The sequence below is a fragment of the Paenibacillus mesophilus genome, assembly GCF_005938385.1.
GTDB lineage: Bacteria > Bacillota > Bacilli > Paenibacillales > NBRC-103111 > Paenibacillus_AB > Paenibacillus_AB mesophilus.
On record NZ_VCRA01000043.1, the window covers coordinates 1 to 50578 of the forward strand.

Below are 50578 nucleotides of genomic sequence, written 5' to 3' on the forward strand. Positions count from 1 at the left end.
GGCATACAAACCTCATCTGCCGCACCCGGAATTTTTCCGTCTTGTTGGATATGGAAATGTAGAAGTTAGTTCGAACCCCCTGATTCCCGACGATGGGGAGAAAGTTGTCGCGGTAGAAATAATGTCCGTAGGGGAAGCAGCGGAGAAATTTAAACAAAAGGAAAGACCCGATTTAGCCGAACTGTATATGCTAGCTGAGGAACTTCGTAATCAGAACTAGTAAATTAACAACATGTGAACTTTATTACAAGGTACGATAGTGGAGGGGCTCCTAGGCTGCAGCTCTTTTTTCGTTTGTTGAAGTAACGGGTATAAAACGTCTAGCCCCCATTTTCATATCTCTGTGGTGCCCCGTCAGGGGCATGGTTGGCTAACGGGTACGATAGCACAATTAACCACCAATCGGAGGTTTTCCATTGAAATCGAAATACTCCTTCTATGGTGTAATTGCTTCAATTGGATGCATAATTCTGTGTGCCATATATTTGTATTGGAATCCATATTCAAATACATCTGCGAGTAATGAAACTGTTCTGATTACTTTTTTTATGTTGATTTTGCCTGCATTTTTAGGAACCATTATTTCGTTTCTGGGAAATCGAATCCTAATGTATATCGTATTTGCTTGGTCGATGCCATACGGGTATGCAACTGCAATTCCTGCGAGACGAAGTGAAGGGAGAAGAGAACATGAGTAAAGAGATACCTGTAGCTTGCTGCCACAGCGTGTTCACGAAAGAACAGCGGGTGGAGTACAAAAGCATTTGGGGAGAGCTCCAAGCAAGAAAGCTCGGCATTACGGAGCTTGAAAACGGATACCAATATGGGTTTCCAGGAGATGCGGAAACGCTGCGGCTCATTAATGAATGGGTAGGCATGGAGCGAAAATGCTGTCCGTTCCTTACGTTTTCGGTCATTGCCAGCAACACAGACGAACCGATTCTGCTGCAGCTGACAGGAAACGAAGAAGCAAAAGTATTCTTGCGAGCGGACATTCAAGCCAATATCGACATCATAACGAAACAAGCATAAGGGAAACAATGAAAACAACATACTGGGGAAGCACCATATTAGCTGCAGGGCTTTTATTTCTTGGCGGCATCCTTTTCATCACCCACGGAGAGCATCAGGTAGAGGAAATGAAGCATCTCGGTTATCCAGTCTACATTTTAACGTTTCTCGGGATTGGAAGAATCCTCGGCACAATCGCAATTGTCATACCTCGCTTCCCGCGCCTGAAAGAATGGGCGTACGCGGGGTTTGTTATCGACCTCGTTGCCGCTTCAGCATCTCATGCCTACGCAGGAGACAGCTTCGTACAAATTGCTTCGCCATTAGTCTTTCTTGTACTGATTGTAGTATCTTGGGCAACACGCTCACCGAATCGCAAACTCGAGGTTCACTGACTTTCACAGATCAGAAGCATTTCATGCTTGAACTAAAGGGTACGTTAGTTCAGTCATATCATTTATTTCAGTACTTTTGAAAGTCTCAGTTGTAGGTATAATAATTACAGAAAGTCTCAAATGAACTCGCACAAAGTCTCAATCGTAGCCATTAGATCGGCCGATTTGGCTCGATTTTAGTCTCAATTGCAACCATTACGCACATGTGGTGAGTGTGAGTAATGGTTACAATAAGACGAAGTTTGGCAATGAATGAGAACTTTTTATAGGTATAAAGCAGACCCTATTTTGGGCCAGTTAGATCAATCCCTTGATCTGACTGGTTTTTTGTTTTTGAGGGGGGGATTTGAGCAAATTTGCCTTCCAATAGCAAGGAGTCCCCTGAATCAATCGGATAAAATGCAAAAAGGTCCGCGCTTTCGCGGACGCTTGACGGAATGTAACATATTAGTTTTACTTTGAAGCCAATGCTTCCCGGTCTACCGCTTGTGGCGGTTCTTCCATCCATTCATGCGTGAACATGAGCGTGGCACCCTCCTCGGCGTATTCTCCCACATCCAGTATAAATCGGCCATATTTGGCACTCAAGTCCTTTCTCGCGCACAAAGATAATGAGTTGCCGTAGGTTCTGATCCGCATTGAAAACATATCGAGTTTGTGGAAAGTCATCAGTTTGTCGGAAAAGGTCGGAATCGTAGATTTCGTAACGAGATGGTCGAAAACAGGAGGAGAGGGAAGGTTTTCTTCCTCGAGAATTTTGCTGCATACATCATAATGCTTGGTCGTAATGTCAATGCCTTTTTCAAAAAAGTTCTTAACATCCTCAAGTTGGGCAGTCTGGATGAAACCGATTAAAACGCCTTTACTGGTTGCGTTATTTTCCGCGCTATCATAAAGATGCGTAATCTCCAAAGCTTGCAAAGGTCTTGTGTTGTTGAAGAAGTTACCCATGTAACTCTGTTTTTTGATAAAGCGGACCTGTTCCGGTATCGGAAGAGAAGGCGGTTTTGCAATCAGTCCTTTGCTTATCAACACATCGTTGGTCATATTCACCAATTCGATTGATGTGTTAAGACAATCCGTAAAAAGTCTTCGAACGTCCGACCTTACTAAGATCGGGACGGCCGTACCATAAAGACCGATACCCGCCTTGGCAATATACCTCAAATAATGAAGGTAGAACTCGTCCTGAAACAGGCGCGGAGCCTTTGGATTGACATCCTGATCCGTTAATCCGATCGGTACCGGATATTTTTCTTCCTCGAATATAGCCTTGATGGCTTTTGTGAAGCGGTCGGTCGATTCATAGGCGTACTGTACAACCTCTAAAATCCTCGGTTCTTCTGTATGCTTGAGAAAGTGAGTTAAAACGCACTTCGCCATGCTATTCCCCATATATGTTGCCCACAGCTTGCCGATTTCGATGGCGGACAGCTTCTCGGTTATATTGTCGATCTTGATCGCTTTCATTTCAGGTTCCTCGCTTTTACAGTGTAGTATAAATGGATTACTTCCTAACTAATATTCACAAATCCGGTATGTAATATGCAAAGACATCCGAGTGAGACACACGATGTTCGATGCATTTTAAGCGATCGGCTGGTACAGCAATTTTATTGGAATCCTGACCCACAATCTGCAAAGAGCGGCAAAAATGCTCCAAAATTAAAGCGAAAATAGAGATCGGGGGAAGCTGAGCTTCGCGATCAGACACGATGCGACCGCCTGTACTCCGAAGGGGTGATGTCCATTTCCTTGGAAAACACCCGGCTCAAATAAAAAGCGTTCTGATATCCACACAGCTCGGCGATCGTCTCGAGCGGCTCATCCGTTTCCGCCAGTAGCTGCTTCACTTTGCGCAGCCGGACGCTTGTCCAATATTTGACGGGAGAGATGCCGAGCTCCTTCTGGAATTTACGGGTGAACTGGGACTGGCTCAATCCGACGCGGGAGGCGACAAGCTGCATGGAAATGTCCTCGTACGCATGCTCGTTTACGTAGCGCACGGCCTCCTGAATTGCGCTGTCCCTCGGCTTTCTCTCCCTGCGGATCGTCGCGCGCTCCCCGATATACTGATACAACATGTCGGCTACGAGATGCTCCACATAATGCTGCGATACATGCTCCCGCGCTTCGCGCAGCGCCGCCAAAGTGGACAACAGCCGGCTCGTATCGCGAAAAACGATTTTGCCGAGGTACGGAAACTCGATCGGCCCGTCGGGCGATAACGCGCGCAAATGAAACTGCACATAATGGAAGTCCAACAGCCCGAGCGTTCGGCGGTGGAACGGGACGCCGGGCGGGCACAGTACGGCTTCGCCGGCTTTCGCTTCCCCGGCTTCGTCGCCGACGGCGTACTCGAACGCGCCTTTCTCACTTGCAATGATCGCCCAGCCTACGTACGTTTCCTCCGGCAGCCTAAAGCTTGCCCGGTTATAGGAATACGAATAGGAGATCAGTTTCGTCTCCACCAGAATCGTTCTTGCACTATGCAACGGCGATCCCTCCTTGTCCTGCAAAAAAGTATAAGAAAAACAGCAATTGGGTGCATGTTCTTTATAATTATAAAGATATACGATACGGATAAGAAAGAAAATAACAAACAAAAAAGTGAAGGAGTCTTCCGAAATGAGCAGCATTTTATCGTACGCGCAGTTGGACGAATTCAAGCAAAAGGGGTATCTCGTTCTCCGCAGTCAGTTCACCCGCGAGGAGACGCAGCTGTGGCGAGCCGAAGGCAACAGACTGCTCAGCCTGGACGAGAAAATGATAAACCCGCTTAATGTCCGGGTCGGCTTCCGGAAAATCGGCGATACGAATACGGTCGAGAAATTCGACCCGCTGATCGATATTTCCCCGGTGTTTCACGAGCTGGCGAAGGATGAGCGCATCTTGACCCCTCTGCGCGACATCTACCTTGACGAGCCGTTACTGTTCAAAGACAAGCTTATATTCAAGCTTCCCGGCATGAGCGGCTATACGATGCACCAGGACGCCGCCTACTGGCAAGGCTTCCCGTACGAAGGACTCATATCGGTCATGGTCGCAGTCGACGGAGCATCCCGCGAGAACGGCGGGCTTGAGCTGTTCCCGGGCTACCACGACCGGTTCCGCTCCACTCCCGGGGAGCTGCGCAATATGAACGATGCGGAAATCGCCGAGATCGACCTTGGCAAAGGAGAGTTGGTCGAGACAGCTCCCGGCGACATCATCCTATTCCATTCCCTCGCCCCGCACCGCAGCGGCCCGAATACGGCCGATTACAGCCGTACGCAGCTTTATTTGACGTATACCCCGTCCAAAAACGGGCAGCTGTACAAGGCGCATTACCAGCATTTCGTCCGCTACGGCTCGAGACACAAAACGGGCGACGTCATCAAGCAAAATTATTTTTTGTAACGGCCAATATGGCCGCTCAGCGAAAACCGGCGAAACGTGCCGGTTTTTTCTTTTTTTTACGTGTTACAAAAAAGTATATGCACTTTGCGGATTTTATGAATGTTCGCTGTCCCGCGGCAATTGTATGATGAGAAGGAAACAACAGATCAATCGAATCAAAATGAAGGAGGGGTTGCTCAGTGAAAGCTCTCGATCGGGGCAAGATGAGGACGACAAAGAAGTACATGCTGTGGCTTGCAGGCGGCATCATGTCTTTGCTTCTCGCGGCATGCGGAAGCTCAGGCGGCGGCAAAGACGCCGCAAATACAGGAGGAGGAGACAAGAGCGCCGAACAGAACGCAAACAAAGGGCCGGTCAAGCTTGTGTTTTACTCTACCGCAGGCTGGACGCAGGAGGCGTTCAACGAGCGATTCGGCGGCGCCATGCGCAAAAAATTTCCGAACTATACGATCGAATACATCCAATCGGGCCAAGGGGCCGGTCTCGCGGATTTGATGGCCGCCGGACAGCAGATCGACGTATTTTGGCAAGCGGTCGACGTCACGATCCAGCAGATGCAGGAGTACAAGCTGGAGTACGATATGAGCGATTTGATCAAAAAGCACGGACTGGATTTAAGCACACTGGAGCCTTCGTCGATCGATGCGGTACGGTCTTTGTCGGGAGGTAAAATGTATGCGCTTCCACTCGTTATCAATACGGCCGCTCTTTATTATAACAAAGACTTGTTCGACAAGTTCGGCGTCCCTTATCCGAAGGATCACATGACCTGGGACCAGGTGATCGAACTGGCGAAACGGATGTACCGGACCGACGGCGGCCAGCCTTATTTCGGACTCGGAACCTCGATCACGCACAATTTCAGCCTGAATCCGCAGTCGGTTCCTTATGTCGATCGCAAGACGGAGAAGGCGACCATTCTGACCGATCCGAGATGGAAATCGATATTCGAGATTATCGTCGAAGCGTACAAAACGACCGGCGGAACGGCGCTCGGGCCGACGCAGTTCGTACAAAACAAAAACATCGCCATGACCGAGGGGCTCGCCAATCTGTTTCTCAATCTGGACATGACCGCAATGAACTGGGACATGGTCACGTATCCGACATACAAGGAAGCGCCCGGCAAGGCGCCGCAGCCTTACCCGACGCTGTTCGGCATTACGTCGACGAGCAAGTTCAAGGACGAAGCGTTCCAGGTGCTCCAGCATATGCTGAGCGAGCAGGAGCAGCTTAGCTTGTCGGAGCGGGCCGTCATCCCCGTGCTGCAAAAAGAGAGCGTACAGAAAGCGTTCGGCACGAAGAGCAAGTACCAGGGCAAAAATTTTCAGTCGATACTGAGCCGGAAATTTTCGCCGATGCCGGATAAGACAAAATACGATTCCAAGGCGCAACCGATCTACAACAAATACGTCCCGAATATCGCCAAAGGCGAAATGGATTTGAACACCGCCTTCCGCACCATCGACGAAAATATGACCAAAATGATTGCCGAAGAGAAATCGAAATAGTCGTTCGGAGTATGGGGGTAAGCGCTCGCTCCATGAACGGGGTGAACACAGCGGAGAAATTCGACCCGTTGGTCGACATTTCTCCGGTATTCGCCGAGTTGGCCCGGGACGAGCGCATATTGACCGCTTGTTGAAAAAACATGGATTGAGGCCGCGTATGACCTGCTTCGTTACCGCTTGGCCAAAACCGGAAACATTCTCCCCTTCAGCAAATCGCCCTCGCGAAAAGCCGTGTCGACCGTCACAATATGCTGGCGGCCCGAGAACGTCGTCCCGTCCGGCATGTAGATGACGGCAAGCACCCGTCTCGGCTTGTCGGTGCCGTTCGCGTGCGCGTAATGGAACGTCAACCCGTGATGGAAGGTCGCGCTGCCCGCCTTCATGCGCACGATAACCGGCTTCGTCTGATCGATGCCCGTTCCTTTCGCGTAATCGAACAAATTTTGCGGCTCCACCAGGTTGATGCCGGCCAGCTTGCCGACTTTGTGCGAGCCCGGCACGAACATCATGCAGCCGTTATTCTCGTCGACATCGTCAAGCGTCAGCCAAATCGACAGTGCTCCGGGCTCGTTCATCGGCCAGTACGGCATATCCTGATGCCACGGGGTCGGCTTAGAATCCCCCGGCATTTTCCATAACGCGTGGTCGTGGAACAGCCGGATGCCGTCCGCACCGCTCAACCGGCGGGCGATTTCCGCAAACCGCGGATGAAGCGTAAATTTCGCTACCGCAGCCGAATCCCGCCATGCGTTGACCTTTTGGTTCAGCACTTTATAATAGGCGCCGTTCGGCGATTGGCCTGTCGACCGCTCGCTGTCCGCCGCCATCACGTCGCCTACCGCTTCTCTCAGCTCCTCCAGCTTCCCGGGCGTCACGACGTCGTCGAATTGCACGAAGCCGTTCTCGCGGTAAAAGTCGATCTTGTCCTGGGATACCTCAAACATGTTTACTTCAGCTCCTTTTTCTGTTATGACATTGATTATAAAAGACGGGGCGCGGCGAATCGTGGCTTATTTTGCCAACGCATTGAACGATCTTGCAAAGCGCGGCGGAAGGCGGGGCGAAGCGGAATGACGGAGCATGAAGTGAAAATAAGCCGGGGAGCGGGCTATTTCCGCGAAGAGTTTCCGTTTTTTACGAACAAGTACAATATTGTCGCCGGGCAGATGATCGAGCGGCATGCGCACGATTTCGTCGAGCTCGTATACGTGCTGGAGGGCGGAGCGCTTCACGAAATGGGCGGCCACCTGTATACGCTGCGGCAGGGCGATTTGTTCGTCATCGAGCCCGGCGCGCCTCACAGCTACAAGGGGGCGCCCGACCGCAGAACGGTCGTGTACAACGTGCTGTTCGACCGGAATTTGCTGTACCGCGAGCTGGCCACGATGGAAGACGTCGTGCCGATGCTGGAGTTTTTATATTTATCGCCTTTTTTGCGCAAATCGTCCGTATTCCGGCCCCACCTGCACGTCGAGGGCAAGCAGCGCCTGCAATTGGAAAATCATTTGGAGACGCTGCTGCAGGAGACGAAGCGGAAGGAGCCGGGCTACCAGCTTGTCGTAAAGGCGAGGATGATCGAATGCATGGTCGTCTTAAGCCGGCAATGCGCGCCGGACACCGTCACTGTCGCGGAGCCGACCGACCGGCAGTGGATGGAAGCGGTTGTTCTGCTCATCAAGGAAAACTTCGACAAGCCGCTCGCGCTCGAGCAGATCAGCCGGCTGTGCGGCATGAGCGTCACCTCGTTCTCGCACAAGTTCAAAGCGCACACGGGCAAGACGTTTCTCGAGTTCAAGCACGAAGCACAAATCGAAGCGGCCTGCGGCTTGCTGGCGCAAACCGATCATAAAACGATCGTCATCGCCCAAGAGGTCGGCTTCGAGGACGTCAGCTTCTTTTATCGGGTGTTTCGCAAAAAGATGGGCACAACCCCGAGTGGCTATCGCGCCTCGCTGCGCGCAGGCTCCGGGCCGGGGCATTGACGGAAATAAAGAATGGAGCTGCCATCAAAGCAGCTCCTTATTCATAACGTACTTTTAACTTGGCCCGATGTTCTCTCGGAGCTATGCCCCTAAACTGCTTGAATTGCTTATTGAAATAGCTTAAGGAGTGGAAGCCGCATTCATAAGCGATTTCGGTAATCGATTTGTCGGTATGATCCAAATAATAAAGGGCCGATTGCAGCCGAAGCCGACTAATAAACTCATTAGGAGAGAGACTCGTAAGCTCTTTAAATTGTTTGAAAAACATCGTTTTCCGCATATTCGACATGACGATCAATTGATCCATTTCGATCTCTTCCGTAAAATGAGACAGAACGAATTCGATGACTCGAATCATCGCCTCATTCGGCTTTCTCTCCAAAGAGGAAACATCCCGAAAACCTTCTAAATAATAACGGAAAATCGAAACGAGAATATCGACAAAGTACAAATATTGCTTGGCCTGCCATCCGGGAAGCTTCTGTTCCTCCTCAGCGACCGCTTGCTTTGCAGCTGCATGAATCAAGCCGGCAAATGGCGATTGTGCCGGTATTAACGGGGAGAAGCGGCCGGCGGCCGTATAAAACGGCTGGAGCAATTTACTTCCTTCCGGAATGAACTTAACGATTGACGGGGAAAACAGCAGCATAATCCATTTCACCGGTTTTTCCGTGCTTTGCGCAAGATTATAGTGCGGTTCAAAGGGACGGAACACAAAAACGTCTCCAGGCTTCCCGTAATAGTCGCGGTCAACAAGACGGTATTTTGCGTCGTTCTCCAGTAATATGCTCACTTCCAAAGCGTCGTGCAGGTGCATGTCATGCTCGGTTAAAGCTCCTATCTTTTGCACGAAGTTCAATTCACGTTCCAGTCGGACATCATCATAATACATAGAATCCTCCGTGAAATCCCCTCATCGTTAGGTTACTAATTGTATCCTAGCTCCTTATGAACAAAAATACAATTTATTGGTTGCTTTCGAGCAGTTTTTCCGTCGGGCATGCAGTACATTGAAGTCATAACGCATAAGGAGGAGAACCTGTTGTCACAAGCCATTTCTAATTTTGTACTAACGGAGCAGATGATCGAAGAGTTTTATCGCGAGGGCTATTTCTATGCGCCGGGATTGATTACTCCTGAAACGGTACAAAAAATCAACCTGGAGCAGGCGGATTTCGTGAGCAAATCCGAAAGCGGGGAATGGAAATCCAATGGCTTCATTCATTTTGACAAAAGCGCCGCGCAGTTCCCGGAAACGGCAAGCATGCTTTCATCCGCAGCCTTGATCGATATTTATGAGAAAATACTTGGCGACGAAGTAAGGCTATGGATGGGGATGTATGCCGTAGTGCATCCGCATGGGGAAGGATTGGCTTGGCACCAAGACAACATGTATACGCACATTTTAGGTCATATGCTCAACGGGTTTATAGCGCTCGATACGATTACGCAAGAAAATGCAGGCTTGTGGCTTGCGCCGCGTTCCCATCGCTTAGGCCGTCAAGCGAATATGAACGAGGCCGGCGCTAAACATCGACGAGCTGCAGACCCTGAGAATGGAATGCCATGCAAGCCGATGGCGCCCGGAGATGCCGTTATTTTTCATAGAGAGACGCTGCATCACAGCAAAACGAATCATACCGACAAGCCGAGAAGAGCCTATGCTTTCCAGGTTGCATCGTCTGCTTGCCGATATGCGGAAACGGGCAAACTGCTGACGGACCGCGAGCTGCTGTCTGCGCTGAAACGTTAAACAAGACAGTTGGTGTACGTACTGCACGTATACCAACTGTCTTTAGTCTTTCCGTAAAGCGCTTTCAAAACGTCTTGGAGAGGTTTATTTGTTACCGATGACTTTCGTTTATTGAGTTGCGATGTAGGTATTGATGCTTTCTTCGGCTTCGCGCAAAGCGGTGTTCATATCTTTTTGACCTTTCACCATCGCATTCATGGCTTCGATCATGATCGTTCTGGCTTTGGCGTCATGCTTCGTTACAACGAAAGGTTTGGCAGGCTGGGCCAAGAAAGCGTTTTTCAGGTTTTTCCCTTTCGCGTAATCCAGATTTTTCCCGAACTCTTCCTCAATGTCTTTGCCGGTCATGACCGGGACGCGGCCGATGCGGGCAAGATCTTTTTGTACTTCTTCGGACAGCATGGTGGCCAACACTTGGAACGCCTGATCTTTATATTTGCTCTGCTTCGTAATGTGAATCACGTACTCGTCTACCTGCATGCCCGTATTCGGCAGCTCTTTGAACTGAGGATATTGTACGATATCCCAGTTCACTTGTTTTGCATCCTTCAAGTTGGACAGCAAGTTCAGCGAGGGATACATCGCCAAAATTCCGTCATTGGCGAATTGGCCGGCCGCGTTAAGCTTCACTTCTCCGTTTCCGGGGATTTCGTATATTTTCTTAAGCAAATCGAACACTTTTTTCCAGCCGTCCGTATTCACTACAGCCTTATTCGTTTTCGGATCGACGTAAGGAAGCGACAATATCGATCCGATCCGGACCGGTCCGTCCGGCTCAAGTCCGCGGTATTGAATGCCGCCATCGTTGCGGGTAAGCTTCTTGCCAAGCTCGTATGTTTCATCCCATGTCATGCCGTTGCGGGGGTATTCTACGCCGAACTTATCGAAGATCGTTTTGTTATAGTAGTTAGCATAAAAGTGCATCGTCCACGGGAGTCCGATCAAATAATCCGTCTGACTGACGATTTTCACCCCATCCACCGCGACCTTATTCAATTTGGTAAGATCGAAACGGAATTTTTTGATCAACGGCTCGATGTTTTCGTCCAATCCTCTGCCCGTGAACCGTTCCATGAGGGGAGAAGCCGTCATCACCATATCAGGAATCGTGCCGGCAGCTAAGAGCTCATCCAGCGATTGGCCTTTAGCAGCCAGATTGTATACTTCAAACGAAATATTCGGATAACGTTTTTTGACCGGCTCCTCGATATATTGCTTGAACTCGGATTCCAGTACCCAATTGAAAGGGTATGCGAACCGCAGCGTTACCGGAGCGTTGTTAGTCGCAAGAGCCTCCTTCTCTTTCTCCTTCTGTTCGGCCCCTCCGGCTTTCATACCGCTGCAGCCGCTTGCAAGCAAGGACATGAATACAGCGCTAATCATAATGGTTTGAGTCTTGTTTATTTTAGCCAAATATAACCCTCCTTGACAGTCAAAAGTTCTACTGCATGAAGAAACGAGCGAATCGGCGACAAAATCAGCATTCCTTGCTTGGACTGGATGATTTACGTTATGGAGCATTGCGGATTGCGAGCAAACAGGCGAAAAATCGAGGTGCGCAACTAAGCCATCACCGTGGCCTCGGAAACGACAGTCTTGGAGGGTGTTCTCATGTAGCGAAATTTGCCGAACGTGAAAGGATCCAATCAAGTTTGCCAAGCGGCGTTCGTTCCGTATCGCCGCTTGGCATACTCATATTTTCGTACGCTCTGCCGAAATTACGCGCTGCTGACGGCCAAGGAAGCACGGATGCTGCGAAACACCTCATAAGTACGCTTGGCGCATTCCGAGATGGAGATCGGGTGGAAACCGATCATATCCGCGTATAGTGTATCGTTCAACGGTTGCGTCCAGTTTGCAGGCAGCTTGCTTGCGCCAAGCGTAGCGCCCATAATGGAGCCTACGGTTGCTCCGTTGCAGTCGGTATCCCAGCCGCCGAGCACGGAAGTGGCGATGGCGGTCTCGAAGTCACCCTTGGAGAAAATGATGGAGGCGGCTACAAGAGCGGCGTTGTTGTTCGTATGCACCGGGTGATAGTGCTTGAATGCTTCCCAAATGCGGTCGACAAGCTGTACTTGGTCCTTCGCTTCCTTCGCTATCGATATCGCTTGCTCGATATCGTGCGCAAGTCTGCAATTGCGCGGAATTTCGCTTAACCCGATGCGCACGATACGCTCCGGATCGCTTTCGACAAAAGCGGCTGCGATCATGGCCGCACAGAACATTTCACCGTATATGCCGTTCTTGACGTGCGAGAAGGAAGCGTCGCGCCAAGCAAGCTCGGCAGCGAGCTCAGGGTTGCCGGCTGCGCCGTAAGCGAAGCCGTCGGCGCGAATTTGCGCTCCGATCCATTCGCGGTACGGATTCAAATACGTGCGTACCCAATCTTTGCGGGTGTCCCAGTCGTCCGGTCTTTGTCCCTTTTGATGAGAAGTCGCATGTGTGAAATTCATATAAGCTTGCGTCTCGGCCGTGCAAACTTGTCTGTAGGCGAGCCGTCTGTGCCATAATTTCCCGATGTCGAACGAATCGAAGTTAAGCCCTTTCTCTTCCAGCATAATCAGTCCGAGTACGGTATAGCGTATATCGTCGTCCGTTTCCATAAAGCGGATCTTTTCCCTAGTGCTTCTCATACTCGCAGAGGCGAGCGACAAGCCATGCTCCTTCTCCGCGCGGGATTCGATCGGAGTATAGCCGCGAATCGGCCAGGCATCGGCCCCTTCGAACCAAAGCTGTACGTTGCGCCATCCCGGATTGTTTTCTGTCCCGCCCATGTAGGGCCAAGCCTCCAGAGGTTTGCCCAGGGCGCAGCCGGCGCTGCGGCCGAGCCATGCGCCATAAAATTTGTCCTGCCACCCCGCTTCATCCAGCGAATCGCTCAGCTTGCGCGGACCGTCAGGCCGCAGTGCGCGAATATCGGCAAGCTCCGAAGGCTCCTCATAAGGAAAATCGCTTCGAATCGGAAGCGCTATCATTTCGTTGTAGAGCGACATCAGCCGAGCTTCATCCGTTCCTGCCGCCGCGACCTTCTCCGCATAGCCGTCTACTTCGCAGCCTTCCTGACTTCTTTGCACGACTTCCTTTTTTACCAGTTCATCTAGCGATGTCCACCCCGCCATAGGAATGACCTCCCTCGAATGAATTCCGTTTCAGGTTCATTATAGCTGGGGCACAGGCGAGTCATCTACTCAGCTATTGTTTTGTATTCTCAATAATTGCGTGCAATGAAAATTTGTTACGATAATCGAGTGGAGAAAGCCCTACGATGGATTTGAAAAGACGGTAGAAGGAAGGGATGCTCTGAAAGCCGCTCCCGAAACAAACGTCTGCAGCGCTAAGGCTCGTACTGATCAGAAGCCGTTTCGCTTCGTTGATTCGCAGATGCAGCAAATAATCTTTAAAACTGCGCCCCAGCTCCTGCTGGAATAGATGGCTGGCCCGGGAAGGACTAAGGAGGAGAGCTTCCGCTATGTCCGTCAGCTCGAGCGGCTCCCGGAAGCGATCTTCAACGATCGTCAAAGCCGGACGCATCCGTCGAAACGTATCGGTCATCCGTTTCCACTCGATCTTCGACATACCGGTCGAATAATGACGCAGAAGCAGCACGCATAGCTCAAGTAGGGCGCTTTTGGCCATACTGATGTAGCCTTCCTGTTTGGCGTCGAGCTCGTACCATATTTCCTCAATTAATGCACCGAGCGGTTCGGCCAGGGGCGAAGCCGAAGTAATGCGATTGTCGAAATGATCCGAATTATAAGCGAATGGCAGCAGCAACGATTCTTCCTCTTCGAGTAACAAACGCGGATCGAAATTGATGAATATATAGGTGCTGGGATTGCATTCATCCGATTTGGCAATATGGAGTTCCTTGTTATTGACTATGAAAATATCGCCGGTTGCGACCCGGTACTGCTTCTCACCGAAATAAAAAACGCCGCTACCGGAAATGCAGAGGCCGATTTCCAGACTTGAATGATAATGAAGCGGTTCCAACTTTTTGTTGGGCGTCCAGCGGAAAGCGTTAATCGGAATGTTGTTCTCATAAGTAATAGTAAGTCTCATGGGAAACCTCGAATAACGTATTTTTTTCTAGAATCGAGAGGTCCGGCGCTTAGGGTTGATGCGGCCTTTGACCCTTCGCATTCCACGGTCCTTGCTGCTGGTACTGTCGGGGAGAACAGCCGTATTTGTTCCTGAACACCCGCTCGAAGTGGGTCAAGGTGCGAAAACCGGAAGCGTAGCAAATATCGGTTACCGGCCGCTCGGAGGCAAGCAGGAGCGCGGCCCCGAATTCAATCCGCAAGTTTTGCAGGTAGTGCTGGAACGTAATGCCCGTCGTCTGCCGGAAGCATGTGCTAAAGTAGCCGGGAGCGAGATTCGCCTCGCGAGCGGCGTCCTGCAAGCTCAGCGGCTCTCGGAAATGATGATGAATGAAAAGAAGGGCGCTTGCAACTGCGTCATGGCTCGATGTCGCAGCCGCATCCCCCAGTAAGCCCCTATCGACCGAACCGATCTCCCGCTGCCGCAGCAGCTCGATCAGAATGCGTTCGAGCGCTCCTTTCACCATAAGCCGCTGGGCGGTCTTCGGTTCCCGCATTTCCCGGTCGATAACCAAATACTCCTGCTCCACTCGCAGAAGCGCCTCTTGATCCAGACGGATCATTCGACTTGCATTCCCGTAAAGCAGCAATTCGCGCAGCTCGCCGACCAGCATTTCTTCCGAGAAGATCACGTTGTACACATGCAGAACGGAATCCGGATCCGGGTATACTTCGTGGAAATCCGCCGGGGTAAGCAGGAACAAACTGCCTCTCTCCAGTGGATGGGCCACTCCGTTCAACACATTCATTCCTGTCCCTTCCGTGATGACGCACATCTCATAAAATTCGTGCCAATGAAGCGGAGACGGCTGCTTTAGCCGCTGCACAAAGAAATTGAAGGAACGGTTAAGCTGCATATACTGCTCATTCAACAGACGCCTAGGCTGTGACCCGCTCTCTCGCTTCATCGGTTCATTCCTTTCCGCTTCCCGGTGTTTATACGTTCTCGAATCGGCTTCCCGCCACATCCCGACCTCGGGCAAGCCATACTTTGTGATTCTGATTGCGCTCCGGAATGACGCGCGCTTCCGTAGAGAAATAGCGCATCGTATAGCCGCACCTGCGGTGAGGGCTCGTATTGGCCTTCGCGCCGTGGATGATCCGGCTGTCGTGCAGCGAGCATTCGCCCCGCTCGAGTTCAAAATAGACGGCTTGCGAGTCGTCGATATTTTTCACTTGCGACCGGAACAAGTTCTTGCTCTTGTCCACTTCCTCATACTCGGAAAACCCGTTATGATGAGTGCCGGGGATGACGCGCATGCAGCCGTTCTCCTGGTTGCTGCGGTCAATGGCCAGCCAGACCGTCACGATGCTGTCGAAGCTGCTCACGCGGCCTTTCCAGTAGGCCGAATCCTCGTGCCATGGCGTGGCGCGACCCACCACCGGATCTTTGCAGATGAAATGGCTCGACCACAACCCGATGTTCGGACCGAGGATTGGCTCCACCAGATCCAGCACCTCATCCGCAAGTAAAAACTCCAACAGCCGTTCATCGCGGAAATGCGGGGTGTCCAACTCGTCCGAAAGCTTCTGGCCCTTCAACGCCAGCTGCTCCTCGAAAATGTCCGTCAACCGATTCAACTTTTGTTCGGAAAAAAGCGGCTTTTTGTACAATAAATATCCGTTACGACTATAATAGGCCGTATCCTCCGGTGATAGCAAGCTTGTATTTTTCTGCATGAAAATTCGCCTCCGGCAATCGATTATAGGTACAGCTCTACTGTAGCAAATCGAGTGGAGAAGGCGCTCATCATTCCATCCGGGAAACTTAGCATATCTTCAGATGTTCACTACCAATTTGATAATGCAGATCTCACCCATTTGTTTGTTGCAACGCAGATGAGTATTTGTAGAACTTTTTCGTTCTCTGAAGCTGTATGGCTAGGAGTTGGCGTACTTCTGATCGACCTTCGATCTAGTGTACGTAATATAGATGAACTGGTGTACATAATAACGATTGACAACGATAAATTCGCGAACTTATAATGTTCACAACAGGTTATTTACCAAAATAAAACATTAGTGTACATTAATAACGTAAATTATGTACACTACATAAGCGGGGTGATTGATGCGGGAAGCGTGGTACAATGGGGGTATGACGACCTCAAGGAGAGCTGAACCATGAAGACAAAACCGACCAACGAACAATTTCGCCAAGAGCTGGAGCACATGGTGCGTACGCTGCGGGAGGAGATAGCGGACGGCACGTACCGGCCGGGGCAATTGCTTCCCTCTGAGCCGGCACAGGCCGAGCGGTTCGGGATGAGCAACAAGTCCGTACGCAAAGGGCTGGACATCCTTGTCGACGAAGGGCTGATCGAGAAAATTCCCCGAGTCGGCAGCAGAGTGAAGGCGGCCCGCCCGCCGGTCTCGCTGACGCTCGGCTATTACAAGAAAGATTTGAACAATATGGATCTGGCCGGGCTGCTGGCGGACTTTCAGCGACGCTATTCCTGGATCACCGTAACCGCACGGCCCCATTCGGAGCAGAGATCGGTCGAAACAAGCGCGGAATGGGCCGACCATTTCGATCTGATCATGGTAAACAACGAGCATTTCGGCTATATGGCCGAGAGCGGCCGGCATTCGCTGCTGCGGCCTCTGGCGGCGAAATCGGGCGTATCTCCGTTTTTGACCGGACCGTTTATGCAAGACGGCCAGTTGTACGTACGGCCGATCCTGTATTCTCCGGTGGTGCTTTGCTACAACAAACGCCATTTTCGCGATGAGGGAATGCCCGAGCCGGACGGCAGCTGGACTTGGGACGATCTCGTTCGCAGCGCCGTACGTCTGACCAACGGCAGCGGTCGATTCGGCTTCTGCTTCTATATCGCCAATATTAACCGTTGGCCGATCTTTCTGCTGCAAAGCGGCGAAGTGTTCGTCCGGGAGGACGGGGCGGTCCGGAATATTCGCCACTCCGGTCTGCTGTCCGCGTTGAAGCTGTGCAAGAGCATTATTCGCAACGGGGATATGTTTCCGCTGTTCATCTCCGAGAATGACGGCGATATTATCCGAATGTTTGTCGAAGGCAAGCTGTCGATGGTGCTGAATACGTACATGGGCATAAACGAATGGAAGCACGCCGATCTGGAATACGATGTGTCTCCGATTCCGTATATCGGACAGCCGATCACGTTGACTATTGCGGAAGGCGTCGGCATCAACAACCGCACCGCCCATCCGGAGGAAGCCGAGCTGCTGGCCGACTATTTGAGTGCAAGCCGCGCGCAGAGCCATATCCGGGACCATACGTTCAGCCTCCCGACCTTGCAAAGCGTGAGCGACGGCCCGGCGCCGAAAGGCTTGCGCGTGCCGGATCGGTATATGATGTACCGGGAAATGATGTTTTCATACCGCACGCATGGCGATTTGAACATTCCGATCTCGGCTTACAAGAAGCTCAGCTACCTGGTTAAAGCGTACTGGGCCAATCTTATCGACGAAGACGAGCTGTGCGACCGGATTTGCCGGGAATTGTCCGTTCCTTGAACGGGCGCAATCTTCTTTGAAAACGCTTCAAATTCATAGCAATAGGGGGAAAACAGAGATGAACAGGAAGGCTTGGATCGCGGCAATGCTGGCCGCGACAGCAGCTTATACGAGCGCTTGCGGGGGTGGGGGCGCGCAAGCTCCGTCGTCCGGGGACGGCCCGAATGCCGCGAAAGTTCAAGATAAGCCGAAGGAGCCGATCGAGCTGCTCGTTTATGCGGCGGGCGTCAGCGCGGAGGAATTCGACAGCCGCTTTCGGGGCGTGCTCAAGAGCAAGTTTCCGCACATTACGATCAACTACCAGACGAACACGAAGGGCAATTCGCTCACGGAGCTTGTCTCGGCCGGGACGATCCCGGATTTGATCCGCACCGATATTCCGACGCTGAAATCAAGTTATCTCGATCTGCAGCTCGGCTACGATCTGGCCGAATTGATTAAAGCGAACAAGTATGACATGACCCGGTTCGATCCCTCCTTTACCCAGGAGATGGTCGATGCCGGAAGGACGGGAGCGATCTACGGATTGCCCGTGCCGCCTTATTTTCCGACGGTGCTGTATTACAATAAAAGCTTGTTCGACAAATTCGGCGTTCCTTATCCGAAGGACGGCATGACCTGGGATGAAGTATACGAGATCGCCAAGAAGATGAGCAGAACCGAGGGAGGCGTTGTATACCGCGGCTTCAGCGCCAATTTCAACAGCATTTTGCGCGACAATCCGTTCTCGCTGCCGGTTCTGGACCCGAGCGCCGACAAGCTGGCCGATATGGAGAAATGGAAGACGATCTTCAACAACTACAAGCGGTTCTACGATTTGCCGAGCAATACGATCGAGAGCACGATGAACGCGGAGAACAACGCCTTCGGCAACGGCCGGATCGCCATGCAGGCGAACCAGCACAACATTTATCTGGTCATCCCCCCGGAGATCGATTGGGACATCGTCTCCCAGCCGACGATGGCGGGCGCGCCGAAACGAACCGGTCAGCGGGGGCCAGCGTATTGGTCGATTACGCGGCAGAGCAAGCATAAGGAAGAGGCGTTCCGGGTCATTATGGAGATGCTGTCGGACGAAGTGCAGCTGGAGGACTCGAAGAAAGGCATCCCGACGACGCTGGTCAAGAAGGAAGTTCGCGATGCGCTCGGCAAAGGGCATCCGGTGTACGGGAGCAAAAATATGAAGGCGATCAGCTATTACGAGCCGTCGGCGCCGACGCCGAAGCGCAAGCCGGAGCTGGCGGACGTTAACGGCAGCTCGCAAACCTCGGTGCTGTACCAGCAATTCATTCCGTTTGCCCAGGGCAAAAAAGATGTAAACACCGCGCTCAGAGATGTCGAAGAAAGCTTGAAAAAGCTGCTCGAGCAGGAGAAGAACAAATAAGGCCGGACAAAGGGGCCGATACCCGGGATTTACGGGGTTCGGAATGAACAGGCACAGGATGGAAAGTACCGGTACGGAACGTATATCATTCATCAAGGACGTGACCAACTGCGAACCTATAGGACATAAAAGCGAGGCCGGGCTGTTTGAAACGGGCTGCCCGGTCCGCATCGGGAGGGACTAATGATGAGTATGGATCGCGACAATGACGACGGCATCGAGCTTAGCGGCAACAATGAGAGCTTGCGCCGCCCGTCGGCGCTTAGCCGGCGCAAGCTTCTGGCCGCTTTGGGAGGCGGGGGGGCGGCTCTGGCGGGCTCATCCCTGCTGCTTGAATCGGGCTGGGGACAATCGATCGCGGAAGCGACCTACGGAGGAGGTTCTTCGTTGACAAGCTGCTGCCGCGGATATGCGTCCGTCAACGATATGAAGGCGGATACAAAACTGGCTGCGGGCGCTCTCGTCCATACGGCAGGGTATTATGTCCCCGGCGACGGCGGCGCGGCGGATTACATCGTTCAGGCGGGGACTCTCACGGATGACGGAGGCGGCGTCATCGCCTTGCAGAACGGTCTGCAAGCGATTTTGCTCGCGAGGGGCGGCATCCGTTACAAGCAATTCGGCGCGGTCTGCGACGGCGTCAACGATGACGGGGTGCAGATCAAAAAGGCGCATGCCTATGCGAACGGACGCGGCTTGCCCATCGTCGACGAATCGGGCGAATATTGGATCAGGGAGACGAATGGGATCGTCGTCCAGACGAATGTGAGCTGGGGGCATACGAAGTTCCATATCGCCGAAAGCTTCAATTCGAAGACGAATGCGCGATTTCATGTCCTCAGCCGCCAAGCCCCGGTCGATATCGTATTCGATGCGCCGACGAAGGCCGCTTTTCTGGCCAAAATGCGTCCGGGAACGACACTCTGTCCCGAGCTTGCGGCGTACAAAAACAGTCTGGTGTTCATCGTGGACGCAAACGACAAAATCGGCGCCCGATTCGGCTACCCGACTCAAACCGGCTGGAGCAAGGAAGATTTTTTTTACGTCGAAGAACACGGCCGGATCATCGGCGATATGGCCTGGACGTTCGGCAATTATACGAGCTTGAAGGCGTATCCCGCCGAGGAAAGCTATTTGGTTATCGACGGGGGCACGTTTCTGCTGTCGGGGGACAGCGCGGGCAACAACAATAGCGCTTACTGGCATAACGGAATCCTGGTCAAACGAAGCCGCACCATCATCCGCAATCAGTGGGTCGGACTGGAGCAAGGGGCGAGCGATATCGCCTTGGACCCGCGTTACGGCTTCTACTACTTGAACTACGTATACGACGTAACGCTCGAGAACATCCGCGCGATTCCTTACGAGCAGAACCGCCCCGGCACGGAGTATGTGTTGATCGGCACATACGGGATCGGCGGCGCGCGGGTATTGAACGCCACGTTTCGCAATGTGACGGCGGAAGGCTCGTTGTACCACTGGGGCGTATTCGGCACCAATCTGTTTAAAAATTTCCGTATCGAAAATTGCCGCCTGAACCGGGTCGATGTACATTTTCATTGCTGGAATTTGTACGTCTTCGACTCCGAGATCGGCTACCGGGGATTTACGCTTACCGGAGGCGGCGAGCTGATTATCGAGAATACGAAGCGGTTCGGCAACCAGTTTATCGGGTTCCGAAGAGATTTCGGCGCCAAATGGGACGGTCATATCCGGATCCGGAATTGTCGGCTCGTGATCGACAACGGCGCAAACGAAGCGATCGCGCTGGACTTCAATCCGGCCGATTTCGACTACAAATATCCGATCGGCTACGGCCGTTCGATCCAGCTGGACAATTTCGCCTTCGATTATACGGGACTTCCGAACACGAGCGGAATATGCCGGATTATGCGGATCGCCGCGTTTTCGAAAGTGTCCGCTACCGGTGCGCGACTATTTTTCCCGCAGCTGATCGAATTCAAGAACGTGACGGTTGCGGGGCGCGACAAAGGCGTGCGCATTTTGCACATTCAAGATCCGTTCAACTTCCATGTAGGCAAGGCCGGCGGGGTGGACAGCGAGCGATTGACCTCCAACTGCTACATGCGATTCGAGAATATCGAGGGGGAGAAGGTGCCGGCCCAGCCGTCGGAGTCGACGAGCCATATGAATTTTTTGCTCAACGGGCTGGGCAGCGCGCCCTACCAAGACGAATACGCCCTGTATCCGAAAATCGATTTTGTGCAGGTAGGCGATTTTTGGGGGCATTTCAAGGGAGCGGCGGCGGACGTAACCGTACAACGCAGTACCGTCAATTGCATGGACAATTATAGCGGCGGCCAGATGCGGGGGCGGCTCTTGCTGGACAACTGCGATATTCGCGCCGACGCCGTAGATGACGGCAAAGTGTTGTATACGCTGACTTCGTTGCTCGGCACGACGTTATTGAACTGCACGATCCACGCGCCTGTTCTGAATGGGACGTCACGTCCCGATTTGTTGTCCCGCTGCGGCTTTATAGAGGTGAACCAGAAGCTCCAGTTCAATCATCTCAATACGTCCCTCTCGAAGCAGGTGATCGATTATTTCGCGGCTCAAGGCAATCCGGTACAGCCCGAGTTTTATGCGATGCTGAAAAGCCATCACGCGAGCGACAGCTCCTTGATGGCGAGGCGCAAAGGCACGACGGCGCAGCGGCCCTCGCCGGCCAGCTTCCTCTCCGAGAAAGGCTTCGCTTATTTCGATACCGATCTTGAGCAAGTGGTCGTATGGGATGGGACGCGATGGGTATATCCGAGCAAATCGAACGATACGCTCCACTTCTATATCGCCGATTTGTCGATTGCGCCGGCCGGGGCGTCGTTCAAGCGGGCGGAGGCGCATCCGTCCCAGGCGTATGTGGCCGCGCAATCGGGGCGTATCTCGAAATATGCCGCGCATGTGAACGCCCCTTCGGGCACAGCCTCCTTCACGTTCGATCTTTGGAAGGACGGGGCCGTCTGGATAAGCGGACTGGCCGGTCCCGGGACGGCCGCCAATCCGCTGGTAGCGCCGATTGCCGGTTCCGCCTCATTCGACGAGGGAAGCCGGATCGAGGTCAAGCTTGCGGGAACCGCAGCCGGCTTGTCCGCCGGTACGTATGCCACAATCGACCTGTATGTTCATTATGCAAACTATTAAGGAACTTTAGCGGAATTACCGCCCTGACTGACGACCGGTGCTTTGTGGAACGGCAAGTACCGGCCGTCAGAGAGAAGGTATGTTATACCGTTAAGTTCCTGACTCCGGAAAACGTCGATCGCCAATTCTGGCAAAGAAGGGGACCTCTGTCGCAACTGATGAAGTAAATTGAAAACTAACCTTGATTCGTAAAATAAAAGGAATCGGAGTCCTTTTATTTTTTTGGTTTCCTATATAGGGCAGGGGGGTATTTTTTGTTGACAAATATACTATAGGGGGGTATACTAAGTTTGTGAGGGGGTGCAAAACGATGGAGACTTTGGCTACCGAAACCGCGGTTCACTGCTGTTCGTCCGATAATGAGCGTCTCAGCCATCATTCCGACAAAGTTAAAGCGGACCTGACCGTTCGATTGAATCGTATCGAAGGCCAGATACGCGGTATCAAAGGATTAATCGAAAAAGATACGTACTGCGATAATATTTTAAATCAAATCGCTGCAGTCCAATCCGCTCTAAACGGTGTCGGGAAGCTTCTGTTAAGCGGACACCTCAAAAGCTGCGTTGTCGAGCGGATCCAAGAAGGAGACGACGAAGTGATCGATGAGTTTGTAAATACCATCAATAAGTTAATCAAATATTAATCAAATCATAAAAGGAGAAATGTTCAAATGACAAACGTAACGATCCAAGTAGAAGGCATTTCCTGCAATCACTGCGTAAATTCCATTGAAGGAGCTCTTAAAACTTTGGGAGCCAAAGGAAAAGTCGATTTGGCTGGTGAAAAAGTCACCGTAGATTACGACGAAGGCAAGCTTACGATTGACGCCATTAAAGAAGCGATTGAAGAACAGGGTTATACGGTCGTGTAACTCAAATTGGCTTTTAGGTATGACAAATTCAAACAAAATTGAAAACAAAGTACGAAAAAGGGGGCATAGGCCCCTTTTTTGACATAGACATGTATCGCAGGAACTTTCAGTTCCGTAGCCGTTTCGCAAAAGCTCCGAGTATTGAAGCGGAAAGTTTGGGTGTGAATTTGGCATGAACCTCGCCAAAATCACACTGGGTGTGAATTTGGCATGAACCTCGCCAAAATCACACTGGGGCCGCCTTTGAAGTCGTGTTGTTACCGCCAAGTCTAATCAAGATAACACGACTTCAACAGCGGTTGGAGCCGGGTACCCATTCCCTCCCAACGCGGGAAACGTATGGGTTTGCAATGAAAAAAGGGAACGAAGCAATTCCGTCCCTGGGTGTTATTGTTATTCCGGTTTGTTTCCGGCTTTCGGATCCGGCACAAAGTCGGTTTTGAAATCGGTGTACATCAATTCGGTCACCATTCCGGCCGACGCATGATGCAGATCGTGACAGTGGAACATCCAGTTGCCTTCATTGTCTGCTTGGAAAGCGACGACATACTCCTCGCCTGGTTTCAGATTCAGCGTATCTTTGACGACGGGAGATCCCTCGAGCGGTTTACCGTTCTTGCTGAGTACTTGGAAGAAGTGCCCGTGAAGATGCATCGGATGATCATCTGTCTTTGATTTGTTGACAAGGCGAACTTTAACGGTATCCCCTTTTTTGACGTTTAACGGCTCCGTATTGGGGAATGCTTTGCCATTGATCGTATAGACCGTTTCGCCATCTTTCTTCTCCGTGTTCAAATTCATCGTATATTCCATTGTATATTTCTGATCCAGAGTGAAGTTCATTTTACCGGCTTGACCGTATCGGCTAATATCGACAGACGGCAGTTTTTCGGCTTCATTCGGCTTATCGGAACCCGCGGCAGCACCTTCATAGACGATGGAAGCTTTCATTCCTTTGACAGCGCCGCTGTCGCCATGATCTTCGATCAACCACTGGCCGGGATTGTTGGCTTCGAATTCGATATCGTAACGTTCCCCTGGTGCGATCGAGACGACATTACCTTTGATAAGTCCCGGGTTGTTCAACGGCTGGCCGTCAGTGGCAGTTATTTTAAAATCATGTCCATGAAGATGAATTTGGTGGGACAAATAACCGGCATTAACCAGGCGAATTCGCACTTTCTCCCCTTGCTTCACGGGAAGTTTGTCTACGAGCGATCCCGATTTCCCGTTGATTGTAAACAAATCGTACATGCTCATATCATGTTCCATGTCCATGGATTTGTTCTCGGTTCCACCAGTACTTATCGACTTATTGTCGTTGCCCATGTTCATCTTGCTGTGATCCATGTTCGACATGTTGGACATATTCATGTTGCTGCCCCCGGACATATTCATCCCAGACATGTCCATCCCGGAGCTCATCCATTCGTCGAGGACGAGCGTATAATCCCGGTCAACTTTGGCAGCATCCTTGGATTCCACGATAAACGCCCCATATAAACCGCGGTCCAACTGATTTACGCTATCCTGATGGGAATGATACCAGTATGTTCCCGGAACGTCTGCTTTAAATTCATAAGTGAATGTTTTACCCGGTAGAACCGCATTTTGCGTAACGCCGGGGATACCATCCATTGCATTCGGAACAGGTACGCCATGCCAATGAATAGAAACCGGTTCGGGCAACTCATTTTTCAAATTTACTTTAACCCTATCTCCTTGCTTTACTCGGATTTCCGGACCGGGGACGGAATTGTTGAACGTCCAGACCGGCAATGTTTTTCCGGGAGCCAGTTCTTGATTGCTTGCCTTGGCCGTGAGCGTAATTTCTTTGCCGGTCAGCGTCGCGACCTTTGCGGTTGTATTTGTATTTTTTTGTTCTGGAGTAGCCGCCGGTTTTTCTCCCATGTTCATTTTGGAGTGATCCATGCCGCTCATCGAGTCGTTGCCGGATTTGCCGGAATTATCGGAGTTATTGAAGCAACCCGTTAATAAGACGGCTACGGCGCCGACTGCAAGCGTGCTTTTTATTTTCCAGCTGGTTTTCATAATAGTCCTCCATTCTTTTTATCGATAAAGAATGTTTAAGTTCGCTAAAGCATTAAAGCGAAATGCGACATTCTTTACCAAGAAAAACTTCCTCTAGATCGCGGTCGCTCATCCTTGAAGTACGTCGATAGACGTTTTTCTTATATAGCAGTGCCTATACAAGGTCGATTATAAAGCAAGATTGTGTAGAACCTGTGAGGATGGGACGGATATTCGGATGTTTGCAAGATCGTCGTAACTTGGACAAAGGATCGTGTGACCGGAGAAATAGTTGGACGTAAGGCGAATCGGAAAATAAGTCCGCCAACAGGGCTGTTTAGATAAGAATGACAACCTGCGGATCGTTGCATGGTATAATACCGTCAGGGTGCTTTCCGAATGAGTCTCATTTAAGAAGGGTTGTGTTTAAACGATGGAAAATATGGAAACGATTAAACTTACCTCTCTATCCAGCAAAGGCGGCTGCGGCTGTAAAATCGGCCCTGCCGATCTCGCCCAGGTGCTTCGTTATTTGCCCAAGGCGGAGAGCAACCCGGATCTTCTGGTCGGGTTGGATACGAGTGATGATGCGGGAGTATACCGGTTAAGCGATGATCTGGCGCTTGTGCAAACCGTAGATTTTTTCACGCCCATTGTGGACGATCCTTACGACTTCGGCCAAATTGCAGCGACAAATGCGATCAGCGATATTTATGCAATGGGAGGGCGGCCGCTAACGGTATTAAATATCGTTGCTTTTCCTATATCCACATTGGACAAGCGGGTTTTGTCCGAAATATTGCGGGGAGCCGCCGATAAAGTCCGGGAAGCCGGAGCGACTCTTGTCGGGGGACACTCTATCGACGATAAGGAGCCTAAGTTCGGTCTCGCCGTAACCGGACTAATCCACCCGAATAACGTTCGTACGAATGCGGGAGCGAAGCCTGGCGATCGGTTGATTTTGACCAAGCCTATCGGCGTAGGGATTCTGACGACTTCCATCAAGAAAGAGCAGTTATCGCCGGAAGAAACGAAACGGGTTACCGGGGTCATGACCACTTTAAATAAGACGGCTGCAGAAATTATGGAACGTTATGAAGTACATGCTTGTACCGACATAACCGGATTCGGTTTGATCGGACACGCTCTGGAGATGGCCAAAGGCAGCCAGGCGGAAATAACGATCGTTCAACAGGACGTGCCTTTATTGCCGAGAGTCCGTGAATTGGCGGAGAAAGGATTCGTGCCCGGTGGAACAAAGAACAATTTCGCTCATGTGCAGAGTGACGTGACCTTCCCGGAAGAGCTGGATCAAGTCGATAAATGGATACTGTGCGATGCGGTAACGTCGGGCGGGCTGCTCATCTCCGTAGCCGGCGGGCAGGCGGACGAGCTTCTGGGACAATTGAGACAGGCCGGCGTCGAAGCAAGCATGATCGGATTTGTAGGCGATGAGGGTCAGGGACGAATCATCGTAAAATAACGGCAAGGGGATAAAGTCATGTTACAGGATTTGGCGCTTACGGACTTGATCGATCTTCGCGGCACAAAAGAGCTTGTCCTTATCGATGTAAGGTCGCCGTCGGAATACAAGCATTCATCAATCCCCGGAAGCTTAAACATTCCTTTGTTCGACGATGCGGAGCGGGCGGAGATCGGCACGCTATACAAGCAAGTCAGTATTCAAGCGGCCAAGGAACGGGGACTTGAAATCGTATCCGCCAAGCTTCCGGCATTTATTAGACGGTTCGCCGAGATTCCGGGGTCCAAGGCGGTTTTCTGTTGGAGAGGCGGCATGCGAAGCAAAACAACGGCTACGTTGCTGTCGTTAATGGGGATCCGGGCTTATCGGTTAACGGGCGGGTATAGAGCATACCGCAAATGGGTCGTTGACGAATTGGACAAGATAGCTTCCGAATTTCCGGCAGTTCCTTATGTCATCAACGGATATACCGGCAGCGGAAAAACGGAAATATTGCACTGTCTGAAACAACGCGGACATCCGGTACTGGATTTGGAGTCGATGGCCGGACATCGAGGGTCGATTTTCGGTCATATCGGTCTCGAAGCCAATAATCAAAAAACGTTCGATTCCTTGTTAATCGACGAGCTGATCCAAATGGACGGCGCCTCTTATTTCATCTTTGAGGCAGAGAGCAAACGAATCGGTAAAGTAGCGCTTCCCGAACCGATCATTCAAAAGAAGGAACAGGCGCATCAAATTTGGCTGGACGTTCCTTTGGAGGTCCGGATCGGGCATATTTTGGACGACTACAAGCCGTGGGATCATATCGAGGAATGCATACTTTCGTTTCTCAAAATTAAGTCCCGCATCCACACCCCGATTGCAGCGGAAATTGAGAAGTGTCTGAAAGAAGGGGATTTCCGCAGAGCCGTCGAGCTGCTGCTCGTGCATTACTACGATCCGAGATACGATCATTCCGTTACCGGGTATGGATATGCTCCCGGCACCGTCGTGTCCGCGAATAGTATTCCGGAAGCGGTTGAAATCATCGAGAACATGATTTTGAAACAGGTGAAAGAGCCGTATCGGCAGGAGAAAATAAAGGTTGAACAGCCATGAACGCTGTTCAACCTTCTTTTTTTCGATCAACGATTCACTTGCATCGGATTGTCATCGGTTTGAGTTTTACGGTCTTTAAGAATTTTACGGACTTTTCCTTTGCTTCCCATTTTGACGTATAACTTTCCATCCTTTCCGCGTAAAATGCGCATTCCCGCTATATACACGACAGAGCTATAGAATGGCATTGCCGACACCTCCAGTAAGGGGATTGTATTGTAGAGGTATATGCGCAGCATAATTTGTCTTATTCCAGGCGAGAGCCTTAATCGGCGCAAACCATCAGCATATTGCCGTCGGGATCCCGAAAGACGAACCAGTGCCTGTCCATAATTTCGGTCACCAGCTCCACCCCAAGACGATGCATAAATTGATACGCTTCGGTAATATTGTCGGTTGGAATCATCAGAGAAGGTGTCCGGTATGGCGGCGGGCCGTCCGGTTCTTTGCCGCCCCACATGGGCATCTCGTCCAGTAGGATAGCCGGTCCTTCCACGGGCAGGGCATACAGATGGCCGTTTATAATGTCCCCGCTTTCCGGAAGACCGAGTACCCGGCAATACCACTGCTTCGCTTTCGCGACATTGCGCACGGGGATGAACGCTCCTTGCAGCCTGCCGCGAATCGGGCTTGGAGCATGGCTGACAACGTTCTCGGCGCGCCGGACCGGAATATAAATATCCAACTCGGAGGCAGGATCATTCGGACCGAGGAATCGGGCATCATAAATCTGAATATCGTATGAATCCGCATAGTCGTATCCGGCATGCGTTCTCCACGTGGAATGAAAGTAGGAGTAGCTGTCGGACAAACTGCGAAGACTGCCTTTATGCGTTACCACGGCATACTCGTGAGCCGGATACGTCCGCGCGACCATTCCTTCCGGTACATGGTCGAGATCGTGTACTTGATGGCAGCAAATAAATTCGTATTTCTCGGTACCGGAGTAGTTAGCGGGATAAACATTAATGGCATATAGCTGTCTGTTGACGGCGTTCCGGATTTCATGCGAACGATTGGCGAGAAACCGATTGGCGAATTTGCCGAAGGCGTCGTTCTTTCCGTGATCGGATTTTGCAAGCAAGCACGCTTCGCCTATAATCGAGAACGATTCCTTCCGGACGAGCTTTATTTCCGGAGCGAGCATTTCCTTGTTCCCCATGATCAAGCAACTCCTCTCAATAGCAACTACGTCCGACAAGATGCGAATGCAATGATGTATCCGTCCAAATCGCGGATCGCAAATTCTCTCATCTCGTACTCCAACGGGTCCTTCGGCGCATAATGGATAATAGCTCCGTTCTCGACAAACTCCCGGTAAAGCGCGTCGGCGTCGTCTACCCACACGTACATATCCCAGGACCAGCCGTCGAGATGGTGATTCGGAGTAACGGGCTTCTTCGCGTTGTCCAATTGGTGTATCGTGAATTTCAATTCGTCCCTCTCCAGAAAACCGGTAAACGTATTGTTCACAAAACCGAGTTTTCCGTAGTATTCCAACGCCTCTTCGCGGTTGGCGGACATAAAGACCGGGCGGTACTCCTGCATTTTGGCTTTAAACGTCATCGTTCCCTCTCCTCGTCGATTTACGGTTTTGTGCGAACAGGCAGGCAAAAATCTACAATCATCTTCTGATCGGGGTCCGTGTGAGGGTTGTTGTAATGAATCATCAAAGTAGGCCGTATGTCGAAAGCGTACCCGCTGCCCGGAAGCCAATGGCGCAAGCAGATCGACATCAATTCCCTCACCATCTTCTCCGGCTCCTCGAACCGGATGACGGCATATGTACCACCGGCAATGCTGCACATGCTGCTCCCGTCTTGAGGAAGAGGGGAGTCCGGGCGAAGCGTCAGACACGCGTCGTAACGAACATTGCCCGGATGGCCTCCGTACCAAGGCGATCTCGGTATTCCGACGAGTACGGTGTCGCTTCTCCATAACCCTCTCGACGAAGCGAGCTTGCTTAGCTTGGCAAAGTTATCGGCCGATCGCGTAATTTCGTTGCCGCCGCCATAATGCCGGTAATAAATGACTTGAACGGGCTTGATCTCGCGTATCGCCATCCGCATCGAATACGTGTACGAGGTCCGATGTCCATCATTATACTCGCATTTTGAGAAATATCTTTCGCAGACGCTGTTATCAATTTGGCATATATTGCTTTTAATAGAACGATGCTCCTTGATGTACAGGGTGGGGCTCATTCCGTAATGGGCTTTAAATGATCTGGAGAACGAGGAAAGGGAGGAAAAGCCGCTTTGAGACGCGATATCCGTCAGCGTCATCCAATCCCAGAACAATAAATAATGAACGGCGGTCTCCAGCCTGCGGCGAACGATGTATTCGCCGACCGTCTCCTGAACGATGGACTTGAACATGCGGTGGAAGTAATGCGGTGAGACGGCCGCGGCGGAAGCAATGTCCTGCAGCGACAACTCGCCGGCAATATGTTCGTCTATATAATCGACGGCGTGATTAATAAGGACTGTATGCTCGTGCAGCAGATTCGGATTTTTTAATCGCATTAATGTTTGGCCCTCCAACGATCTTCTAACGGGAATGCTGAAGAATTCTGCGGACGCCCGGTTTTTTCCTGCAATTGGGGAGGGAAGGCAGGAAGAGAAGCCATAAGTCGAACGAAACGGGTATAATAAGGGAAATAGGAGGTGAACGCATGGTAGACGTTGTAACGGAAATCGTTATCGACTGTCCTCGCGGCATCGTTGCAGCTTACGCAGCAAACCCCGACCGTGCTCCCGAATGGTACGTAAATATTAAATCGGCTGAGTGGCGGACTCCCAAGCCGCTTGCTGTCGGTTCGCAGATTGCATTTATCGCGCATTTTCTAGGTCGGCGCCTTGCGTACGTATACCAAATCATCGAGTATATTCCGGGGGAGAAGCTGGTCATGCGGACGGCTCAAGGACCTTTTCCGATGGAAACGACATATACATGGGAAGCTATGGATGGCAACCGGACCTTGATGACGTTGCGGAACCGAGGGGAACCGGGCGGATTTTCCAAGCTGTTCGCTCCTTTTATGTCCATGGCGATGAGAAAGGCGAACCGGTACGACTTGAAGAAAATCAAGTACATCCTGGAAAACCGTGACGGAGGAGATCGTTGACTTGCATTTGCTGGCAAAGGAACTTAGCCCGTTTAATGAAATTTCGGTATACGATACGACCGAGTTGTACGGGGAAATGGGCAAGTTTCGCTTTATGCAATTCTCGGATCATGCCGTACAAGGTGCGATAGACTTGAAGAATCCGAAGCGGATCGTGCTGGAATACCCGAGAGCGATGATCCATTTAATGGAATGTAATCATCCGTCGTTCGACAACGTGTATGTAATCGGTCACGGGATCGGGACGATCGCCGGCCATTACCCGGACAAGCGGTTTACGGTAGCGGAAATCGATGAGAAAGTAGTGGAGTGCAGCAGACGTTTTTTTGGCTACAGCCGGGACAATGTTGTGATCGGGGACGGACGCCGGCTGCTCGGGATGGAAGAGCGGAATGCATTCGACTATATTATTGTGGACGCCTTCACCAGAAAGGGTACCCCGCTTCATTTGACGACGGTGGAATTTTTCAAAATGACGATGGAGAAGCTCACGGCCCGAGGAGCCGTCATCATGAACGTAATGGGCAAACCGAACAACGACAAGCTGGTAGACGCGATTTATACGACTCTCGGGGAAGCGTATGCGTACACGAAAGCTTTTTCATTACCGGGGGAGACCGGCGCGGATATTCGGAATATGATCGTAGTCGGCAGCAATAGCACTATCGATTTCCGGCAGCGGGAGATGGCGGGCTTCGATGAGATCGAATTAGGGCAAGGTTATATCATAATGGACAACGGTTCTTATTAACGTCATAAAAAGCGCCTGAATAAATCAGGCGCTGTATAAGTTGAACTATTGATTGGCTGTCGTTCCATTCCGAAAGGGATTACCTTGCACTTCAGACAGGTTGTTTTGAGTTTCCTTTATTGGATTGGCCTTCGGATTGTAGAAACTCAAAGCCAAAACTCGCTTACAAGGTAATTCCCTTTCTCCACTGCACTTGGCTTTCTCATGGTAGCTTTAGTTCAACTTATGTAGTAAAGGATTCGTGCAATTACGGCTTCCGGCTTAGTCTTTTGTCGGCGTCAATATGAGCGCCTCGTATAGGCCGATCTTGTATCCGGAAGAAGCCGAGTTTTTACCGGTTACCGTGTAGCGAAGCGTGTGCTTCCCGGCCTTCAGCTTCTGAATGCCTAAGTCGACAATCACCGGCTCCGGAACGTCCTGCTGCGTCGTCGTGTTCATGTAAAGGTCGTATTCCGGTCCCAGCGGGATGCCGTCTATGGATAATTGCGCCTTCCCGCGGGTTCTTCCTTTGGAATAATGAGCGGAAACGGTATATTTGGCCGAGGGACGGACCGCTTCAAATTCAAGCTCGACGAAATCCCCTTCCTTCGTGCCGAACGACTTGCCCTTGGCACCATAGTTTTCGTTTCCTAGGGAGGCACCGCTGCGAATCGGCATCAGCGATTGAATCGGATAAATGTACCGATCCGCCCGGATATGTTTCCAATCGTCGACATCCTTGTAGACGATCGCATTCGGAGCCGGAGAAGACACCAACAGGGCGGATACCTCATCCGGGAAAGGGAACGCGATGCGCGCGCCAAACGACATGAAGTTAGACGAATTCAAGTTCGACTGCAGATTCAGGGGCAGCGTATGCGCACGAGTCGCGTCCCCGCTTGTGCCGGACGTAAGCTTCACGAACGTGGCGCTGTTCGATTCGTCCACCTTCCAGCCCATCACGACGGAGTCCCGATTGACGGCCGTATTCCTATCGAAATCGCTTTTCGCGCGAACCTCGTAAGACATCTTGTAAGCGCTGCCCTTGGTCAAAGCAAAAGGAATGGCAATGCCTTCCGCCAACTGCTGCGGCGTTGCCCGGAGTACGACATCGTCGACCGGATCCATCGTCCAATCCGGTTTTCCGGCGGCGGGGGGCAGCAATTTCGTAATCCGCACGTCCAACGCAGCCGGTACGACGAATGAATCGGAGATGAAATCTTGGAACTTCGCATGCGGCAAATCGTCACCGGTCACCAGCGCAAAGGTGGAGAAGGTGAGCGGTTCATTCGGAGCGGGAGTGCCGTCATAGATTTTAGCCAGCTTCAAATGCTCTTTCCGCTGGTAGAGCCCCCATATGGTAGCATACTCCTGTTCGAGCTCGGAAAAGACGTCCATCAGATCGGAGACGTCAACCCCCGCCTTGTACAAATAAGGTAGTCCGGTATAGACGGGCAGAAGCACCGCCGAATCGTGGGAAATGTAGAACCGGTCCGGGTTCAACGGATTTTCTTGGCCGTCGTAAAACCATCTCCCGTCGGTCTCGTATTCGCGAACCAAATTCCACATCAAGCCGCGGGCAAATTCAAGAATTTGGGCTTTCAATACCGGATCGGTTTCGTAGTAGCCGATCTTCGCCGCCGCTCCGGCTACGAGTGCGGTCACGTTATCGGTAGCGTCGCTCGTCGTGTTGCCGGCCGCGGATCCAGTCGGATTGTATTCGGTCCAATAGTAGGTTTTGTTTTTCCAAACACCTTTATGGAAGCCGTAGCGCGGAATTTGGTTGTATACGAATTGCCTCGCCATCTGCAAATACTGCTCGTTGCCGTACAGCTCGTAGGAATTGACGAGAGCGGAGGCAATCTGAGAGTTGACGTGATGGTCGGGCTCATGCAGCTTCCATGTATAGTTGTATCCGTCTGTCCATCGCCAATCGAACAAGTAGTCCCATCCGCCCGCCCACTCCGGATGAAGGGTATAGTCGCCGGGATAATAGGCGGATGTAAACGCATTGGAGCCGTCCTCCCGCCATTGCGAATATTGCAAAAATCCGGCGAGCTCCTCCGCTCGCGACTTGAACCGCTCATCGCCCGTCAAGGCGTAGGACAAGTTGTACTGGGTAAATAAATAATCGTGCATTCGACGGGGGTAATATTTGTTGCTGTACCCGGCATGCGCGATCATAAACGGCCGGAACGGAATATCCCCGGCGATGATGATCGGAGCGCTCGTCTCGACGGGAGTCCCGAGCGCGTTATTCACCACCGGTACGCCGCTGTCCCGGGCTATCGTCGAAGCGGGAATACCGAACGAGAAGTTTGCTCTGCCTTCGCTTTCCGTCGGACCGAAGAAGAAGCTGCGGATGGCGCTTTGCGTCCATACCGAATCGGTCGGCGGCTGAAGCGGGATAACGGGCAATTTGGACCAGAAATCGGCCGGAGCCAGCGGCTCGGTCACATCCTCCAAGTCCGTTACCGGAATTAAATTACCGGACGAGTCGATCAGCTCCTGCCGCACCTCGGCTTCGTCGAGCATAGCGACACCCGGCCCGCCGCGCAGAGAAAGCTGAAGATTCAAGGAAACGGCTTTTTTCGGCGCCCATTGACGGTCTGCTAATAGGCTCCAATTCGCGGTTTGCGAGCCTTTTAATTCATCCCGGCGGAGGACGGCGCCCTGAGCGTCGAGCCAGGCGAGCTCCATGAAGACTGTTCCGGGGCCCTGCAGCTTGTAGTGCGTTTGCACGTTATACAGCTTCTCGCTTGTGACCGCAACGGCAGGATGCTTCAAGGTAACGGAATCGCCGGAGGTTAACGCTTCCAGCTTGACAGCACGCTGCCTTGCATAACGCGTGCCGGATTCCAGCAGGACGGTTGAAGTGGACGACGGTACGGCCGTCCATGAGTCGGGGACGGTATCGCCGGCTTCGAACCCGGGATTTCGCAGCCTATTGTTTTGGACTAATCGAGCCTGATCGAACCATGCCGTACCCGTGCCTTCCGCAAGCTGGAACGTCACTTTGGCGAATGCCGCTTCCGCCGGGGCAATTTGTTCATGGAACAATTTGCGCCACTCGGCAGTTCCGCCCAACCCTTCGGCAGTCGCGCTGGACAAATAGCCGGAATCGGATGGCGAGGAGTACCAGTCCACGATCATCCGCGGTTTCCCTTGGACGCCTTCGGTACGGTAATACGCTTCGATTTGGTAAGCGCTTCCGGGGATGGTCGGGATATAGGTTTGACTTACGGCCGAGCTTTGCGACGTACTGGAGGTCGACAGCTTGATCGATTTCGACCCGTTTTTGGCAACGGTGCCGTCCCAAACGACCGAGCCCGCAGCGATCGTCCATGAGGTCGGTGTCCCGCTGCCCGCTTCGAAGTCCGGGTTGGCAAGCAAATTGACGGACTGGGGCGTCGTCGTATCGATCACCGTAATAATCATGGAGTACGTATGGCCGCCGGCAAGCTCAAAGTATATCGGGTGGCTTCGGGTCGGCAGAGATCCGAGATAATTGGCCGATATCGTGACGGTATTGCCGGCCGCGATGTAGTCCGTCCCTTCGTTCATGACGGCGCTGCCGTTCCGGATCTTCTGCAAAGCAAGCCCCGCCGTAATCGCAACCGTGATATTTTGAGCCTCTCCGGCTTTTTTATTGAATGTGGTATTGGATACATTCAATCCGGACGAATCGATAATTTGCAGGGTTACGTTCCGGTCCTCGCCGGCGCTGAAATCGAATGTTAATAACGCACCTCCGGTCTGGAGCCGGGATAAGTAAGCTTTACTCAAGGTGACCGTATCTCCGGTGCGCGAGTAATCGATGTTCGGCTTAAGCACATAGGTGCCGTTGCGGATTTCGACCAGCTCGTTTCCATTCCCCGTAATGGCAATAGGAACGTCCGCTTGCACCGCCGGATTTTGATCGAACAAGGCGGCCGTCGGAGTGACGAACGAATCCGTCAAAATTTGCGTAAAAGAGACGTCATCAAACCAAACGGTTCCCGTATTCGAATTCAGCTGTACGGAGATGTAAACATATGCGGCGTTGGCGGGCGCCGTTTGCCGCTGGGTTACTTGCTGCCAATCCGGTGCGTTTTTGTCCGCATTCAACGGTTTGGCGGCAATAAACCCGTAACCGGCGGTATACCAGGTCAATTGGATAAACGGCTGGCCGAGCATGTTCTCGGTCCGGTAATAAGCGCTGAAATCATACGTGCCGCCCGGCTTGACGGACAAATACTGCTGGTAGAAGTAGGCCCGGTCGCCGGCGGCCTGGTTGATCAGCTTGACCGATCGGTTCCCGCTTCGCTTGATCGTTTCGTCCCATTGCCACGTTCCGGTTCCCGATTTGCCGAACGACCATCGGTCGGGAAGGGCGTTATGGTCCTGATCGTCCTCGAATCCCGGATTGAAGGCCATATTGACGGGAGCGGGCCGCGAGTCGTTAACCGTTATGTCCAGCGTCGGAGCTTGTCCTCTATCAAAAAGGAACGTAAGTGTCGACGTTCCGAGCGGAAGGGAGGATAAGTACGATGGATGAAGGCTGACCGTGTTTCCGGATCGTGTATAATCCGTACCGGGCGTCAGCGTCGCTGAGCTCTTCTTGATAGCTGTAAGCGCCGTATTGTAGACATCGAGCGTGACTGTCAAACCGTTCTGGTCGGCTCCGGATTTGTCATAGACGGCGTATGTCGGCGTAATGGAGGCGGTGGAAGGAGGCAGAGACGAGTCCGACACTTGAACTGTTAATACGGGATCGATTCCATCGTTAAATTTGAAGGAGAGTGCCACCTTTCCGAGAGGCAGCGTGGAGAGAAACGATTTATCGATCGTTACCGATTCTCCGGTGACGGAATAATCGGTCCCCGGCGTCAGGCTGCCGCCGTCGTAGGTGATGCCGAGCAGCGTATTGCCGTATGTAGTCATGGTGACGGTTACGTTCGCTTGCTCGGACGGTTTCCGGTCGAATTTGACGGAATCGGGAGTCAGCTTGGAAGACATGACGGGAAGCGCTTCCAATAATTTGAGCTTCAGGCTGTGGGGATATACGTAGTAGTAGCTGCCGGCGGATTTCGATTTTGGCTGCAGCTTCAAGACGTGGTGCCCCTTGGACAAAATGAGGGTGACCGGCGCCGCAAACGCGGAAGCAACCGTAGCCGGAGCGGGACTCGCGTAAAAATCGAATTGGCCGATGACGGAGCCATCGACGCTAATATCGGCGATTCCGCCGCCAATATTTTTGTGGACGAGCAAATCCAGCGAATAGCTGCCATACTCCGGTACGTAGAACTGGACTTCGACATAACCGTCCTTCGGAGTGCGGTACGTAACGGAGCCGTTCGACGAGTTCAAGTAGGCGGGCATTCCGATCGGATTGATCTGCGAGTAGTGGAACTGCTGCGTGCCTTGTCCGGCGGGATTCCAGACCGGATCGTAATTCGTCGTCGGATGATTCATCGGCAAATCTTTAAAGGAATAGGTGGTGACATCTCCGACGGCGGCCTGAACCGGCAAAGGGATATATCCGGCCAATAGCGCAAGGACCAGAAAAGCGAGGATGACTCTTTTTCCGGCGGAACGACGGGTATGGCGAAGGCGCTTATGCTTCATGTTTATAAATTCCTCCTCTGCTTCAAACGGCTTACGACAAAATGCATACGGACAACTGAAACTTATTGCATAACCATTCACCTCCGTACAGGATAACAAATGTATTATTATTTGTTATGCAGTTGTATTATTGCATAACGTATTATAGCACAGGTCCGTAAAAATGAAAGGGAGAGATTTCGGAGTCGGCGGAATTATTTTTTGTCGAAGAAGACTGCGCGCGGGCCAAGAGGCAACTATCGGGGAGGAACGGATTGATTCAGCATCTTTCGGAGGCACGGCATGAGGCGGGGAGGCGAGGGGGCAGCAAATAAAAGCGGAGTAAACGAAAGGATAAGGACCGGGCAGAGCCCGGTCCTCAGCTTATTCGGATATTGGCTAGAACGAACCAAACTTCACTATTACTGAACTCTTTTGCGCTAATCGCTTGCCATATAAGCGAATTCAGCGAGTAGCGATCCTAATTTCACTATTACTTATCTTAAGTTCAGTAATAGCGACTCCAGATTCACTGTTCCTCTAATGGCCTAGAAGTGAAGCCAAATAGCGCAATGGAGTTTGCTAATAAGCAAATTCGGTTCATTGTTTACCTGACATGCCTCTCGTAAAAAGCCTTATCCCCTTCAATCGTCTTCGCCGGCTCCTTGATCGGCGATCCGCTGCATCACTTCTTCCACCGATTCCAGACCGCTCCAGAACAGCTGCAGATTCATGTTGATCTCCTCCAGAGCTTGCCAGTCCGGGAACAGATCGTACAGAAAGTGCGCATGCTCCAGCTGTCTATCCTGGATCGCGGCAGAATTCAGGAAGGAGCGGGGGAATACGCGTTCGTTGACCGAAGCCAGCACGGACAAAAACCGGAATTGGCGGGCGAGCTTCTCTTGAATGTCCAGCCTGGTCATAAAGCGAAGAAAATCGTGCGCCAGGTCGGGCTCGCCGCAATCGCGCGGGACCATGAACGCATTCGCCAAAAGCAGGGTGGACGGGGAAGCTTTGAAGGGAAGCGGGCATACTTGCGGCTCGAACGCCAAGTCCCCCGTTCTCCAGCTGGCCAATTCCATAGCCGTCGTTAACGTCATGGCGGCTTTCTCGCACGTAAAAGGATCCGCAAGCCTGCTATACGGGGTCATTGCTTGCAAAAACGTCACGCGGTCCTTATACAGCAGCCGGTGCAGAAATTCGAGCGTACGGCGAAGCGGCTCCGGGTTGTTGGCGGGCTCCGCGAAATCGAGGCCGTTTTGCAAAGCGAACAAGGGCCACCGGGTGTCCGCTCCCCGAAATGCAAAGCCGTACTGGTCCAGGATGCCGTCTCCGTTCGTATCCATGGTCAGCTTCCCCGCGGCGTCGAGAAAATCTTCTATCGTCCAGTTGCGCGTTGGTTTGGGTATGTCGTGGTCGTCGAACATTTCGGGGTTGTAGGTCATGAATACGGTCGAGAATGTAACCGGCAGCGCCTTGAGCAGTCCTTCCCGGCTAAACAGCCGCGATACTTTCGGATAAGGGAACGGCTGCAGCTCTTCCGACGGCTCAAGCGCGAGGAAATCGTCCCAATCGCCCAGCTCCTTGAACAGACGGTCCGTCACAAACAGAAGATCGGGACGGAGGCCGGCTTTCCGCAGGTTGTCCAAATATTCCCAATATTTATTGCCATGCAGCCGATGGATCACAATGTGAATATCCGGAAACTCCCGCTCGAACGCTTCGGCGATCCAAGGCATGCACGTGTCGATGTAATGAGAAGGGGCGACCGTACAGATGTGAAGCTTGCGCCTTTCTTTGCTTTCGAGCTTCACATGCTCGGCAACCATCGTGCCTTGTCCGACCTTGCGGACAATCAAGCCTTCCTTCGCCAGCACGTCCAAAGCTTTTCTTACGGAGATGCGGCTCATGCCGTAATAATCGGACAGTTGAAACTCCGACATCAAATAATCGCTCGGCTTAAGGACGCCGGACGTAATTTGCTCCCGCAATATACCGGCCAATTTGGTATATAAGTAATCCGCTTGTTTGCGTTTCATGAAGGCTCCTCGTTTCGCTGCTATTCTTGTATTGATTTTTTAAGATTAAGGTGCTAAGATCAAAACGAAATATAATACAATTGATATAACAACTTATAGGATATGATATATTACAAATGGGTTGTTAAGTATATTTGTCCTATCCCTGTATTATATTTTTGTTTTCGGCTTTTGTAAATCAAGCGCTGTCGGCGGTTTCCGGTTATCCTGCTCGGACTCTCAACTTTTATGCGCGTCGCTCGTAAAACGCTTACATTCGAGTGACAGCCGGATGTTCCAGAGAAGCAATCCGATTGCCAAGGAGGGATTCGAATTGATCACGAACGAAAATTCGGTATTCGTGCGCATGAAGGCGAATGCCCGGTCCCACATTTTCGAGCGCGGAAACGAATGGGCGGTGCGGCTCTACGAAAGGATGAAAGCGGCGGCCGACCCTTGGCTGGCCAAGCCAAACGCGGATATCCGGGCTCTGCTTCCGGGTCCCCGCGCAAGCTACGCTTACGGTTTGGGCGTCATATGTCCGATCGACCGGACGCCGCTCGACGTAATCATGTGGGATCGTCCGGGACACGTAGCCTGCCGCCACGGGCACATGTTTCCAAACGAGCAGTTCCCCGACCCCGGAACCGGATACTTGTCCGAGGAAGGAACTCCGCACTATTTCGCCGCCCGCTGGAACGGATTCGTCATAACGGAACTGACCCGTCTGCTCAAACCGCTTGCTTGCTTGTACGTGATCACGGAAGAAGAGGCTTATGCGGAGAAGGCGGCCGTCATTCTGGACGGCATTGCCGCCATTTACCCTCATGCGATCCACGGTCCGCTCGATTACCCCGGCCTTTCCATGGATCACGAGGGCGGACGGCTGGAGCGGCCGTACTACCAGACGGCCCGGCATTTGAAGCTGTATGCGGAGGCCTATTCGTTCATACGGACTTATGCCCGGCTCGATGAGCCGTCGCCCGCGCGGCCGGACATGACGATGCGGGACAACATTTTGCGGAATCTTCTGGCCAATGGGGGGGATTATTGCTACCGGGAGAGCCGCAAAGACAACTACTGGCCTCTCCATAACGGGACGGCGGACTACAACATGGGGGCGTTGGCCGCGGGAATACTGTGCGACATTCCTCAGTATACGGAGTGGGCGCTGGAAGGCCGAAGCAGCATTCGCAACATGCTGGCCAATGCGGTGGACTACGACGGCAATTATTATGAGACCTCGCTCATGTACAGCCTGCATACGCAATCAATCTATGTCCAGTTTGCCGAGATGCTCTATCATTTGCGGGACAGCAGGCATCCCGAAGGAATCAATTTGTACGACGATCCGAAGTTTCGCGCTTTCTACACCGAATTCAAGAAAAAAAACAGCATCGCCGGCAGACTCCCGCAATACGGGGATACATCGATCGACAACATGGAGTGGACCGGGACGGAGCCGATGTTCAACACGAATGACTTCACCTACGTGATGATGATGTCGGTGCGGACGAAGGACGAAACGTTCCGCCAGTACTGTCGAAAGCTTCTGGGAGAAATGGGCGTGACCGCGGAGCAGCTGGCGCGGGACGATAAAGCGGCTGCCGAGTCCATGCATTGGCTGCTGTTTCATACGGAACCGAACCATTACGAGTTCGAACCTGTCCGGCGGCCGGAGCTTCCCTCGAATGTGCTTACCGGCAAAGGTCTCGTGTTTCTTCGTTATGGGAAGGGCAAGCACGAGCGGGGCCTGTTCATGCGGTATGGGTCGACGCTGAACCACGGTCATTTGGACGAGCTGGGTCTGCTTATTTACGATCAAGGCAAAGAATGGTCGTTCGATCCCGGATACTACAATACGCATTACAGGTTCGGATGGACGATGCAGACGGTAGCCCATCTGGCGGCAACGGTGAACGAGGCGTCGCAGCTTCGGCTGCCCGCCGCGGGAGGAAGTCTGGACTTCTTCGGAACCGATGGAGTCATCTCCTGTGCGCAAGCAAGCGACCCTTCCGCGTACCGATCGGAGAACGTGCTGTTGTACACCCGCTTTTTGGCTCACATCCCGGTCGACGAGGAGCGCAGCTATTATCTCGATTTGTTTCATGTGGAAGGCGGGCAGAAGCGGGACTATTCGTTTCATGCGAAAGGGAAAACGTTCACGTCGTCTATGGAGCAGACCCGAACGGATCGCCTTCCGGAATGGAGCCGTTACGAGTGGGGCAAGCAGGTCGACGGGGATTACAGACTGAAGGGAAAAGCGCACGAGCCGTTTTATTGGATGCCGCCTGGCGGGGGGTACCGCTTTTTCGGCAATGTAAGCGAGGCGGACGGAACCAAGGATTGGCATGCGGTATGGGAGGATGACCGGGGCAGAAAGCTTCGCCTGCAAATGCTCGGCGCGGATAACCGGAAGCTGTTCCTGGCCGACGGTCCTGACCAGATGGGGGTAAAGTACGTTCTGGCCCGGGACGAAGGACAAAGCGTCAGCCAGTACGCGGCGGTTATCGATACGGGACGGACAGACTTTACAGTCATTCGCGTGAAGCGGATAGCCTTGCGCCAACCGAGCCCGACTGCGGTTTGTTTCCGCGTGGATACGGAATCCCGGGTCGACTATATTTACTACAGCTTGGAGGGCGGCGACAATTCGTTTGTGGACGAAGGGAGGACGTTTGTCGTCTCCGGACAATTCAGCTGTCTGCAAGTCATCGGCTCGACTCCTGTCAAATGGTTCGCCGTGAATGGAAGCGAAGCGGGGGTTGCAGACCACCCGCCGTTCCGAGCCGAACGGCACGAGTCGCGCGGAGAGGTCGCAAGTACGGATTACGGGAAATGCTCCGTAACGGTGGACAGTACGGCTTTATCCGGCGATCCTGTCGGAAGGCGGATTCACTTCTCCAACCCGCGCTATTCGCACGAATCCTGCTATACCGTCGTCGGTGCGGTACGGACCGATGACGGTCTGACGGAGCTTGTTCTGGATAAACCGATGCTGCTCGCTGCCGGGAAAGTGGCTTCCGTCAGGCGCAATATCGTATACAACGAGGTAGAGCTGTCGCATGCGAGCAACGTGGCGATGGGAAGTATCGCGCCGGTGAAAATGCCGAACGATTATTTCGACAGTAAAGCGATCGTGGCCGGTTCGGGCGGTTGCTCGGAGATCGTGAGCGTCCGGGGAGATTATCCGTTTCACATCTTGGAGGTTGCGGACGGTTCGTTATTCCGGGAACGGGACGACCTGCGGATCTATGATGTCAAGGCAGGCGACCGGTTCCGTATTCCGGCCGTTTCCAGCGTGGAAACAGCACATTAAATGCAGCTTTTCAGGTTGTTGAAAAATGCCTTTACCGCTTCCTCTCTTGCAGACTTTTTCAACAGCCTCAACTTTGCAGATAGGCCAGGAGCATTGGTATATACAAGTCCGGGGGTTGATTGGAATGAATCGGAAAAGCAGGCTGCTCATGCTGTGTGTGGGAATTACCGTCGTGCTGTCGGGATGCGGCGGCACAGGAGAAGGACAAGAGTCCGGCAAGACCGAGGAAAAGAAGAAAGAACCGTTCACGATGAAAATATGGGGCGGAGGCGTCACGCCGAAAGAGTTCGATGACCGGTTCAGAGCAATGCTTACCCAGAAGTTTCCGCATATCACCGTGGAATATATTCAGGCGCGAACAGGCGCAGGAACGACCATGCCGGAGCTTGTAGCCGCGGGACAAATACCCGATGTGATCCGCTTCGATATCCCGACCATCATGACCGATTACCTCGATTTGCAATTGGGTTACGATTTAACCGAGCTCGTCAAAAAGTCCAAATACGATACGAATCGTTTCGTCAAGGTGTTTATGGATGAAGTGGTCGAAGCCGGCCGTTCGGGTGCTTTGTACGGTTTGCCGGTACCGCCGTATTTCCCGTATGTGCTGTATTACAACAAGGACTTGTTCGATAAATTCGGCGTGCCTTATCCGAAGGACGGGATGACGTGGGATGAGGTATACGATATCGCCAAAAAGATGACGAGGACGGAAGGCGGTGCGTCGTACCGCGGTTTCAGCTTGAACCCCGTCAGCGCGCTGCGCGACAATCCGTTCTCGCTGCCGGTACTCGACCCGGGAGCGGATAAGCTGGCCGATCCCGAGAAATGGCAGAAGCTGTTTGCCAACCTGAAACGGTTCTACGACATTCCGGGCAACCAAATCGAACCGACCAGTTCGAGTGAAAACACCGCTTTCAACAAAGGAAACGTGGCCTTGATGCCGAACCAGCACAGCGTCTATTTGACGATTCCGGCGGAGGTGAACTGGGACATCGTATCTTATCCGACTCTGGACGGAGCGCCGAAGCTGGCGCCGCAGCGCGGACCGGCCTATCTGGGCATTTCCAAGACGAGCCAGCATAAGGAGGAGGCGTTCGAGGTCATGATGGCGATGCTTTCCGATGAAATGCAGCTGGCGGATTCCAAGAAGGGGATCGCGACGACGCTGAACAACAAAGACATCGAGAAAGCGTTAGGTACGGGCGATCCGGTCTACAGCAAGAAGCATATGTCCGCAGTCAATTTCTATGCTCCGACTCCCTATACGCAGAAACGGAAGCAAGGATTGGCCGAGGTACCCGGCGCGACGCAGCAAACCCTCGCAGGCAATGCCTTTATCGAGGTAGCCCAAGGCAAGACGGATGTGAATACGGCGCTGCGTCAGCTCGAAGAGAAGCTGAAAGCCGAAGTGGAAAAACTGAAAAACAAGTAAGCCGAAAGATATAGAGATAAGGGTGGAGAGACATGCTGGACAACGTAGAGCGGTTTTCGCGCGGCATGATTGACGCGCATACGCATTTGTTGGGCTCGGAATTATCCCCGGTCGTGCTGGAGGAAGGCGACCGGCTCGGCGTGAAGCTGTTCGTATGCAGCTCGATTGCCGGCTATAAGTACTACCCGAGCGCTTCCGAGGTGACCCGGGCGAATGACGACTTGATCGAAGTCATCCGGAAGCTTCCGGATCGCGTGGCGGGCTACTGCTATGTAAATCCGCGGCACGGGGATGCTGCCTTGCACGAGTTTCGCCGACGAGTTGAGGATCATGGAATGATCGGCTTAAAGCTTTGGGTCGCCACGTTATGCGACGACCCGCTCGTCTATCCGCTGATCGAGCGGGCGATCGAATACCGGGCGCCTATTCTGATTCATGCCTGGCGCAAGACGGTCGGCCAGCAGCCTTACGAGTCGACGGCCGTCCATGTGGCGAACTTGGCGAAGCGCTATCCGGAAGCTCGCATCATTATGGCGCATATGGCCGGGAAGGTAGAGTGCGCCGTCAACCTGATCGAGCCGTACCCGAACGTATATACGGACACTTCCGGTACTCCGATCGGCGGAGCGGAAGTGCAAATCGCGGTGGAGCGGCTGGGCGCGCGGCGGGTCATCTTCGGGTCCGACCTGCATGGGGCCGATTTGGCCAGCAATATCGGCAAAGTGCTGGGTGCCGGCTTGACTGCGGAACAAATCGATCTGGTCATGGGACACAATATGGAGCGGCTGTTATCGGAGGTGGCGAAATGACGGAGCACAACAGGCACGTTTTTCCGGGAGAGGGCCGCGGAGCGCTGGCGGAAGAGCGGAGAACGGCGCCGAGCCATCCGGACATGCGTCTTCTGGAGCCGTTCGCCGCGCAACGGGCGATCGACTTGACCGCCTTTATCGGCCAGTGGCCGACACGGCTTCAAATTCGTATGGATACGGCGGAACTATCGGCTATGGCGGATCGATTCGGCTTGGAGGGGGTTTGCGTCAGTCACATCGCTTCGATATTCGGCTTCGATACGCGTTCGGGCAACGAGGCGCTGTTCAAGGAAACGTCAGACGACGGGCGGCTGTGGCCGTTCGCCATACTCGATCCGACGGAGCCCGGCTGGGAGCTCGAGCTGGATTGGGCGATCCGGGAGGGCGCGCGCGGAGTCCGGCTTGTTCCCGGATATCACTGCTACAGCCTTCTCCATCCCGAGGCGAGTCGATTTGCTCATGCGGTCGCCGCCGCGGGATTGCCGCTGCATGTTTGCGTCCGGCTCGAGGACGAACGGCTGCGACATCCGCGTCTGCAAACAATGGCCGTGCCGTATCACGAATTGGCGGAGTTCATTCGACCGCATCCGGCCGTTCCGATCGTATTAAGCGGCTTGCGATACCAGGAATGGTACAGTATTAGCGCGCATTTGAACGACGGCGAGATCGCCGATCGCGTATTGCTCGATATGTGGTTTACGAACGGTCCTATCGCCGCGGTAGCGGACATATGTCAAAGCGACGTGTCCGCGCGGATCGGATACGGCTCCTGTGCGCCGATCCAGACACCCGAAGCGACCGTTCTGCAAATTGCGGCAGCCGCAATCGGCGAAGAGAGCAGGGCCGCTCTCAGCCGAGGAAACGCAGCCAGAGTATTCGGTCTCGCAACCGGCAAAGTAAACGGCATTAATAATAGGGCGATATCATCACGTACACGATGACGCCGGTCAGGCTGACATACAGCCAAAGGGGCATCGTCCATCGGGCGATCCGGCGATGAGCCGGGACGTTCATCTGCAAGCCTCTCGCCAAGGTGAACAAGGCCAGAGGGACGATAACGGCGGCCAGCACGATATGGGTGATCAGGATAAAATAGTACAATCCGGCCAGCCAGCCGCTTCCGCCGTATTTGGTTGACTCCGACAAGGCGTGGTAAGTCAAATACGATACGAGGAAAAGCGTGGTCGTGGTAAAAGCGGCGAAAATGAACCGGCGGTGCCAAGCGATATTTTTGCGCAATATCATATACAGAGCCAGACTCAGGAACAGGAACGTAAACCCGTTCAAAATGGCGTTGAACAGCGGGAGGAACGTATAGTCCTTCTGGCTGTCGCCCATTTGCGGCATGAACAATAGAGCAAGCACAACGCCGTTAATGATGATAGTTAAAGCGATGATGGCGAGCGTAATCGCGCGCTCTTGGGCTTTAGCGTTCGGGCGGTTCATCGATCGTTCATCTCCATTCTTTAATGCCGTTGAAATTATACTAAACGTACATTTATGGTTGTCTAATGTCAACGACGCTTGTGTGAACGTTTTGAGGTAAAAAAAGCCCTGAAAGCGTCCGATAGACGACTTTCAGGGCTTTGCCGCGCTGCCGTTACACCCGGTGCGCCTTCTGGGACGGTCTGGACAGCGCGTCCCGCCACAGTCTGCGCCATTCCTCATAGTCGGTCAGGACGCTGTCCGGATTGCTGCGGCTGCGGGCGACGAAGGAAGGGTGGAAGTCGCGTCCGGAGGGGGCGCCGGTTTTGTGGTAACGGAGATCGAGCGACCAGCGCACGTGGTCCGATCGGTTGGACGTTCCCCGGTGCGGCGTATATTTGTTCATGATGACGATGCCGCCCTTGCGGCATTCCGCCGTGATCGGTCGGATGGACGGCAGCAGCTCCTTGACGATGGTCGTACCGCCCTCCGCCTGATGCTTCAAATAGCCGCCTTTGAACGAATGCGGAATAATTTCCATGCAGCCGGTTTCCTTGGTCGCGTCGACAAGCGGCAGCCAAAACGTAATGATTTCGGAAGCCTCGGAATTTTCGCTCGTCACGGCGGCATCCTGATGCCAAGGGACATTGTCCATGCTTACGGCTTGCTCGCCTTCTCCTTTCCACGGCATTTTGGAGCGCAGATGCTGGATCGGATTGCAGGACAGCTCGCTTCCGAGCAAGCATTCGACTACGTCGAGCAGCCGCCCGTTGGTCAGGAAGCGGAACATGGCCGGGCCGAGCAAGTGCATGATGTCGAACTTCCGGTTAATATCCGGACATTGCTCGTACAGCAGGGCGAAGCGCCGCTCGAACGGCTCGTTCCGGTAAAGCTCGGTAATCCGGCCTTCCTTGTAGTAGGCTTGCGCCCGCTCGTCGATGAACCGTTCGATCTCTTCGATAACCGGCTGCAGATCCTCCTCGATAAAAACGTCCTCCGCGATCAAATACCCGTTCGTCTGAAACTCGATCACTTGCTCGATTGACAGCGCCATACCCGTTCTCCTCCTGAATGTTCAAATCGATTCTCCTTCAGTATAGAAAAACGACGGTTACGCGCGTAGCAACAATTTATCCCGAAATCCGTACGATTTTCACCTGTCTGGCTGTCAGGTCGAGTGCAGGCAGGAAATCGGGAGCGGCTATCGAACTATACCTACGTCCAATAAGCCCGGGGATGGCGGGGGAGAGGAGGAGGCGAATGGACGTCCGGCTCGAAACGGGAGGCCGTTCTTATACGATCGACCATATTACGACGAACTTGATGACCGGAAGGAACGATGTGCGTGGGGTGCGTCACGCCCATCCGGTTTTTCATATCATGTATATCTTAGAGGGGAACGGCTTATTCACGGTAGGCCGCACCGCTTCGGAGGTCGGACCGGGCATGCTCCACATCATCAACCCGAACGAGCCGCACCAGTTTCATTTCGGTACGAGCGGGCCTCTTACGAATCTGGAAAGCACGTTCGTGCTGCGCGACCGGAGCGGCCAACCGGCAGAGCTGAACCTGTTCGATATGATCGAGGAGAGCCGGTCGATCCGTATCGCCGAGCCGCTCAGAGCCGCGCCTTTGCCCGTTCCTCACCGTTTCCGGCCGATGCTCGCCGAAGGATACCGGCGCATTCTCGATTTGTACGACATTCCGCTGCTGAAGTCCCATTTTGCCATTACGGTTGTTGATCTGCTAACCAGGGTGGAGACGATATTCGCGAATGCGGTCCAATCGGAAGGGGCTCCGCATACGGCGGAGGAAACGGTCGAACAGGCCAAGCGCTTCCTGCTGTCGAACCGCCACCGTCCCGTTACGCTCGGGGAAACGGCGCAGTCGGTCCATGTGACGCCCAACTATTTATGCCGGCTGTTCAAGGAGCATACCGGGGAAACCCCGATGGGCTTCCTGCAGTCAGCGCGCATGCGGGAAGCGGGCAGTCTCCTCGCCTTTACCGATCTCCCCGTCTATACGATTGCGGAGAAGCTTGGCTATGAGGAGCCGTCCTATTTCGCGAGATTGTTCCGCCGCGTTTACGGGCAGTCTCCCCAGATGTACCGGCGACGGCAGTCGTCGCCCGGCAAGCCGGATTCTTGACGGCTTGCTCCTACTATCTGCACGCCGGAGGTGCATATTAGATGAAATCGTTTTTTATACTGACCGATTTGGAAGGCCCGTCAGGGGTGGACAGCTTCACGCAAACCCGTCCCGGAGACGGATACCCCGAACGGGTGGAAGCCGCCAAGAAGCTGCTCGCACGAGAAGTGAACGCCTGCATCGAAGGGATCCGGAGCGTGTATCCGGAAGCCCGCGTCGACGTATGGGACGGACACGGTCCTGGAGGACTCGTTGCGGAGGATGTGATCGGAGGCCGGTATTTGAGAGAAGGGAAGCCATATAAACAGCTCGACGGCTTCGACGCGCTTCTCTTCGTCGGCCAGCACGCGATGGCCGGTACGTTCAACGCCCCGCTGAATCATACGTATTCTTCGAAGACGATCGCCTACTATAAGCTGAACGGCGTGTTCATCGGGGAGTTCGGAGCTCGGGCGCTTATCGCCGGGGTGCAGGGCGTGCCGACCGTCTTTTTGTCCGGCGACGATAAAGCCGCCTTGGAAGCGCGCATGTTCGTCCCCGAGATTGAGACGGCCGTGGTGAAGCAGGGACAAGGCATCGAAGCGGCGATCCATCTGGACGGGGAAGAAGCATGCCGCATCGTTCGCGAAGGAGCCGCCCGGGCGGTTCGCCGTACAGCCGACATCGCTCCTTTCACCGGCATATCGGCCCCTTATGTGCTGGAAATCGGCTATTTGGAGCCTCCCCAAAAAGACATGCAGGGGCCCGGAATCGAGTGGATCAATGACCGGACCGTTCGGATCCGGCGGGACGATATCCGGGATTTCCCTTTGTAAACTGGTATTATTTGTGGGTTGACCTGTCGGAAAACGGTATGCTACCCTAAAACCCAATCTATAAAACATGCCGAATCCGGAATATTCCGAATATCCGGTACGGGGGACTTCTTTATTCGGGGTGAATGTTCGCGCTTTCAGCGGACAAGGGAACAACCTCTTCCCTAACCCGTCAACTAACCTCGGAGGCAGCAGGAGGGAAACCGTTTGATGCGTTTGTGGAAAACTGTTGTTTTGTCGTGCGCCGTTTGGATGTCCGCATGTGCAGTACATAGTCCAGATGCTTCCGCCTTTCCGGCCGAGCAGGGCGTCAAAGTCCAGGTGAACGATCAATTGGTCAGCTTCCCGGAGGCGAAGCCGTTCATCGATAGCGACGGCCAGACGCTCGTACCGATGCGCTCCGTGTTCGAGGCGATGGGCTACCGTCTCGACTGGAGCATGGATAAGGGGCAAGGATCCATAGCCGCTCAAGACACCAAGGCGAAGAAGCTGGAAATCAAGACCGGGGCCGGCGAGGCGATGCTGAACGGCAAGCCGGTCAAGCTGCAGAACGGTGCGCAGATGCGGGAAGGTACCGTTTACGTTCCTTTGCGGGTTGTATCGGAAACGCTCGGTTATATCGTGCAATGGGACAATGACAACGGGATCGCGATCATCGGCCAAGACGGCAAATACCATGCGCCTGCTTGGTATGCTGCGCCGACAGCGGCAGCGCCGGTTGTGGCGGCCTATACGCCGCCGACGCCTACTGTTGCGGATAAGGTGACGAGTACGGCCCAAACCTTGCTCGGCATCCGTTACGTATGGGGAGGTACGACGACGAAAGGCTTCGACTGCTCGGGCTTCGTCAATTACGTTTTCGACCAATACGGCATCGATCTGCCGCGAACGTCTCTTGAGATGTACGATTCGGCCGGGCAGTCGGTTGTCGGCTTACAAACCGGGGACTTGATGTTTTTCAAAATCGGCAAAGCTACGACCCATGTCGGTATTTATTTGGGAGAAGGGCAATTCGTATCTGCGACGACATCGGCGGGGACGAAAATCGATTCGGTGTACAGCAATTATTGGGGCTCGAAATTCATAGGCGCGAAGCGCGTCATATAAGTTGGATGAAAAAAACACAAGCCGGGGGAGGCTTGTGTTTTTTTCTTATCGATTCAGAAAATTTAACTTCGCTAAAGCGTTAAAGCGAAGTGCGAGTTTCTGAACCAAGAAAAACTTTCGGTGTTCGGAGTCCTCGAAAAGTACCCGGCGTAATCTTCGAAGGATAGCGTCACTTTTTGGGGTGAGAGTAGCGGTCGCTCATCCTTGAAGTACGTCGATAGACGTTCAGCCTGTTGATTAACCTCAACAGGCTATTTTTTTTGGTTTCTTTATCTATTCACCGCGTTAATGTGATATAATATTACTATCCTATTTAGGCGGTGATTGCATGCTTCGCTCCAATCCACATGCACAAAACAGCTACGAATTCGTTTGTTTGGA

General features: G+C 52.8%; 39 protein-coding genes, 1 pseudogene and 1 riboswitch. Of the genes and pseudogenes, 23 read left to right on the top strand and 17 right to left on the bottom strand.

Features of this window, described 5'->3' with window-relative positions; genetic code table 11:
- The 3 genes and pseudogenes from FE783_RS38525 to FE783_RS34815 all read left to right on the top strand — a co-directional run.
- Window positions 1-220, top strand: a pseudogene (locus FE783_RS38525) (NUDIX hydrolase); the annotation flags it as partial.
- A 470-nt stretch (window positions 221-690) separates the two neighbouring features.
- Entirely contained in the window at window positions 691-1032 is a 342-nt protein-coding gene (locus FE783_RS34810; RefSeq protein WP_238403371.1) for a hypothetical protein, read from the top strand.
- An 8-nt stretch (window positions 1033-1040) separates the two neighbouring features.
- Entirely contained in the window at window positions 1041-1406 is a 366-nt protein-coding gene (locus FE783_RS34815; protein WP_138884008.1) for a DoxX family protein, read from the top strand.
- Between the two features lie 453 nt (window positions 1407-1859).
- Here FE783_RS34815 and FE783_RS34820 read toward each other — a convergent pair whose 3' ends face one another.
- Together FE783_RS34820 and FE783_RS34825 are read right to left on the bottom strand one after the other, a co-directional pair.
- Window positions 1860-2876 carry a DUF3231 family protein gene (locus FE783_RS34820; RefSeq protein ID WP_138884009.1) on the bottom strand — a complete coding sequence of 339 codons (1017 nt, stop codon included), beginning with the start codon at window positions 2874-2876 and terminating at the stop codon, window positions 1860-1862.
- 236 nt (window positions 2877-3112) lie between these two features.
- Complete coding sequence (locus FE783_RS34825) at window positions 3113-3901, bottom strand: helix-turn-helix domain-containing protein (RefSeq protein ID WP_158302196.1); 789 nt, start codon at window positions 3899-3901, stop codon at window positions 3113-3115.
- A 133-nt stretch (window positions 3902-4034) separates the two neighbouring features.
- Between FE783_RS34825 and FE783_RS34830 the strand changes: the two genes are divergently transcribed.
- Both FE783_RS34830 and FE783_RS34835 read left to right on the top strand, forming a co-directional pair.
- Entirely contained in the window at window positions 4035-4805 is a 771-nt protein-coding gene (locus tag FE783_RS34830) for a phytanoyl-CoA dioxygenase family protein (RefSeq protein WP_138884011.1), read from the top strand.
- A gap of 179 nt (window positions 4806-4984) precedes the next feature.
- Window positions 4985-6316, top strand: coding sequence for an ABC transporter substrate-binding protein (locus FE783_RS34835; protein ID WP_138884012.1), 1332 nt, complete (start codon window positions 4985-4987; stop codon window positions 6314-6316).
- Window positions 6317-6486: 170 nt separating this feature from the next.
- Here the strand turns inward: FE783_RS34835 and FE783_RS34840 are convergent, their stop codons facing one another.
- Window positions 6487-7260, bottom strand: coding sequence for a phytanoyl-CoA dioxygenase family protein (locus FE783_RS34840; RefSeq protein WP_138884013.1), 774 nt, complete (start codon window positions 7258-7260; stop codon window positions 6487-6489).
- Window positions 7261-7386: 126 nt separating this feature from the next.
- Here FE783_RS34840 and FE783_RS34845 point away from each other — a divergent pair, with 126 nt between their 5' ends.
- The gene (locus FE783_RS34845) at window positions 7387-8298 is read left to right on the top strand and encodes an AraC family transcriptional regulator (RefSeq protein ID WP_138884014.1); all 912 of its coding nucleotides are present in this window, start codon (window positions 7387-7389) and stop codon (window positions 8296-8298) included.
- Between the two features lie 37 nt (window positions 8299-8335).
- Here FE783_RS34845 and FE783_RS34850 read toward each other — a convergent pair whose 3' ends face one another.
- Complete coding sequence (locus tag FE783_RS34850; protein ID WP_138884015.1) at window positions 8336-9190, bottom strand: AraC family transcriptional regulator; 855 nt, start codon at window positions 9188-9190, stop codon at window positions 8336-8338.
- Between the two features lie 150 nt (window positions 9191-9340).
- Between FE783_RS34850 and FE783_RS34855 the strand changes: the two genes are divergently transcribed.
- Window positions 9341-10051, top strand: coding sequence for a phytanoyl-CoA dioxygenase family protein (locus FE783_RS34855; protein WP_158302197.1), 711 nt, complete (start codon window positions 9341-9343; stop codon window positions 10049-10051).
- Window positions 10052-10159: 108 nt separating this feature from the next.
- Here FE783_RS34855 and FE783_RS34860 read toward each other — a convergent pair whose 3' ends face one another.
- From FE783_RS34860 to FE783_RS34880, 5 genes are all read right to left on the bottom strand, one after another.
- Entirely contained in the window at window positions 10160-11464 is a 1305-nt protein-coding gene (locus tag FE783_RS34860; protein WP_158302198.1) for an ABC transporter substrate-binding protein, read from the bottom strand.
- Between the two features lie 305 nt (window positions 11465-11769).
- A complete protein-coding gene (locus FE783_RS34865; protein ID WP_138884018.1) occupies window positions 11770-13170 on the bottom strand; it encodes an ADP-ribosylglycohydrolase family protein in 1401 nt (466 codons plus the stop codon).
- Between the two features lie 73 nt (window positions 13171-13243).
- Window positions 13244-14113 carry a helix-turn-helix domain-containing protein gene (locus FE783_RS34870; protein ID WP_138884019.1) on the bottom strand — a complete coding sequence of 290 codons (870 nt, stop codon included), beginning with the start codon at window positions 14111-14113 and terminating at the stop codon, window positions 13244-13246.
- 49 nt (window positions 14114-14162) lie between these two features.
- Entirely contained in the window at window positions 14163-15059 is an 897-nt protein-coding gene (locus FE783_RS34875; protein ID WP_158302199.1) for an AraC family transcriptional regulator, read from the bottom strand.
- Window positions 15060-15087: 28 nt separating this feature from the next.
- On the bottom strand, window positions 15088-15831 hold the full coding sequence (locus FE783_RS34880; RefSeq protein ID WP_138884021.1) for a phytanoyl-CoA dioxygenase family protein: 744 nt from the start codon (window positions 15829-15831) through the stop codon (window positions 15088-15090).
- Between the two features lie 444 nt (window positions 15832-16275).
- On the opposite strand from FE783_RS34880, the gene FE783_RS34885 reads away from it, so the two are divergent.
- From FE783_RS34885 to FE783_RS34905, 5 genes are all read left to right on the top strand, one after another.
- On the top strand, window positions 16276-17646 hold the full coding sequence (locus FE783_RS34885; protein ID WP_138884022.1) for an extracellular solute-binding protein: 1371 nt from the start codon (window positions 16276-16278) through the stop codon (window positions 17644-17646).
- Between the two features lie 58 nt (window positions 17647-17704).
- Window positions 17705-19030, top strand: coding sequence for an ABC transporter substrate-binding protein (locus tag FE783_RS34890; RefSeq protein WP_138884023.1), 1326 nt, complete (start codon window positions 17705-17707; stop codon window positions 19028-19030).
- Between the two features lie 183 nt (window positions 19031-19213).
- On the top strand, window positions 19214-22192 hold the full coding sequence (locus tag FE783_RS34895) for a hypothetical protein (RefSeq protein WP_138884024.1): 2979 nt from the start codon (window positions 19214-19216) through the stop codon (window positions 22190-22192).
- A 310-nt stretch (window positions 22193-22502) separates the two neighbouring features.
- Entirely contained in the window at window positions 22503-22835 is a 333-nt protein-coding gene (locus FE783_RS34900) for a metal-sensitive transcriptional regulator (protein WP_138884025.1), read from the top strand.
- A gap of 27 nt (window positions 22836-22862) precedes the next feature.
- Entirely contained in the window at window positions 22863-23063 is a 201-nt protein-coding gene (locus FE783_RS34905) for a copper ion binding protein (protein ID WP_138884026.1), read from the top strand.
- A 393-nt stretch (window positions 23064-23456) separates the two neighbouring features.
- Here FE783_RS34905 and FE783_RS34910 read toward each other — a convergent pair whose 3' ends face one another.
- Window positions 23457-25004 (bottom strand): multicopper oxidase family protein, encoded by a 1548-nt coding sequence (locus FE783_RS34910; RefSeq protein ID WP_138884044.1) that lies wholly within the window; start codon window positions 25002-25004, stop codon window positions 23457-23459.
- A 532-nt stretch (window positions 25005-25536) separates the two neighbouring features.
- Between FE783_RS34910 and selD the strand changes: the two genes are divergently transcribed.
- Window positions 25537-26577 carry a selenide, water dikinase SelD gene (gene selD / locus FE783_RS34915; protein WP_420799797.1) on the top strand — a complete coding sequence of 347 codons (1041 nt, stop codon included), beginning with the start codon at window positions 25537-25539 and terminating at the stop codon, window positions 26575-26577.
- 18 nt (window positions 26578-26595) lie between these two features.
- Window positions 26596-27678, top strand: a complete 1083-nt coding sequence (mnmH, locus tag FE783_RS34920; RefSeq protein ID WP_138884028.1) for a tRNA 2-selenouridine(34) synthase MnmH — start codon at window positions 26596-26598, stop codon at window positions 27676-27678.
- Window positions 27679-27943: 265 nt separating this feature from the next.
- On the opposite strand, the gene FE783_RS34925 is transcribed toward mnmH, so the two are convergent.
- The 3 genes from FE783_RS34925 to FE783_RS34935 are packed head-to-tail and all read right to left on the bottom strand — an operon-like array spanning window position 27944 to window position 30203.
- The gene (locus FE783_RS34925) at window positions 27944-28840 is read right to left on the bottom strand and encodes an effector binding domain-containing protein (protein WP_138884029.1); all 897 of its coding nucleotides are present in this window, start codon (window positions 28838-28840) and stop codon (window positions 27944-27946) included.
- Between the two features lie 26 nt (window positions 28841-28866).
- Window positions 28867-29244, bottom strand: coding sequence for a VOC family protein (locus tag FE783_RS34930; protein ID WP_138884030.1), 378 nt, complete (start codon window positions 29242-29244; stop codon window positions 28867-28869).
- Between the two features lie 20 nt (window positions 29245-29264).
- Window positions 29265-30203 carry an AraC family transcriptional regulator gene (locus FE783_RS34935; RefSeq protein ID WP_138884031.1) on the bottom strand — a complete coding sequence of 313 codons (939 nt, stop codon included), beginning with the start codon at window positions 30201-30203 and terminating at the stop codon, window positions 29265-29267.
- Between the two features lie 149 nt (window positions 30204-30352).
- Here FE783_RS34935 and FE783_RS34940 point away from each other — a divergent pair, with 149 nt between their 5' ends.
- Window positions 30353-30805, top strand: a complete 453-nt coding sequence (locus tag FE783_RS34940; RefSeq protein WP_138884032.1) for an SRPBCC family protein — start codon at window positions 30353-30355, stop codon at window positions 30803-30805.
- 1 nt (window position 30806) lies between these two features.
- Window positions 30807-31556, top strand: coding sequence for a spermidine synthase (locus tag FE783_RS34945; RefSeq protein WP_238403374.1), 750 nt, complete (start codon window positions 30807-30809; stop codon window positions 31554-31556).
- 261 nt (window positions 31557-31817) lie between these two features.
- On the opposite strand, the gene FE783_RS34950 is transcribed toward FE783_RS34945, so the two are convergent.
- Both FE783_RS34950 and FE783_RS34955 read right to left on the bottom strand, forming a co-directional pair.
- Complete coding sequence (locus FE783_RS34950; protein ID WP_138884033.1) at window positions 31818-37142, bottom strand: X2-like carbohydrate binding domain-containing protein; 5325 nt, start codon at window positions 37140-37142, stop codon at window positions 31818-31820.
- 623 nt (window positions 37143-37765) lie between these two features.
- A complete protein-coding gene (locus tag FE783_RS34955; protein ID WP_138884034.1) occupies window positions 37766-39160 on the bottom strand; it encodes an extracellular solute-binding protein in 1395 nt (464 codons plus the stop codon).
- 313 nt (window positions 39161-39473) lie between these two features.
- Between FE783_RS34955 and FE783_RS34960 the strand changes: the two genes are divergently transcribed.
- The 4 genes from FE783_RS34960 (at window position 39474) to FE783_RS34975 (ending at window position 45643) form a co-directional block, all read left to right on the top strand.
- Window positions 39474-42458, top strand: a complete 2985-nt coding sequence (locus tag FE783_RS34960; RefSeq protein WP_158302200.1) for a heparinase II/III family protein — start codon at window positions 39474-39476, stop codon at window positions 42456-42458.
- A gap of 124 nt (window positions 42459-42582) precedes the next feature.
- Complete coding sequence (locus tag FE783_RS34965) at window positions 42583-43893, top strand: ABC transporter substrate-binding protein (RefSeq protein WP_158302201.1); 1311 nt, start codon at window positions 42583-42585, stop codon at window positions 43891-43893.
- Window positions 43894-43925: 32 nt separating this feature from the next.
- Window positions 43926-44702, top strand: coding sequence for an amidohydrolase family protein (locus tag FE783_RS34970; protein WP_138884037.1), 777 nt, complete (start codon window positions 43926-43928; stop codon window positions 44700-44702).
- The gene (locus FE783_RS34975) at window positions 44699-45643 is read left to right on the top strand and encodes an amidohydrolase family protein (protein ID WP_138884038.1); all 945 of its coding nucleotides are present in this window, start codon (window positions 44699-44701) and stop codon (window positions 45641-45643) included. Before FE783_RS34970 ends, FE783_RS34975 begins: the two co-directional genes overlap by 4 nt.
- Here FE783_RS34975 and FE783_RS34980 read toward each other — a convergent pair.
- Window positions 45609-46148 (bottom strand): DUF420 domain-containing protein, encoded by a 540-nt coding sequence (locus FE783_RS34980; protein ID WP_138884039.1) that lies wholly within the window; start codon window positions 46146-46148, stop codon window positions 45609-45611. The two genes, FE783_RS34975 and FE783_RS34980, sit on opposite strands and share 35 nt — an antisense overlap.
- A gap of 154 nt (window positions 46149-46302) precedes the next feature.
- Entirely contained in the window at window positions 46303-47181 is an 879-nt protein-coding gene (locus FE783_RS34985; RefSeq protein ID WP_138884040.1) for a phytanoyl-CoA dioxygenase family protein, read from the bottom strand.
- Between the two features lie 206 nt (window positions 47182-47387).
- Between FE783_RS34985 and FE783_RS34990 the strand changes: the two genes are divergently transcribed.
- The 3 genes from FE783_RS34990 (at window position 47388) to FE783_RS35000 (ending at window position 50197) form a co-directional block, all read left to right on the top strand.
- Window positions 47388-48275 (top strand): AraC family transcriptional regulator, encoded by an 888-nt coding sequence (locus FE783_RS34990; RefSeq protein ID WP_158302202.1) that lies wholly within the window; start codon window positions 47388-47390, stop codon window positions 48273-48275.
- Between the two features lie 41 nt (window positions 48276-48316).
- On the top strand, window positions 48317-49090 hold the full coding sequence (locus FE783_RS34995) for a M55 family metallopeptidase (RefSeq protein ID WP_138884042.1): 774 nt from the start codon (window positions 48317-48319) through the stop codon (window positions 49088-49090).
- 58 nt (window positions 49091-49148) lie between these two features.
- Window positions 49149-49295, top strand: a riboswitch (cyclic di-AMP (ydaO/yuaA leader).
- 5 nt (window positions 49296-49300) lie between these two features.
- Entirely contained in the window at window positions 49301-50197 is an 897-nt protein-coding gene (locus FE783_RS35000; RefSeq protein WP_238403375.1) for a C40 family peptidase, read from the top strand.
- Window positions 50198-50578 lie beyond the last annotated feature (381 nt).

Excerpts from the sequence above, each read along its gene's own strand:
- FE783_RS34810 (WP_238403371.1), top strand. The coding sequence starts at position 691 with ATGAGTAAAGAGATACCTGTAGCTTGCTGCCACAGCGTGTTCACGAAA.
- FE783_RS34815 (WP_138884008.1), top strand. The coding sequence starts at position 1,041 with ATGAAAACAACATACTGGGGAAGCACCATATTAGCTGCAGGGCTTTTA.
- FE783_RS34820 (WP_138884009.1), bottom strand. The coding sequence starts at position 2,876 with ATGAAAGCGATCAAGATCGACAATATAACCGAGAAGCTGTCCGCCATC.
- FE783_RS34830 (WP_138884011.1), top strand. The coding sequence starts at position 4,035 with ATGAGCAGCATTTTATCGTACGCGCAGTTGGACGAATTCAAGCAAAAG.
- FE783_RS34840 (WP_138884013.1), bottom strand. The coding sequence starts at position 7,260 with ATGTTTGAGGTATCCCAGGACAAGATCGACTTTTACCGCGAGAACGGC.
- FE783_RS34845 (WP_138884014.1), top strand. The coding sequence starts at position 7,387 with ATGACGGAGCATGAAGTGAAAATAAGCCGGGGAGCGGGCTATTTCCGC.
- FE783_RS34850 (WP_138884015.1), bottom strand. The coding sequence starts at position 9,190 with ATGTATTATGATGATGTCCGACTGGAACGTGAATTGAACTTCGTGCAA.
- FE783_RS34865 (WP_138884018.1), bottom strand. The coding sequence starts at position 13,170 with ATGGCGGGGTGGACATCGCTAGATGAACTGGTAAAAAAGGAAGTCGTG.
- FE783_RS34870 (WP_138884019.1), bottom strand. The coding sequence starts at position 14,113 with ATGAGACTTACTATTACTTATGAGAACAACATTCCGATTAACGCTTTC.
- FE783_RS34875 (WP_158302199.1), bottom strand. The coding sequence starts at position 15,059 with ATGAAGCGAGAGAGCGGGTCACAGCCTAGGCGTCTGTTGAATGAGCAG.
- FE783_RS34880 (WP_138884021.1), bottom strand. The coding sequence starts at position 15,831 with ATGCAGAAAAATACAAGCTTGCTATCACCGGAGGATACGGCCTATTAT.
- FE783_RS34885 (WP_138884022.1), top strand. The coding sequence starts at position 16,276 with ATGAAGACAAAACCGACCAACGAACAATTTCGCCAAGAGCTGGAGCAC.
- FE783_RS34890 (WP_138884023.1), top strand. The coding sequence starts at position 17,705 with ATGAACAGGAAGGCTTGGATCGCGGCAATGCTGGCCGCGACAGCAGCT.
- FE783_RS34895 (WP_138884024.1), top strand. The coding sequence starts at position 19,214 with ATGATGAGTATGGATCGCGACAATGACGACGGCATCGAGCTTAGCGGC.
- FE783_RS34900 (WP_138884025.1), top strand. The coding sequence starts at position 22,503 with ATGGAGACTTTGGCTACCGAAACCGCGGTTCACTGCTGTTCGTCCGAT.
- FE783_RS34905 (WP_138884026.1), top strand. The coding sequence starts at position 22,863 with ATGACAAACGTAACGATCCAAGTAGAAGGCATTTCCTGCAATCACTGC.
- FE783_RS34910 (WP_138884044.1), bottom strand. The coding sequence starts at position 25,004 with ATGAGCGGCATGGATCACTCCAAAATGAACATGGGAGAAAAACCGGCG.
- selD (WP_420799797.1), top strand. The coding sequence starts at position 25,537 with ATGGAAACGATTAAACTTACCTCTCTATCCAGCAAAGGCGGCTGCGGC.
- mnmH (WP_138884028.1), top strand. The coding sequence starts at position 26,596 with ATGTTACAGGATTTGGCGCTTACGGACTTGATCGATCTTCGCGGCACA.
- FE783_RS34925 (WP_138884029.1), bottom strand. The coding sequence starts at position 28,840 with ATGGGGAACAAGGAAATGCTCGCTCCGGAAATAAAGCTCGTCCGGAAG.
- FE783_RS34930 (WP_138884030.1), bottom strand. The coding sequence starts at position 29,244 with ATGACGTTTAAAGCCAAAATGCAGGAGTACCGCCCGGTCTTTATGTCC.
- FE783_RS34935 (WP_138884031.1), bottom strand. The coding sequence starts at position 30,203 with ATGCGATTAAAAAATCCGAATCTGCTGCACGAGCATACAGTCCTTATT.
- FE783_RS34940 (WP_138884032.1), top strand. The coding sequence starts at position 30,353 with ATGGTAGACGTTGTAACGGAAATCGTTATCGACTGTCCTCGCGGCATC.
- FE783_RS34950 (WP_138884033.1), bottom strand. The coding sequence starts at position 37,142 with ATGAAGCATAAGCGCCTTCGCCATACCCGTCGTTCCGCCGGAAAAAGA.
- FE783_RS34955 (WP_138884034.1), bottom strand. The coding sequence starts at position 39,160 with ATGAAACGCAAACAAGCGGATTACTTATATACCAAATTGGCCGGTATA.
- FE783_RS34965 (WP_158302201.1), top strand. The coding sequence starts at position 42,583 with ATGAATCGGAAAAGCAGGCTGCTCATGCTGTGTGTGGGAATTACCGTC.
- FE783_RS34970 (WP_138884037.1), top strand. The coding sequence starts at position 43,926 with ATGCTGGACAACGTAGAGCGGTTTTCGCGCGGCATGATTGACGCGCAT.
- FE783_RS34975 (WP_138884038.1), top strand. The coding sequence starts at position 44,699 with ATGACGGAGCACAACAGGCACGTTTTTCCGGGAGAGGGCCGCGGAGCG.
- FE783_RS34980 (WP_138884039.1), bottom strand. The coding sequence starts at position 46,148 with ATGAACCGCCCGAACGCTAAAGCCCAAGAGCGCGCGATTACGCTCGCC.
- FE783_RS34985 (WP_138884040.1), bottom strand. The coding sequence starts at position 47,181 with ATGGCGCTGTCAATCGAGCAAGTGATCGAGTTTCAGACGAACGGGTAT.
- FE783_RS34990 (WP_158302202.1), top strand. The coding sequence starts at position 47,388 with ATGGACGTCCGGCTCGAAACGGGAGGCCGTTCTTATACGATCGACCAT.
- FE783_RS34995 (WP_138884042.1), top strand. The coding sequence starts at position 48,317 with ATGAAATCGTTTTTTATACTGACCGATTTGGAAGGCCCGTCAGGGGTG.
- FE783_RS35000 (WP_238403375.1), top strand. The coding sequence starts at position 49,301 with ATGCGTTTGTGGAAAACTGTTGTTTTGTCGTGCGCCGTTTGGATGTCC.